This window comes from Pseudomonas gingeri (assembly GCF_013386115.1).
Lineage (GTDB): Bacteria > Pseudomonadota > Gammaproteobacteria > Pseudomonadales > Pseudomonadaceae > Aquipseudomonas > Aquipseudomonas gingeri.
Genome location: NZ_JACAOR010000009.1, coordinates 56,936 through 104,744, shown reverse-complemented (window position 1 = coordinate 104,744; position 47,809 = coordinate 56,936). Strand labels below are relative to the sequence as shown.

The 47,809-nt window shown below is 58.5% G+C and carries 37 protein-coding genes and 1 other RNA gene (1 of these 38 only partly in view); 24 read left to right on the top strand and 14 right to left on the bottom strand.

Annotated elements, in window-relative coordinates; translation table 11 throughout:
• Nucleotides 1-686: 686 nt before the first annotated feature.
• The 5 genes from HX881_RS18940 to HX881_RS32805 all read right to left on the bottom strand — a co-directional run bounded on the left by HX881_RS18940 (nucleotide 687) and on the right by HX881_RS32805 (nucleotide 4,338).
• Nucleotides 687-893, bottom strand: a complete 207-nt coding sequence (locus HX881_RS18940; RefSeq protein ID WP_057406252.1) for a hypothetical protein — start codon at nucleotides 891-893, stop codon at nucleotides 687-689.
• A gap of 42 nt (nucleotides 894-935) precedes the next feature.
• Nucleotides 936-1,829 carry a recombination directionality factor gene (locus HX881_RS18935; RefSeq protein WP_177085952.1) on the bottom strand — a complete coding sequence of 298 codons (894 nt, stop codon included), beginning with the start codon at nucleotides 1,827-1,829 and terminating at the stop codon, nucleotides 936-938.
• 90 nt (nucleotides 1,830-1,919) lie between these two features.
• Nucleotides 1,920-2,921: a YqaJ viral recombinase family nuclease gene (locus tag HX881_RS18930; protein WP_177085950.1), complete on the bottom strand. Its 1,002-nt coding sequence runs from the start codon at nucleotides 2,919-2,921 to the stop codon at nucleotides 1,920-1,922.
• A 79-nt stretch (nucleotides 2,922-3,000) separates the two neighbouring features.
• Nucleotides 3,001-3,969: a DUF932 domain-containing protein gene (locus HX881_RS18925; RefSeq protein WP_177085949.1), complete on the bottom strand. Its 969-nt coding sequence runs from the start codon at nucleotides 3,967-3,969 to the stop codon at nucleotides 3,001-3,003.
• 96 nt (nucleotides 3,970-4,065) lie between these two features.
• Entirely contained in the window at nucleotides 4,066-4,338 is a 273-nt protein-coding gene (locus HX881_RS32805) for a hypothetical protein (protein ID WP_225739969.1), read from the bottom strand.
• Between the two features lie 847 nt (nucleotides 4,339-5,185).
• On the opposite strand from HX881_RS32805, the gene HX881_RS18920 reads away from it, so the two are divergent.
• The 12 genes from HX881_RS18920 (at nucleotide 5,186) to HX881_RS18865 (ending at nucleotide 23,529) form a co-directional block, all read left to right on the top strand.
• The gene (locus tag HX881_RS18920) at nucleotides 5,186-6,208 is read left to right on the top strand and encodes a helix-turn-helix transcriptional regulator (protein ID WP_024657954.1); all 1,023 of its coding nucleotides are present in this window, start codon (nucleotides 5,186-5,188) and stop codon (nucleotides 6,206-6,208) included.
• Nucleotides 6,209-6,304: 96 nt separating this feature from the next.
• Nucleotides 6,305-7,315, top strand: coding sequence for a dynamin family protein (locus HX881_RS18915; RefSeq protein WP_177085947.1), 1,011 nt, complete (start codon nucleotides 6,305-6,307; stop codon nucleotides 7,313-7,315).
• On the top strand, nucleotides 7,312-9,567 hold the full coding sequence (locus HX881_RS18910) for a dynamin family protein (protein ID WP_177085945.1): 2,256 nt from the start codon (nucleotides 7,312-7,314) through the stop codon (nucleotides 9,565-9,567). Before HX881_RS18915 ends, HX881_RS18910 begins: the two co-directional genes overlap by 4 nt.
• A 13-nt stretch (nucleotides 9,568-9,580) precedes the next feature.
• Nucleotides 9,581-10,471 carry a hypothetical protein gene (locus HX881_RS18905; protein ID WP_122500324.1) on the top strand — a complete coding sequence of 297 codons (891 nt, stop codon included), beginning with the start codon at nucleotides 9,581-9,583 and terminating at the stop codon, nucleotides 10,469-10,471.
• Nucleotides 10,472-10,475: 4 nt separating this feature from the next.
• Nucleotides 10,476-13,745, top strand: a complete 3,270-nt coding sequence (locus HX881_RS18900) for an ATP-binding protein (protein ID WP_177085943.1) — start codon at nucleotides 10,476-10,478, stop codon at nucleotides 13,743-13,745.
• Nucleotides 13,742-14,329: an HNH/ENDO VII family nuclease gene (locus HX881_RS18895; RefSeq protein WP_057406260.1), complete on the top strand. Its 588-nt coding sequence runs from the start codon at nucleotides 13,742-13,744 to the stop codon at nucleotides 14,327-14,329. Before HX881_RS18900 ends, HX881_RS18895 begins: the two co-directional genes overlap by 4 nt.
• Before the next feature lie 11 nt (nucleotides 14,330-14,340).
• Nucleotides 14,341-14,748, top strand: coding sequence for an SMI1/KNR4 family protein (locus HX881_RS18890; protein ID WP_057406261.1), 408 nt, complete (start codon nucleotides 14,341-14,343; stop codon nucleotides 14,746-14,748).
• 218 nt (nucleotides 14,749-14,966) lie between these two features.
• Nucleotides 14,967-17,594, top strand: coding sequence for a hypothetical protein (locus HX881_RS18885; RefSeq protein ID WP_177085941.1), 2,628 nt, complete (start codon nucleotides 14,967-14,969; stop codon nucleotides 17,592-17,594).
• Complete coding sequence (locus tag HX881_RS18880) at nucleotides 17,591-20,113, top strand: amidohydrolase family protein (protein ID WP_177085939.1); 2,523 nt, start codon at nucleotides 17,591-17,593, stop codon at nucleotides 20,111-20,113. The genes HX881_RS18885 and HX881_RS18880 overlap by 4 nt, the downstream gene beginning before the upstream one ends.
• Before the next feature lie 165 nt (nucleotides 20,114-20,278).
• Nucleotides 20,279-21,112 carry a vWA domain-containing protein gene (locus HX881_RS18875; protein WP_057406263.1) on the top strand — a complete coding sequence of 278 codons (834 nt, stop codon included), beginning with the start codon at nucleotides 20,279-20,281 and terminating at the stop codon, nucleotides 21,110-21,112.
• 2 nt (nucleotides 21,113-21,114) lie between these two features.
• Nucleotides 21,115-21,852 carry a hypothetical protein gene (locus tag HX881_RS18870; RefSeq protein WP_073523534.1) on the top strand — a complete coding sequence of 246 codons (738 nt, stop codon included), beginning with the start codon at nucleotides 21,115-21,117 and terminating at the stop codon, nucleotides 21,850-21,852.
• A gap of 3 nt (nucleotides 21,853-21,855) precedes the next feature.
• On the top strand, nucleotides 21,856-23,529 hold the full coding sequence (locus HX881_RS18865; protein WP_080391944.1) for a protein kinase family protein: 1,674 nt from the start codon (nucleotides 21,856-21,858) through the stop codon (nucleotides 23,527-23,529).
• 105 nt (nucleotides 23,530-23,634) lie between these two features.
• Here HX881_RS18865 and HX881_RS18860 read toward each other — a convergent pair whose 3' ends face one another.
• From HX881_RS18860 to HX881_RS18835, 6 genes are all read right to left on the bottom strand, one after another.
• A complete protein-coding gene (locus tag HX881_RS18860; protein ID WP_057406265.1) occupies nucleotides 23,635-24,894 on the bottom strand; it encodes an integrase domain-containing protein in 1,260 nt (419 codons plus the stop codon).
• A gap of 184 nt (nucleotides 24,895-25,078) precedes the next feature.
• Nucleotides 25,079-25,468: a transfer-messenger RNA gene (gene ssrA / locus HX881_RS18855) on the bottom strand.
• A gap of 86 nt (nucleotides 25,469-25,554) precedes the next feature.
• Nucleotides 25,555-25,833 carry a hypothetical protein gene (locus HX881_RS18850; protein ID WP_177085937.1) on the bottom strand — a complete coding sequence of 93 codons (279 nt, stop codon included), beginning with the start codon at nucleotides 25,831-25,833 and terminating at the stop codon, nucleotides 25,555-25,557.
• A 105-nt stretch (nucleotides 25,834-25,938) separates the two neighbouring features.
• A complete protein-coding gene (locus HX881_RS18845) occupies nucleotides 25,939-28,746 on the bottom strand; it encodes an FAD-binding and (Fe-S)-binding domain-containing protein (protein WP_177085935.1) in 2,808 nt (935 codons plus the stop codon).
• 80 nt (nucleotides 28,747-28,826) lie between these two features.
• The gene (gene lldD, locus HX881_RS18840; protein WP_177085933.1) at nucleotides 28,827-29,972 is read right to left on the bottom strand and encodes an FMN-dependent L-lactate dehydrogenase LldD; all 1,146 of its coding nucleotides are present in this window, start codon (nucleotides 29,970-29,972) and stop codon (nucleotides 28,827-28,829) included.
• A gap of 69 nt (nucleotides 29,973-30,041) precedes the next feature.
• Nucleotides 30,042-31,736, bottom strand: a complete 1,695-nt coding sequence (locus tag HX881_RS18835; protein ID WP_177085931.1) for a lactate permease LctP family transporter — start codon at nucleotides 31,734-31,736, stop codon at nucleotides 30,042-30,044.
• 262 nt (nucleotides 31,737-31,998) lie between these two features.
• On the opposite strand from HX881_RS18835, the gene HX881_RS18830 reads away from it, so the two are divergent.
• The gene (locus HX881_RS18830) at nucleotides 31,999-32,766 is read left to right on the top strand and encodes a GntR family transcriptional regulator (RefSeq protein WP_177085929.1); all 768 of its coding nucleotides are present in this window, start codon (nucleotides 31,999-32,001) and stop codon (nucleotides 32,764-32,766) included.
• A 137-nt stretch (nucleotides 32,767-32,903) separates the two neighbouring features.
• Here HX881_RS18830 and smpB read toward each other — a convergent pair whose 3' ends face one another.
• Nucleotides 32,904-33,386 carry an SsrA-binding protein SmpB gene (smpB, locus tag HX881_RS18825; protein ID WP_017126797.1) on the bottom strand — a complete coding sequence of 161 codons (483 nt, stop codon included), beginning with the start codon at nucleotides 33,384-33,386 and terminating at the stop codon, nucleotides 32,904-32,906.
• Between the two features lie 127 nt (nucleotides 33,387-33,513).
• On the opposite strand from smpB, the gene HX881_RS18820 reads away from it, so the two are divergent.
• Together HX881_RS18820 and HX881_RS18815 are read left to right on the top strand one after the other, a co-directional pair.
• A complete protein-coding gene (locus HX881_RS18820; RefSeq protein WP_017126798.1) occupies nucleotides 33,514-33,948 on the top strand; it encodes a type II toxin-antitoxin system RatA family toxin in 435 nt (144 codons plus the stop codon).
• On the top strand, nucleotides 33,941-34,255 hold the full coding sequence (locus tag HX881_RS18815; protein WP_177085927.1) for an RnfH family protein: 315 nt from the start codon (nucleotides 33,941-33,943) through the stop codon (nucleotides 34,253-34,255). The genes HX881_RS18820 and HX881_RS18815 overlap by 8 nt, the downstream gene beginning before the upstream one ends.
• 188 nt (nucleotides 34,256-34,443) lie before the next feature.
• Here HX881_RS18815 and HX881_RS18810 read toward each other — a convergent pair whose 3' ends face one another.
• Entirely contained in the window at nucleotides 34,444-34,971 is a 528-nt protein-coding gene (locus HX881_RS18810; RefSeq protein ID WP_042935536.1) for an outer membrane protein assembly factor BamE, read from the bottom strand.
• 97 nt (nucleotides 34,972-35,068) lie between these two features.
• On the opposite strand from HX881_RS18810, the gene fur reads away from it, so the two are divergent.
• Nucleotides 35,069-35,473 carry a ferric iron uptake transcriptional regulator gene (gene fur / locus HX881_RS18805; protein ID WP_042935538.1) on the top strand — a complete coding sequence of 135 codons (405 nt, stop codon included), beginning with the start codon at nucleotides 35,069-35,071 and terminating at the stop codon, nucleotides 35,471-35,473.
• Between the two features lie 118 nt (nucleotides 35,474-35,591).
• Here the strand turns inward: fur and recN are convergent, their stop codons facing one another.
• Nucleotides 35,592-37,265 (bottom strand): DNA repair protein RecN, encoded by a 1,674-nt coding sequence (recN, locus tag HX881_RS18800; protein ID WP_177085924.1) that lies wholly within the window; start codon nucleotides 37,263-37,265, stop codon nucleotides 35,592-35,594.
• Nucleotides 37,266-37,497: 232 nt separating this feature from the next.
• On the opposite strand from recN, the gene grpE reads away from it, so the two are divergent.
• From grpE to HX881_RS18760, 8 genes are all read left to right on the top strand, one after another.
• The gene (gene grpE, locus HX881_RS18795) at nucleotides 37,498-38,064 is read left to right on the top strand and encodes a nucleotide exchange factor GrpE (protein ID WP_017126803.1); all 567 of its coding nucleotides are present in this window, start codon (nucleotides 37,498-37,500) and stop codon (nucleotides 38,062-38,064) included.
• A gap of 100 nt (nucleotides 38,065-38,164) precedes the next feature.
• Nucleotides 38,165-40,081, top strand: coding sequence for a molecular chaperone DnaK (dnaK, locus tag HX881_RS18790; RefSeq protein WP_017126804.1), 1,917 nt, complete (start codon nucleotides 38,165-38,167; stop codon nucleotides 40,079-40,081).
• A 160-nt stretch (nucleotides 40,082-40,241) separates the two neighbouring features.
• Nucleotides 40,242-41,366 carry a molecular chaperone DnaJ gene (gene dnaJ / locus HX881_RS18785; RefSeq protein ID WP_042935544.1) on the top strand — a complete coding sequence of 375 codons (1,125 nt, stop codon included), beginning with the start codon at nucleotides 40,242-40,244 and terminating at the stop codon, nucleotides 41,364-41,366.
• A 10-nt stretch (nucleotides 41,367-41,376) separates the two neighbouring features.
• Entirely contained in the window at nucleotides 41,377-42,183 is an 807-nt protein-coding gene (gene dapB / locus HX881_RS18780) for a 4-hydroxy-tetrahydrodipicolinate reductase (RefSeq protein WP_177085922.1), read from the top strand.
• 347 nt (nucleotides 42,184-42,530) lie between these two features.
• Nucleotides 42,531-43,667, top strand: a complete 1,137-nt coding sequence (carA, locus tag HX881_RS18775; RefSeq protein WP_177085920.1) for a glutamine-hydrolyzing carbamoyl-phosphate synthase small subunit — start codon at nucleotides 42,531-42,533, stop codon at nucleotides 43,665-43,667.
• A gap of 104 nt (nucleotides 43,668-43,771) precedes the next feature.
• Entirely contained in the window at nucleotides 43,772-46,993 is a 3,222-nt protein-coding gene (gene carB / locus HX881_RS18770; RefSeq protein WP_017126808.1) for a carbamoyl-phosphate synthase large subunit, read from the top strand.
• 2 nt (nucleotides 46,994-46,995) lie between these two features.
• Nucleotides 46,996-47,472, top strand: coding sequence for a transcription elongation factor GreA (greA, locus tag HX881_RS18765; RefSeq protein ID WP_042935590.1), 477 nt, complete (start codon nucleotides 46,996-46,998; stop codon nucleotides 47,470-47,472).
• 28 nt (nucleotides 47,473-47,500) lie between these two features.
• Nucleotides 47,501-47,809: the 5' portion of an MFS transporter gene (locus tag HX881_RS18760; protein WP_177085918.1), read on the top strand. Its footprint extends 96 nt past the window's final position; the window shows 309 of its 405 coding nt (coding positions 1-309); the start codon lies at nucleotides 47,501-47,503; its stop codon lies off the right edge, out of view.

The following is a 47,809-nucleotide window of genomic DNA, read 5'->3' as shown; positions in this document are numbered from 1 at the left end:
TCCGACTTATTCAACAGAATCGACCCAAAGTAGCCGCTCAAAAGTATCTAGGAAAGCCGGAGCGATTCAGGGGGCCGTTCGAAGGGGAACAAAAAATAAAGGGGGATCGAAGTCCCCCTTTATTGGTTTGGTGGCCTGAGCCTACGGAAGTGTTGAGCGTCTGGTTGAGCTGGCAGCCATCTTTGAGTGTGAGACGGCCGACCTGCTGACAGAGGGAAGTTCTCTGCCTGCAGATCAGGCGCGTCGGCTACAGAGCCTGCTGAGTTCGCTGAGCGCAGAGGGTCGGCTACTGGTGCTGGAGATTGTGGAGCGCCTGGTCGAAAGGCTTGCCCGCAACTGAGCGCGAGATTTCACTCTGCGCCCTCGTTGAAGCGCGCCCCACAACGTAGGCATAGACACTCAAAGCCTGCGAAGTGAAAGCGTCCGACATCCTCAGCTGCACGCAGTGCCGATGGGTAAGAGGGAAGAATCTCCTTTAACCCATTGGTAAGCGCATCGTGGCTATCCTCCATCGGAGCGCGCCGTGCGCCCTGGATTGCTCCGTCGACCAGCCCCAGAAGCAATGCAAGACCCTTGGCTGCTTCACACGTGATGACGGCCCTGGACTCGCAGATCAAACAGTTTTGACTCATTTTGATTCTCCCAATTGGATAGTCGTTGACCCCTTGGTGATCGGCATGGCCGTATCACTGCGCTGAATAGGTGTTTGCTTTGGTTTGGACCGGCTTGCGAAAGGCTTTCAGTAGCTTGCAGAGGAGCCAGCAGGCCAGGACCACCGCGACCAGCAGTGGTGGAAAGTGCAGCATCAGCAGAACGCTGATAACCAGCGCGCCTGCTGCAGCCAACGCGCCGATAAAGGTGAATAGGCACAGCAAAAATCTCAGTAGAGTCATGTTGAGTCTCCGAAGGCGTGCCCGGAGTGGACAGGCAAAGGGTTAGTGGGTTTGGGCGGCAAGCACTTCCAGCTTGCCTGCCAGCGAGCTGGCCGCATGCGCAGCTGTGTCGCTCTGTTTGTCGGGCACCCGGTCCGGGTTGGCGAAGAACTCCTCAACGATGGCGCTGACATCCTCCTCGCTGTATTCGAACGCGCCGTTGCCAAAGCCGCGGCGTGCTGCTTCATCCAACGCGGCCTGATTGAAGCCGGCAGCCTGACGCCGCGAATCGAGTTCACTGGCTGTCACCAGTGCTTCAGTCATGTCCATGCCGCCGCGTACCGTCAGATCGGCGTAGAAGATCGGAGTGCCATGGCTCTGGCGTGTCGACTTGCCACGCAGGCGCAGTTCCAGCGGCAGGCATGCCAGGCGGTTGCCCGAAATGGCCTGAAAGTAGTGCAATCGTGCAGCAAGGGTGCGGATGCTGTTGAAGCCCGTGGTGCGGAACACAAAGCTGCCCAGTGGATCGTCATCGCCAACGACCACATTCAGTCGGCCATAGGGCTTGCAGGCACCGCCCTTGGCCAGCGGACAGGCATCCGGTGAGGGGCAAGGCAGTGACTGCATACCTTCCTGGGTAATTCGCTTGCAGGTTTCGCCATTACCCACGCACAGCGGTCGCCCAGATTGGCGGTCGAATAACGTGTAGTCAGCGCGAAAGTTCAACTCCGGTTCGTTGAATAGCAGGCGTACCAGGATGCTGCGGAGCTTGTCGTCCTTACCCTGGCGCAGCTCGTCGTTGAGTGGATGTAGCAGCCATCCGTCTTTGCCTTGCACCTGTGAAGTGATGGTGAATTGATCATCCTTTTCCGGCAGGCGTTTGCCGTTCTTCTCGATGACCTTGCCTATGGAAATTCGCCCGAGTACCGGCGGGGTGATAGCCAGACCTTTAAGCATGGTGGTTCTCCTGCAAACGAAAAAAGGCCAGCCACGCAGCGTTAACTGCATAGGCTGGCCAAAGGGAGGGAATGGTTAGGCGTGTTGGGATTAGCTGACCAGGAAGCGCCTGCTGCCTTCCTTGAGCTTGGTGTAGCGAACCTGCAGGTAGGGTTTGTCCTTCAGCATGCGTTCAACATCGAGCACGTTGCTATCTTTGGATTTCTTCCAGCTGATAAAGCCGTGGCTGAACTCAGCGCGGGTGGCATCACCCATGGCTTGTTGCAGCATTTGCTTGAGCTGGGCTTCGCGTGTTTCCTTCTCACTGATGGATTGGCGTACCGCCTTGAGTTCTAGGTAGGCCGCTGCCAAACCTGCGCGGCCACTGAAGTCAGCGGTCTGGCCGTTGTCCTCCGGATAGAGCGCTCGCAGTGCCATTTCAGCCGAGGCTGAGCCATCGGCAGGCGGTGGCGTGTCGGTCTCGACGTAGTGCCAGAATTTACGCTCCAGCTCGATCAGGCGGGCAATCATCTGCTCGTCTCGTTCGATGCGGTGGATCTCCAGGGTCTGGCCGCCCAGTAATACAGCGACATCCGCAGCTTGTTTGCCAGTGACTGCAAGCTGGTGCATTACCTGCAGTTGCACATACTCGGGCACGCCTTCTTTCCAGAGGCGTGCGCCGTTTATGCCGGCTGTCTTGCATTCGAGGATCTGCACATCGTCAGCACCGATTACCTCTCGGTCGATGTTGGCCAGCATCCAGGACAACTCAGGGTTTGGATGCTGCAGTACGGCGTTGATGCGCCGTACGCGTTTGCTGGTGCGCTTGCTGTAATGCCAAGCCACGATCGGCTCCAGCACATTGCCCCAGTACATCGGGCTTTCCTCATCGTGCGGATCGGCCTTAGGCAAGGTGGTGTCGCGACCTGTTTTCTCCAGCCACAGCTCTAGCTGCGACTTGTAGGGATTTAGGCCTACTGCAGCGCCAGCATCCGAGCTGCCGATGCCCTGTTTACGCACCATCAGCCAATCTTCACGAGGCAGTTCCTTGGTACTGATTAAACGCAGCGCCGGGCGCGGCTTGCTGGCGCGGCTCAACGAAGTAGCTTTCATAGCGTTCACCTTGTGGAAATAGAAACGCCCGATCAGCAACCAGGCTGATCGGGCGTTATGGAGTGGAGGAGGTAAGCGGTTAGGTCACCAGTTGCAGAGCGGTGTCCAGGGCGCGTTGCTTGATCTGCGCACCTTGGCCGAACCAGGCCGAGTCCATGCGGTATTCGTTGCTGCGGGCGCGGCGCTCGTGATCGACAAACTCGGTCACTGCATTGAGCAGGCCCCATGCAGTGCCACGTGCCGAGTCGAGCTGACTGCCCTGACCACGACCCTCGTACAGTTCCTGAACCTTGCGCAGAGCGCGTTCGTTGGGCAGTACCTCCGGCAGTGCGCCGGTTGGACTCGTCTCACACAACACGGACATGAAGAACCCCAACGCCTCATGCCACTGCACCTTACGCTCAGACAAGGCCCGCATGCGGTACATAAACTCATCCCACTGCGAGACGGCGATGCCGAGCTGCTTCTTCACTGCTTTCGGATCGAAGCGGGTGTTGTGCGGCACCTTGATCGCGCGGCTGTTGCCGTCCAGGGCGATGGTCAGGGTGTTGTTGCACACCACTCGCACGGTGGTTGGTGTTGCTGTGGTGGCCAGGGTGCCGTCGCAGGATGTAGCCAGTAGCAAGTAGCCGTTGACCTGATCGTTACCCTTGAGCGCTGCGCCTTGCCCGGTACGCGCCAGCGCCCAGAATTTTCGACCACCCTTGAGCACGCCGGCGGTTTCCAGCTCATAGCCGGAAACATCGGTAAGGTCACGATAAAATTCCAACACTTCCCGAGGCTGCACGGTGTGATAGCGCTGGGAGACCACCGACAGCGGTGCCTTGGTGTCCGAACGGAAGAGTACCTTCTGCTCGGAGAAGGAATGGATCGCGCTCAGGTGGCCGACGGTCTCTGATTTGAAAAGTACGGGGCTTTCCTGGATCGCCCAGTCCAGGCCGGCTTCGCGTTGCCAGACTTCGATGGGTTGTTTCTGGGTGAGTTGATTACCTAGGCCATGCCACGGTGCAGCGCCAGCGTAGGCCATAGTTTCGACGAGATGGGCCATGGTTGAGATTCCTTTGGGTGCAGGCCGGCATAAAGCGCCGCGCCCAGCGCAGCACCGTCCGGACGATATGGATAGAAAAGGTGTGGTCCTGCCAGATCAGGCCGGAAGGTTAAAGCGGTGACCGCAGAGCAAGCAGAGGTTGTGGGCTAGGACGTGGCGATCAAGCGACTCACCCAGTTGGGCGCCGAGAGCGCAGCCGCCGACACCGCCGGCCAGTCCGCCGAGGATGGCACCTGAAACTGAGCCGAGAGTTATGCCGACGGGCCCGGCAATAGCGCCGATTAGCGCACCAGCCTGACCACCTGCTAGAGCTGCGCTGACGCCACGCGCGGCACCACCTACTGTGCCGATGGCCGCGCCGACTTTCATAGCGTGATGGAAAGAAGCAACTTTTGGGGAGTGACAGCGAGGACACTGCAATGACATGGGATGAACCCTCCTGGTAGTGGTGTCATTGCTGTTATGTAGAGTTGAGATTTTTTTGAATCGAATCAATACGCCTTTGGGCGCGTGTTTTGGTCGCTATGGCAGCGAACGCATCCAGCCGCCTGTATTGGACCGCAATTATGATGAGTTGTGTCTGCTAAGCGAGGCGACACACATTGTCGTACCTACCAGTCAAGCTAGCGCCATTCGACAGCCGTAGGACATCGCTATGCCAATTTCCCCGCGCCCGTTCACCCTTGTCTGTGCTCACTGTTCTTGGAGAAAAACGGTTCTGCCTCACAACGATTTGGCATCGCTCGGCCCAGCTGCGTTCATCCTTTGTCCTGAGTGTCATACCCCTTCGTTGGAGGGGCTGGAAGCCAATCGACATGAGATCCTCAGAACCCGCCTGGAACAATTCCTAAGCCTCAACGATTGACGTTTAAAGTCGCGACACCTTTTGTCGCTCTGCCCCGGTAAATGGTCAAAAAGACCTAGGAGGTTACGATTATGAAAAACCTGTTTGCCGTCATAGGACTTTGTGTGGTGCTAAAGAAAAGCTATGAACTGTATCGCGAGTACAGCGAACTGAAGCGCGAAAGGAACGCGCGCCAGTCTTCTCCCTCCTGAGTTAAGGGTAGAACCTCAAGTTCCGCACACCACTGCCGAAAGGCTTATGCCTTATGTCGATTACAATTGATGGCAAAACGCTACTTTAATCAGTAGCATCGACGCCAAATTGACGGCAGCCTCCTGGCTATCAGTTGACCCGCAGAACAAGGTAGTCATCATGTCCCAAGCGAAGGATACGCTGCTCAGGCTATTCGCATTACTGCGCCTGATCCCCACAGAACCGCAGCGAATTGCAGCTCCGACCCTGCTTGAAAAGCTTCGCGATAGAGGGTTTTCCGTAACACTTCGCTCGGTTCAGCGTGATTTGAACCGGTTGTCGACGCCTTTTTCGTTGCAATGCGACGAGAGCGAGATCCCGTTTCGTTGGAGCTTCACGCGGGATGCGCCGCTCAGATTGGAGGATATGGATGCCTCCACCGCACTGGCCTTGTATCTGTCGGAGAGCCATCTGACTACTTTGTTGCCGCAGACTGTTCTGGACCAGCTCGGTCCACAATTTCGACGCGCACGTAACTTCCTGGGTGATCTGGGCCACAACGGATTGGCCGATTGGGCGCGACGAGTTCGGGCGATTCCCAATGGGAAAACCTTGCTGCCTGCTGCGATCGATCCCGACGTCTGGGGGCAAGTGTCTACCGTTTTGCTGGAGCGCCGGCAACTGCAAGTGACTTATCAGAGTCGGAGCAAGGGCGAACTCAAACAGTTTCGCCTTCATCCGGCAGGCCTGGTATCGCGGCATGCCATCAGCTACTTGCTGGCTTCCGTAGATGGCTACGGCGACTTGCGCCAGTTTGCCCTGCACCGTATTCAGCATGTTCGTGTACTCGATGAGCCGTCCGTTTTGCATGCGGCCTTTGATGTGGACGATTACATCGCGACCGGCATATTCAGCCATCGTCAAACCGGCATAGAGGTAGAGCTGATCGCGGATGTTCATCCGCAGATTGCTTTCCTGCTTGGAGAGACTCCGCTGAGTCATGAGCAGACCTTGAGCGATATCCCCTCGCATACCTGGAAGCGTTTACGCGCCCAGGTGCCGCTGGATCGTGAAACGCTGTGGTGGATCTTTGGCCTGAACGACAACATCCGCGTGCATGGGCCACAGGTGTGGGTCGATGAGATAGGGGCCAGGTTGCACGGTATGCAAAACCTCTACACATCAGTTGACCACGCGACATGAACTGTCGCATGGCCATGGAAGACTGCGGCCGTTTGATTGCCAATGGATTAACGCTTGTCAGGTGCTCAAGGCGCCGGGCGAAAGGGACAGAAACTGATGACGCGCTTCACCGTTACGCCCCTCAAATCCCGAAAAGTCGGAAGCTCGGTGTCTGCTGGCAACGCCACCTTCGATGTATTGGTCTTGGCCACAATGAGCGCAGGCAAAACTTCGTTTATCAACGCATTGATTGGCCAGGAACTGCTGCATACCGCCAATGAGGCCACCACTGCCTGTGTGACCCGTATAGAGCATCGTCAGGGCGCGCGGCGATTCAGTGGTGCCTGCTATTGCTACAACGACACCGAATTGGCCTCCCAGCCTTCGCCGTCAGTAGCGCTGCTGCAGGACTGGAACGCCAATGTCGAGGTCAAGCGCATCAGCCTGGCGGGAACCTTCAACGTGGTGCCGCGCCCGGCACCCGGTTTGGTGCTTCACGACACGCCAGGGCCAAATAACAGCCAGGATGAAAACCATGCCCGGTTGACGCTGGAGGCAATCCGCAACGTGTCGTTTAAGGCGGTTTGCTACGTGCTCAACGCTAGTCAACTGGGGACTCGTGACGATCGGTTGCTACTCGAACAGTTGCGCGAAGAACTCGCCGCCAAGCCTGCCCAGCCTATCTATTTCATCCTCAACAAAGTGGATTTGCTCGATCCGGAGAAGGGCGAAAGCATTGAGGGCTATGTGCACAACGCTCAGCGTTATTTGCGCGATATCGGTTTTGAACAGCCGATCATCATTCCGACAATGGCCAGTGCAGCGCTGTACGCGCGCAAGGCCCTGAGTGCCGAAACACTCACGCGTGCGCAGCGCTCTAAGTTGCGCCAAGTGCTCGATGACCTGGATGTCAACAAGTGCGCATTGCTCAATGCCACAGTCGCACCAGACCTGATCAAGCGTCGCGTCGGCAAGGCGCTCTATAACCTCGAACGCAAACTGCAGGCCAAGGAATCCGATACCCGAGCCTACGATAAAAACCGATTGCAGCAACTGGTCACCATCAGTGGGCTTAAAACCGTTGAAGCCCTTATCCATCATCAGCGCCGATTAGATGAGCAACCATGAATACTATTGAAATTATCCATAACCCTTTCATCGTCGAGACTCAGTTCCTGATCAGTGGCCAACCGCCGGCCGAAGGCTGCAAGCTGTCGAGCTATAAAGAATCGCGGCTGCAAGTGTGGATTGAGAGGCTGTTTGATGAGTTGAGCCAGTTGTTCAATGGTGACAATAACTTTGAGGTCACTTTCAGAGGCGTCGAGTCGGATTATCTGGACGTGGTTGACGCCGCAAAAGTGGCGATGGGCAAAGGCATGCAGGTCACCCTGCAGTTTATCGAAGCGGACCCGGCCGAAGAGCGCCTGACCCGTATTCGTGAGCTGATGGAGGAGGCCAAGCTCCATCCTGAATTTGAGCATTTCATTCGCGAGAATGCCGATGTCAGCCAGTCCTTTGAAGAAGCGTTCAATAAGGATTTTGACGTGTATGTGGTGGCGACTATGTCCTCGGGCAAGTCGACGCTGATCAACGCCATGCTTGGACAGGACCTGTTACCGGCGGCCAACGAAGCCACTACCGCAACCATTGCGCGGATCACCGACAACGCATTAATGGGTCAACGCTTCGCAGCCCAGCGCGTGGCGAATGATCACCGCGTTGCGGAAAACAGCGACAACGTAAGCCTGGAAGTGCTCCAGGCATGGAACAACCTGCCCGATACGATGCGCATCGATATCGAAGGCAAAATTCACGCGATTCAAGACCGTGACAGCGTACGCCTGGTATTGACCGACACGCCGGGCCCGAACAACAGCCAGGATGCAAAGCATCAGCTCAAAACGATGAGTTTCATTCAGGACTCTCAGCGCAACCCGCTGATTCTGTATGTGCTCAATGCCAGCCAATTGGGCACCAACGACGACAAAAACCTATTGGGACTGGTCGCCGAAACCATGCGCAAGGGCGGAAAGCAGAGCAAGGATCGGTTCATTTTTGTCATCAACAAGATGGATGTGTTCGACCCTGAGAAAGGCGAGGACCTGCCATCCGTGCTGGCCCGCGTCAAAAACTACCTGGTTGAAAACGGTATTTTCAATCCGCTGATCTACCCGGTATCGGCCAACCTGACGCGGCTGCTGCGCAAGCCTCAGCACTTGCACTCACGCAAGGAACGCGGTGAGTTGAACTCCATGATGGACATGTTTGGCGAAGAGCCGAGCATGAACCTGCTGCAATACATGCCGATTACCGAGCGGGTCAAACGTAGCCTGCAAGAAAAGAAACTTCCCGAGATCGTGCTGAGCAGCGGATTGCCGGCGGTGGAGGCGATGATTGACGAGTACATCGACAAGTACAATTTTCCACATCGGGTCAAGCGCGCCTATGACGCGATGATCAAGGCCATTGCAGTCGGACTTAACGAAACCCAACTGATCGAGCAACTGGATCAGGACGAAAAGACGCTGGCGCATATCAATGAAGAGATCCTGGCGCTGGAGCTTCGGCAGGAGCAGGGGTTCGATACGCAGGCCTACAAGGACAAAATAGCGCGTGAAGGCAAGGTGTTGCCACGGGCCACCGAAGATGAACTCGCGACCTTGGAAAATGCTTCGGGTAAGTATCTCCGGTCGGTCAGTGAGCGGTTTATCGGGGAGGTTGAGCCGCGGATCGCTGAAATGCGGGTCAAGGAGGTTGAAGAGGAACTCCAGTTCCAGTACCGGAAACTCATCAATGCCTACGAGGCCGTATTTATCACGAGCCAACAAGTCATCCGTGATGATCTCCAGGCGGAGTATCAGCGTTATATCGTGGATCTGTTCAAGGACTGCCAGCATTTGAAGTTGCCGATTTTGGACAGCCTTCAAAAAGCCGCGGGTGATATCTCCTTCAATCTCACCATCAAGAGTGATGAGGTGCAAACCAAGCGGGTTGTGATTGACCGTTACGAAGTCAGCGACAGCAGTTGGTACAACCCTTTTTCATGGGGCTCTACCCGTACGGTTTACAAATATGGCGAAGAGAAGTCGGTTGACCTGGCCAAGCTCTGGAATCCCCGCAGCACCCGTATAAATACTGAGTTTGCTCGACTGGTCGTGGCCGCTCGCACAGAAATCGACAATGGCAAGACCGTCCTGATTGATCAGTTCATGGCCTTCATGGGGCGTGAGTTCGAAACCAAGTTCAATGAATTGATCGACTCGCTCAAAGAAAAAATGACCGATCGCGACGTTCGTAAACAAGCCCTTGAAGAGGCTCGTGAGTTGCAAGCGTGGATCAACCAATTCAAAGAAAAACTCGACGAAACCCTAGCGGTTTGACCTCGGAGCTTCTATGACGACTAACACCGCAATGATTGGAAAAGTCCGTGAGCAGTTCTTGGCGGCGCTCGATGACACACAGGTCGGCACTGAACTGTTGCAACAGATGGTGGATGCAGCGCGACAGCGCCCAGGAGTGATGGACGCTCACGAGGTGGATCGCATCACTCGCGCTATCGATGTGGATCCGGTGAGTTGGAACCCGGACTATTTCAGCCGGCAAAAGTTTTTCGCCGCCCGCAATTTCTCCGCGGAGCGGCTGGAACATTTAATTCAGGTTCGCGATGTGTTTCGTCAAAGAAACGAAAAGGGGTTCACACCCACAGATTCCGTTTCACCAGCGAGAAAAACACCGATGAACAATGCCTCCCTTGACTACCAGCCTTCCAGCAACCTCAAGCAGTTTGTCGACGAAGGCGACTTGCTGACGATCCGAACGGCGTTGCATCTGGAACTCAATGATCGTCGTCTGGATGGCGCCGATTTGCATGCTGCACTTGTGTGGATCAAAGGCAAAGTCCCCGGAATTTTCGAGACCTACGCAGAGGGGGCTTTTGCGCGCGAACCTGTTGCAGATCAGAAACAATGGACCGAGGATTACTACGACCTCCAGGTTACATACCTGAAAACTAACTTTTCAGAACAGCGCTTTGTGCATTTGATCGAAGTTCGCGATCTGTTGCGCAATAGTGCTGTCGAGGGCTTTGCTTCGACTAAGGCGGCAGCGCCAAAACAAACTACCGGTGCATATTCCGCTCCTGCGGTGGCTCAAGCATCACCTCGCAGCTCCCGCCAGGCTATTCCCGACACCGCACCGGATCGCAACCCCGCCTTCAGGACCGCACTGCTAATTGGCGGTGCGATTGCCGCGGTGGTCGTGTTCCTTGTGGCATTGGTTCGGTGAGCGTATGACAACTTCTATACTGACCCGAACCGCACTGCAGGACATACGTGAAAACGCTGGCCTGACCCTTGAGGCAGGGCGCGCACTGATCAATCGCAGTTACCTGTCGGAACTGGAACGTTATCCGGTCCATGCCTTCGCGGAGAAGGGGCTGCGGTTCAATGCGGCCAGTGATGCGCGGATTTTCCGCGTCGAGCGCATCGTCCAAGACAACAAACAATCCGTGCTTGAAAGCACGACGGCCGCTTACACCGCACTGGGTGCTGCGGGTTACTCGGTTTTCTTGATATTGCGTTCTAACGGTATTGAAACCGACCTATATATCGGTACCCGGGGGGAGCCCGGCAAAACTCTCGGGCACAGTTCCGGCGAGTTGCTGCGGGAGACTTTCAAGGGACACTTCTCGGGCAGCTCATTAGTGCCGCTGCAGCAACAAGAGGCTGACGTCTTGCTGGGGGCGGTCCAGGCCGAAAAGGCTAACCCTTCGGCGAGTATCACGGCGGTCACAGGTGTTCCTGCGTTGTCGACGGAGAACCGCGAGCACTTCATGCAAGGGCTCGAGCGCTTTATCGATGCGGCTGAGCGCCGTGTGTATCATGCGATAATCCTTGCTGAGCCGGTTTCGTCACAAAACCTTGACCTAATTCGTGCCGGTTATGAGCAAGTGGCCACACACCTTTCGCCCTTGCTCAAGCAACAATTATCGTTCGGCGAGCAGGACAGCGATTCCGTTGGGCTGAGCATCAGCCAGGGCTTAAGTGACTCCCTTGGGCACAGCCTTGGGCTGACCGAGACCAAGGGTACTTCGACAACGCTGGGTACATCTACCACTGACACCACCGGTACCAGCGAATCGTTTAGTGCGCAGACCCTGACCTCGAAAACGGTCGCTATCGGTGCCAATGTGCTCGGTATGGTGGGTGGTGCGACATTGGGGCCATTCGGCGCGATGCTCGGTAGTCAGATCGGCTCGGCCGCTGCAGCGCTGCTCAACGAACAACGCACCACCGGCACCAGTCAGTCGACGTCCACAGGTCGCAATGAAAGCCACGGCACGTCCTTCAGTGAGGCCGCGTCGAAGACCACCTCGACCACACACACCACCAGCACCACCGACACTCATTCGTTGAACAAAACCCTGGGCTCTAATCGGCAGATTTCGATTGAGACCGTGGACAAGACCATCGAGCAGTTGCTCAGCAAAATCGATCACCACCTCGAGCGTATCGACGAAGCCAAGACATACGGCGGCTGGAACTCGGCGGCGTATTTCATCGGTGACAGCACTGCGTCGTCCGAATCGTTGGCGAGTATCTTTCTTGGGCTGGTACGCGGCAGCAAGTCCAGCCATGAAGACTTCGCCCTGACCACCTGGAAATCTGCCAACAAGTCTGCTGTGCTGGACTGGCTCACCGCGTTCAGCCATCCGCAATTGAAGCCGGGGTTTTCGAAAAAGATCCCGATCAGTTACCTCACGCCCGCCACGCTGGTGTCTGGTAAGGAGATGGCGATCCAATTGAGCCTGCCCCGACGCTCCACCTCCACGGTGGCCGTGCTGGAAACCCAGGCGTTCGGCCGCAAGGTGCAGCGCCTGGATGGTCACAGCAGTGAGCCAGGCAAGGGCAAGACACTGACCTTGGGCAACATCCGCCACTTGTGGGAAAACCTGCCGCAAAAGATCGAGTTGAGCCTCGATCAATTGGCCAGCCATGTGTTTGTCAGTGGTTCGACCGGTGCCGGTAAAAGCAACACGCTGTATGAAATGCTCAGCCAAATTAGCGCCGCCGGCGTGCCATTCCTGGTGATTGAGCCGGCCAAGGGCGAGTACAAACACGTCTTTGGTCATCGCGATGACGTCAATGTATTCGGCACGCATCCGGCCCACTTTGAATTGTTGCGCATCAACCCGTTCCGCTTCCCGTTGGCCATTCATGTGCTGGAGCACGTTGATCGGCTCGTGGAAATCTTCAACGTCTGCTGGCCGATGTATGCCGCAATGCCTGCCGTACTCAAAGAGGCAATCCTGCAGGCGTATCAGCAATGTGGTTGGGACTTGGACGCGTCGACCAACCGTTACAGCGATGCATTGTTTCCGACGTTCAGTGACCTGCTCAGTACCCTGCAAAGCGTGATCGAGGCCTCCGCGTACTCCCAGGAGCTCAAAGGTAACTACATCGGTTCGCTGTCCACGCGGATCAAATCCCTGACCAATGGCTTGAATGGGCAGATTTTTACCGCTAACGAAATCGACAGCGCAGTGCTGTTTGATCAGAGCGCAATCGTGGACCTGAGCCGCGTCGGCTCGTCCGAGACCAAGGCCCTGATCATGGGGATCCTGGTGATGCGCCTGAGTGAGCACCGAATGGCCTGTGGTGGCATGAACCAGCCGCTGCGCCACGTCACAGTCCTTGAGGAAGCGCACAACATCCTCAAGCGCAGCCCGTCCGAAGGCGGTGCTGAAGGGGCAAATGTGGTCGGCAAGTCAGTGGAGATGCTGACCAATGCCATCGCCGAAATGCGCACCTATGGTGAAGGTTTCATCATTGCCGACCAGTCGCCCCATGCGGTGGATATCGCCGCGATTCGCAACACCAACACCAAAATAATCATGCGCCTGCCGGATGAAATGGACCGTCGTTTAATCGGCAAGTCGGTGGCGTTGCGTGATGACCAGCTTGAAGAAATCGCCAAGTTACCCAAAGGCGTCGCCATCGTTTATCAAAATGACTGGCTGGAGCCGGTGCTGTGTCAGGTGAAGAAATTCGCTGGGCATGAAACCCCTTATGTGTATACCGCCAATGACAAGCGCGCCGTGCGTAGCCAGGATTTCAACCTGCAGGTACTCAACCTGCTGCTGAGCAACCGTATCCGCACGCCAGTCGCCTTGGATTTAGCGTTGCTGGAAAATGGCTTGTGTGAATTGCCGTTGCTGGCTCGCAGCAAAATTGCGCTGTTCGAGGCGCTCAATGCCCACAAAGAAGAGAAGCCGTCGGCGCTGTGCAAGCCCGAGGCATTTGCCTACGCCGCACAATTGGTGGTCGATGTGCTCGGTTGCCGGCAGCAGGTTCAGCAGATCATTCAAACGGCGACCGATTACGGGCAACTCAGCAATCAACTGGACCAGCTACTCCACGAGCGAGCGACAGCCTTGAGCACTGAGCTGGCCCTGGCGACCCAGCAATGCTTGATGAAGGATTACAGCCTCCAGCACGAGAGCCATATCGATATTTATTCTGCATGGCGTGCGCACCTCGAAACAGGGAGCGTTCTGTGAACTTTGAAAATTTCTTTGCTGGAAAAACCGAGGTTCCGTCCAACCTGGCGTTACTGGCGCGTGAAATGCCGGACCGCTGCCTGATCGTTGTCGAGCTTGATCGACCTATCGTGCTCACCCAGGAAACCCGCCTGGAGCTACCGCAAATGTCGCCGGAAACCCGTGAGCGGCTTGAACTGCTGGGCGTTCCAAAAGAGGTTCTGGATGCTATCGGTAGTGAAGCCGAAGCGAAAATCTATGAAGGCGCGAATCTTGAACCGGCCGAGGTCAATGGCAAGGATGCACTGATTCGTACCGACATCGATTACGATCAAAAAGATTATATGGGTACCACCAACCTGGACCGGATGAAGTCGGGAAGGGCTCCGCTGGATGCCAACGGAAAGCCGATCGAGTTACATCACATCGGCCAGAAACAGGACTCGCCATTGGCAGAATTGACCAGCGCTGAGCACCGTGGCAACGGAAACGATAACGTGCTGCACAACAAACAGAAGGAGTCCGAGATCAATCGCGAGGACTTCGATAAAGAGCGAAAAGACTACTGGAAGGCGCGAGCCGAACAGATTGAGAATCAGCGCTGAGGGCGAATCTTATGAAAAAACTTGAACAACTCGTTGATCTCCATCAGGCCAACACCCGGCCAGTAGATACCGCCAGCATCCAGAATCTTGAGCAGAAACTGGGATTCGCACTGTCTGACGAATACAAGCGCTACCTGTCGGCTTTTGGAGTCATTGTCTTTGACGCCTACGAAACGTATGGCCTAGGCGTGCCTGACGACTATTACCTGAATGTCTTTGCCGCATTCTCGGACCTGGGCCGTGACCCGACCTACCCGAAAAATACTGTGCCACTGCTGGAGATTGGTGATGGTCAATACTATCTGTACGACAACCACGCACGGAAAGTTCTGATTTGGGCTACACCGAATGGCGGCATTGTTCGTGTATTGGAAGACGGCCTGGAGACCTTTTTAATCAAGCAGGTTTTCGTCGGCTAGCTGAAGGTAGTTTGAACAAATAGGACTCTGTCTCATTCATCCTATTAGGTCGCGTAAGTTGTGTGGGGCGAGTGTCAGACTCCCCCCAACTTGGTCCTAAAACGAATAGTCGAGGCAGAATAATCGCAAAATTTTGCAATGTGAACTATTGAGTAGTGCGCTTTCCCTCCAAGTCACTTTCGACGATGTTTACGATGCAAACCAAGGGAGATACCAGCTTGAACCAGCCTACGCCCGCAACGAGAAGCTTTGATGTGCTTATTCATCTGGATCAAGGAGACAGCGCAAAGGCGCTCTCGGCCAACGAGCTTGTCCAGCGCCGGCACTACGAACTTCTCCGGGATCAAGTGAATGAACACCTCGCCACCTTGAGGCCTGCAGAGTCACTCAAGCAGGACTACCCATACGGCAGTGGTTGGACGCAGTTCCTTGATGGTTCCCGAGGCGCAGGCAAGTCAACTTTCTTGAGTTCAGTAAAGGCTGCCATGAAGGCGGATGTTGACCTGAAAAGTCAGATGGCATTCATCGCTCTGATAGATCCAAGTCGCATCGAGCATAGCGAGATCATCCTGCTCGTCATCCTGCAGCACCTCAACAAGCGGGTCGAGGAGGCCCTCAAGGAACTGCGACAAATGCATAATGAACAGCTTCGGGACGAATGGCGCCGAGCGTTCAAGGGAGTCGCCGGCGGCCTCAGCTTATTCGCAAAGGAATACCACCCGCTCAACGATCTGGATCCGGAGCTTTTCCTCGACTGGGGCCTGGAGCGCACAAGCGACAGCACTAGCTTGAGAACAAAGTTGCACCATCTATTCGAGACTGCGTGTCGCATTCTCGGTGTGCAAGGGCTGATGCTTGGGTTCGACGATGCTGACACAGACTCCACGCATGCAATTAACCTGCTGGAGTGCATCCGAAAATACTTAGATACCCCCCGTTTAATGGTGCTGGTGACGGGGGACATGGAGCTCTATTCGCTCCTCGTGCGTCAACACTTCGCAACAACGGTCGCAGGCAGACCCGAGGCAGCTCTAGACCTTCAGCGCAGTTCAAAGCAAGGAGACCGCTCGGGCCAATATCTACGCATGATTGATCATATGGAAGAGCAGTACTTGCTCAAACTCTTCCCGATACGGCGGCGCATGCAGTTGAAACCATTGTGGAATATCAAGCTTCTTGATAATTGCCACGCTACCTATCCTGCTTGGGGCCAGAACGAGATATCGGTAGAGGATGTAGTCCAAGCAATAGTGCAGCGTGGTCTGCGTGTTAAAGCCAGCTCTGACGTGTCCACATATACCGAATTTCTGCTCAAGCAACCTCTGCGATCAGTTTTACAGGTGCTATCCAGTTGCGCACCGCATCTGGAGATATCGTCTTCTGCCGACTTGAATTCAGGGGTTTGGTCATTTGATTTGACCAGTGAACTCAGCCGCTCCTTACAGGCCCTAGCGCTGACAAGCCTCTATAAGTTCTCCGTCGATACCGACGCGATTGCCGCAAAAGAGTTGCCAGCTTTAACGCTGGCCGTTTTCGACCTCTCACTGGAGGACGGAGACATTGATACTGCTCCATATCTCCGGCCAATGTCGGCGGAACAGGACATCAAGGCTTGTTTTGCTGCACTGGCAGCGGAGGTACCAAATTTCTGCGCCGGCAAGCCGGGAACGGCTCTTCGGTATCTTTTGCGTGGGCCCGGCAGTGTGTCGCTCTACAACCTTGCCAACTCTCATCTCAGCGATAAGGACTCAATGTCTTCATTGGGTCGCGTGCACCAATTCAAGTCTTACATGGGTATCGGCCGCAGAGAAGACAGCCTAGACTGGGCTCGGCGCGCGACAGCAGTCATCGCAATGCCCTACAGCGTGAACTACAAGCCCCGTGTCGTTTTGCCCGGTATTGTGGGGCTGCGTCGAGGTACGAGAGGGAGAAAGGGCGAGCTAATCGCTCGGGCCGTGATCCAACGTGCTGTTGATAATAAAGCGATTCCGCATCTGCCCGTGTTTGCGCTAAGCATGGTCAACGTAGTGAGCGCTACTAATCCGCGTACCTATGGGTCCATCTTTACGCTAATAGGCCTCATCGAGAAATTGCTTTCCGCAGATAACCAGGGTGATCTGGAAGCCCGGACGGTCTATGAGCGGGCTTATCCGTCTCTAACCGTTTCTGGTCCCAGTTGGTCGCGCCAAGGCGACGCTACACCGGAAGATGAGGACGACGAAGATAAGCAACGCGCACTGGCTGAGTCTAATGAGTGGGCTAAACAAGAAGCCCTGTGGATGAGCATTAATACTTGGCTCGAAAGCGTGCGCGATTTGTTTAAGAAGACCATGCCTTCAGGCATTTTTCTAGGCAAGGTCTGGACACGACTCTTCTTCAGTCTGCAGAACGCGGCCGAGGATCTGAAACCCAGCGCTAAATTCGACACGGTGATGGAGATTTTTTCACTCTGCGTCATTAACGCATTCTTGGTCGAGGAGGCTGAACACCACCTGCTTGACACGTCAGATGCGTCGAAGACTATTTCGAGGATCGACAGGAACAACCCTCGAACCTCGGCTAGCTGGTTTGTCGACAAGCTCAACTCAGCGAAACCTCAAAGAGATGATTTCCCATTTACGGCAATCATGGCGACATGCCCGTTGCTTCTGGGACTTCTGGACACTGAACTGGATTATGCCCAAGCGTTGAAACCGTTGTTTCCTGATGACATGAATGAAGCGGCGATCAAGGGTTTGTTGTGCCCGAAAGAGCTTAAGGAGCTCATGCAGAAAGTTTCCGTAACGGGCGAGTCACGGTCCCGACAAACTGCATCTCGTGGTGCTGGTGAGGCCACCCACGAATGAGTGCCCAAGCCGCCTCCATCGGCTCACTCCTCTCGACGCTACTGCTGTCGGACTACCGGGTCCTGCGTCTCTCTTGGGAGACGCCCTTCACCCAGCAGTTGGAATGGTCTAAGTTACGGGAGCCCGCCTATCTCGCGTACCAGCCTTGGGCTGCACGCTTTCCGGATCATGTGTTCGATTCGGCATGGCGCTTCCTGGCAGGGCGGCAGCCTGAAAATGGCGTCCTAATCAATGCGCTCCAGGCCCTGGTCGATGAGTTCCTGAACCTGCGGCATGGCGAGTTGCGTGTCCATCGCGATCTATTCGGCTCCTGGCAGCAAGGCGTTGCCAGCAGGCTTTCTTCGCTCCCAATCCAAGCTGCAGCTGACGTAATTCTCCGCGCGGGGGAGTGCAACCCGGACCGTTCGTTTCGTTTGCGGCTCGACTCATTCAATCGAGAGATAGCCCCGTGGAGACGCCAAGTTGTGCCCTTGCTTCGACCAGAGGAGGCTCCGGTCGCCGACTATGTTGAGCGGGAAGGTTTGCACGAATCACACCTACATCTGAATGGCAGTACGCATGCCGAGATCTGCTGGCTGCGTGCGATCCGCGACTCACGCGCGGAAACTCGGGATTTCGTGAACGCCTGGACCCGCGAGAAGAGCGGAGGCCGTATTCGCGAGCTAGTTGGACAGACGAATCCAGAACTGACTCCGCAGGTCTTTCACCAGCACCTGCAGACTGCAGGCCGGCTTCGTTCTTGGCTCATCGGCTCTACAAATGGCCAGCTCGCGCCGAACGCACTACTGCCATCGTCGTGTCAAAGTTTGTATAGCGCTGGGAACGACGAGTGGTCTGAAGGGTTAAGCGTGCCTACTCCGTCGTGGCGTGACGAACCCGATGTTGAAGAAGAGTTCACGTGGATGGCAGCTCTCGTTGCCAGACTTCGGCAACACCCGAGCGTCCAACTTTCTCGGATGTTTCATACATACTTGCTGCTGCTGAATCAATACTATCGATTGCTCGTTCAGAGTGAAGCGCAGTATGGGTTCGACCAGTTTCAGAAGTTTACTCTGACGGGGCTTCGTGAGCCGTCGGAACGGGAGTTTCGAGCGCGCTTTCACGCCATGCACGGACCTCGATTAGCACGTAGCACTGTCGGATATCTGGAGGGACGCTTCGCCCCCAAAGTCGACCCGCTAAAAGCTTGCCGATTGTTCCAGGCAATCCTGGGCGGCTACCTCAATTATCTAAACGATGCTGCTGCTGGCAGATTGTCCATCAAACCACCCCGTTCTCTCTCTGCCTTGTTGAGCGAGCTAGACCGCTATTTTGAGCGACCGACTTTCCCTCATCGAAGCGTTCATCGGCTGGCACTGGTCGCACATTTTATTAAGCTAGACTGGTCGCCTAATGAAAAGGGCAAGGCCGGCCCATATAGGCACTACCCACTCGACATGCAGCTACGTCGAACTACTAATGTGTTGCTCTCAGTTCTCGCCCGCTGGCCTCGACTAAGGACGTGGGTACGGGGCATCGATGCCGCCGCAAATGAGCTACACGCACCCCCGGACGTTTTCGCCCCTGCCTTCCGTGTCTGCCGTCGAGCCGGTTTGGATAGGCGCACCTACCACGCGGGTGAAGACTTCCGGCACCTTCTGTCGGGTATAGCCACCATGTGGGAGGCACTGGAACTACTGGATCTGCGCAACGGCGACCGTATCGGACATGGAACAGCCATGGGGATCCGCCCAAGCCTGTGGCTTGATCGTATGCCAGGCAAAATCACCCTGCCTCGAGGTGAGTGGTTGCTGAGTGTGCTTGCCGCTTGGCAGTTGCTGCGGGATGTGCCAGAGATGCAAGCCTGCGTCCACCGCCTTCATCGCGAACTGGAGTTGGTTGCTCACCAAATTTTCGGGCGTTCACTGGTAGCGTTCGACATCGAACGCGCGATGGCGCTTCGAGGTTTGAGTCGCCTTGACTTGATGCGCCAGCTAACCGGTGACGAAAACTCGCCGCACGAACCGCTGAGCGACCTCTGGCGCGAGGAAACTTTGCGGGTTAGGTCAGCGTGCCAGAATCAGCCTCAGGCAGTGGGACTGCTCTGGGAGTGGTTGAACGATGCAGGGGTTCACAAACGTGCAGGCGAACTGACCGAGAAAGAGGCTGACTTCATGGATGCCCAAGGTTACCTCCGACTGCAGCAAGCGCTAATGCAACAGATTGCCGATCGGGGAGTCCTCATTGAGACACTGCCATCTAGTAACGTCCGGATCAGTCAATACCACCATATCGGCGAGCATCACTCGCTACGCTGGATGCGGGTCCCCGGCCACGTTGAGGATGGAGATCCGGACATTAAGGTGTGCCTCGGTTCCGACGATCCAGGGATCTTCGCGAGCGATCTCGAAACCGAGTTCTATCTAATGTACGCCACACTTCGGCGAGCCGGTCTCAGCGATTCTGAGTCGTTACATCGCCTGAGCGTATTAAACGAACGTGGCAGAATTTATCGCTTCCACCATCCCTTGCTGTCGTGAGCGGGCGAATCGTCGCTTCAGACACCAATCTACCAGCGACAGATTGTGCTCTGAAGATTCATTAGTCGCTCTTGGAATCCAAGCCTCAGAAATTTCGTGATTCCAGGATGATTTCAAAATGCTATATGATCGTATTCTGGAGAGTAGATTACCAATGAGGGTTACATGAGCTATAGCGCCGAGATTAGCCGTACCAGTCCTACTGCATTCCTGTTCCTGGTTGACCAGTCCGGGTCAATGCAAGACACCATGACAAATGGGAAGTCGAAAGCTCAGTTCGTGGCGGATGTTCTAAATCGTACTTTTGCCACGTTGATTACCCGCTGCACAAAGTCCGAAGGTACTCGTGATTATTTCGAGGTTGGTGTCTTGGGCTACTCCGGTGCTATTGCTGAGAACGGCTTGTCGGGGGCGCTTTCGGGGACGGTTTTGAACCCGATTTCTCAGATTGAAGCTCACCCTTTGCGCGTTGAAGACCGGGTCAAACGGGTTGATGACGGAGCAGGCGGTTTGGTAGACCAGTCCATCAAGTTTCCGGTGTGGTTCGAGCCCAAAGCCGGAGGCGGCACCCCTATGTGCAATGCAATCACAACCGCAGCGGAGCAGTTGGTTGCATGGTGTGATGCCCATCCGGACAGCTACCCTCCAACCGTTTTGCATGTTACGGATGGTGAATCGACTGATGGGGATCCCGAGGGGCTTGCTCAGCAACTCCAACAAATCAGCACCAGCGATGGAAACGTTCTGTTGTTCAACCTGCACGTGAGTACTAGTGGGGGAGATCCGGTTAAATTTCCTTCCTCTGACGCGGGCTTGAGCGATAACTACGCAAAATTGTTGTTCCGTATGTCCAGCCCCCTGCCTATTCATCTTCATAAAGTTGCAGAAGAGAAGGGTATTAACGCAACCATGGAATCTCGGGGTTTCGTTTTTAACGGTGATATCGCCGAAATTGTCGACTTCTTCGATATCGGTACTCGGGCAGCTCAGTTGCGCTGACCATGACATTCCGAATCCTCTTTGACGGGACGGTAGCCAAGCACCTCGATGCGCCTGATGATAACGAGGACGCTTACCGTATTGCTCAGGATAGGGGGCGTGTGGTGCTATCAGATGGCGCCTCGGAGTCCTTCGATGCGAGTAGCTGGGCGAACTTGGTGGTGGATCAGTTTCTAGGCTCTGATCCGTCGGACGAACAGCTTGGTTTGTGTATTCAGGCATATGGGCTGCTTCACGATCCTCAAACTTTATCTTGGTCTAAAGCAGCTGCTTACGAGCGTGGCAGCTTCGCCACGTTGGTGATTGCACAGAATGATCATGATCGCAAAACGGTAACAGTGACGACCTTAGGCGATAGCCTTGTCGCTTGGTGCAATGAAAATGGTGAAATTGAAACCGTCCCTTACGTGTGTGCTGATCAGTTCACAGAGAAGCCAACTCTCTTAGCTACTCGCAGTGCACTGAATGCAGAAGTGGCTATCGGCGACCAAGGGCCTTGGAGTCAAAGGGAGTGGAGTTACGACCAGCAGGAAGCATGTTTGCTTCTTTGCATGACCGATGCGCTGGGAGCTTGGCTACTGCATCGTCAAGAGCAGGGCTATTCGGATGCCTTTGAGCGGCTTAGTGGAATCAGGGATCAACAGGCTTTTCTTGAGCTGGTAGAGGAAGAGCGAGCCTCCGGTGCAATGCGCAGAGATGACACCACCTTGATTATCGTTACTCTCAACAGTTTGACGTAAACCATGGCATACCCAACCTTAGAACAATACAACGAGGCCTTGCAGTCCCCGCAGTTAGTACTGCAAGACGCTGAGTTGAAACATGGCCGATTGAAAACCTCCGGATTGGGTCTGCCCTTGGCTTTGTGCGGCGGATTTGCGTTGACTTATATCGTGGATTTAGCGGGCAAGAGGTTTGCACTTCGTTGTTTCCACAAGGAGTCAAGAGAGCTGGAGCAGCGCTATAAAGCGATCTCCGCGCGAATCAAGCAATTGGCCAGTCCTTATTTTTTGCCCTTCGATTTCATCCCGAATGGAATTCGCATACAAGGATCGACGTATCCCATAGTCAAGATGGCATGGGCGCAAGGGCGTACTCTGGCTGAGTTCCTAGAAGGCGAGCATCAAAACACTCAAGCACTCCAACGTTTACGACAAGCTCTCGCCAAGCTGGCTGGGTTTCTTGAGCAGAACCAGATCGCTCATGGTGACATCCAGCCCGAAAACGTCATGGTTAGCGCAGACGGCGGCACCGTGCAGCTAATTGACTACGACGGAATGTTCGTAGAAGGGTTTCAGGGGGCTGCTGCTACCGAATTGGGGCAAGTCAACTTTCAGCATCCAAAGCGAACGGCTAAAGATTTCAATCAGAAGCTCGACCGCTTCTCGTTCCTCACGTTGGATGTTGCCCTTCAGGCCCTTGCAGTTTCCCCTTCGCTGTGGGGTGTATCTCGTTCAGAACCTAGCGCTGTAGTGTTTCGGCGAAATGACTTTCTTGATCCTGGCTCTTCAATCATTTTTGGTGAGGTTCTAAAGCTTCCTAGCGTGGCAAGTCACGCTAAAAATCTCGCTAGAGTGGTCGTAGGAGAATTTCAAAACGTTCCGACGCTTGCGGATTTTCTTCAGGACAAAGGAGTCGTCGGCGGGGCGATTACATTCCAGCAAAAGGCCACTCCATCCGCGGTTGGATATCAAGGTGCTTACCTAGTCTGCGACGCAACAAAATATGCTCAGGTGCTTGCCCAGGTAGGCAGCCGCATCGAACTTATTGGACAGATTCACTCTGTTCGAACTGGGTGGGGAGCTAATAAAAAACCGTATGTTTTTGTGAACTTTTCTGACTGGCGTGGGCAAGCTGTCAAGCTAGCCATTTGGTCTGACGGGATGAAAGCAATCGGATCGAATGTACCCGATAAATCCTGGGTGGGACGCTGGCTGTCAGTAACAGGGTTGGTTGATCCTCCTTACAAAGGACAGGCCAAAGCGGTTAGTTACACGCACCTTTCACTAACGATTACAGCATCTGGTCAGATACAACAGTTGCCGGAGCAGGAAGCGCAATTCCGACTTCGTAGCTTTGGCCTTTCGCCCGTGGTCAATTCCACCCCGAGTCGAAACGCTGACGTACTTTCGAGTATGGGGAAGGGGCGGGTTGCTTCAGTTACTCCTATTCAGACCGCGCCTCCGAATGTGCCCCCCCCGAAAAGCTCGAACCAGCAACTACTTGAAAAGATGCAAGCTCAGGCGTCTCAGGCTGCTCGTCAGACGACAAGCGCTCCTCAAGCGTCTACTCAATGGCAAAGCTCTCCTGCGCCGAGGCCAGTAAGTACTCCAAAACGATCTTCAGGAATAGATTGGGTTGGCTGGTTGTTCATTATAATTATGGGGCTTGGCTTATTACGAGCCTGCGTAAAATAGACCCAGCCTTCAGCTTAACTTGGCTAGCGAATGCTTATTGCCATTTTCTGCCGACCGCTACCGGTCGAAAACGCCCCGTTACGGCTAATACTAAATATTGATTGGCTAGCGTATCGATACAACTTTCAAACCTCGGGTTGTTTGAAATGCCGAGACGGACAGGCTACCAGTGGCAGCTTGTTGAATGTGGTCGCTCCACCAGTTCATCATGGGCCGTCTGCGCTCAATGTAATCTGCTCGGTTGTAGGCGCTGCGCACTTCGTCTTTGTCGACGTGGGCAAGTGCTACTTCGATCAATTCTGGATCCCAGTCGCCATGTTCATTGAGAATGGTACTGGCCATTGAGCGCATGCCATGACTTACCAGGCGCCCTTCGAAACCCATTCGCTTCAGCGCCATGTTGGCGGTCTGGCTGTTGCAGTGGGTGCGAGGGTTCCGGTCTGCAGGAAACACATAGTCCCTGTTTCCACTGTAAGGCTTGATAGCCTCTAGCAGTGCCAGAGCCTGCTCCGTAAGCGGGATAAAGTGTGTGCGACGCTTCTTCATGCGCTCCGCTGGGATCGTCCAGATCTTCTTATCGAAGTCGATGTCTGCCCAGCGGGTGGTCGCGGCCTCTGCTGGTCGGGTCATAGTGTGGAGCTGCCATTCGATTAGGCAACGCGTTGTTCTTTTGATGCTGGCATTGGCTATTGCCACCATGAGCTCATTTAGCTCATCGGGAGGCAGTGTCGCCATATTTTTCTTTTTTGGCTTCTTAAAGACCGAGCGAATCCCGCTAAGGGGGTTGGCATGGATGAGCCCGTAATTTACCCCGTAAGTCATGATCTCGTTAAGGCGCTGGGTCAGCCGTTTAACGGTTTCCAAGCTACCTTTGGTCTCAAGAGGCCTGAGCAAATTGATGACCTTAGGGGCTCTGATTGCGGAAATTGGGGTTGAGCCTAGGTCCGGGAAAATGTGGAGAGTGAGCGAGCGCCAGATATCTTCAGCGTAGGCAGCAGTCACCGAGTCTTTCTTCAGATCGAACCATGCCTTCGCCACGTTTTGAAACGTGTGCTCTGTCGCGGCTTTTTCTACCAGGCGCTGAACATCACGCTGCTCTTTCGGATCTAGTCCTTGGGCGACAAGCTCCCTGGCCTCAACAGTCCGTTTTCGCGCTTGGGCCAGGCTGACTTCGGGAAAGGTACCCAATCCCATGTTGATCCGTTTTTTGGTCACGGGATGGATATAGTTAAAATTCCAAAGCCTAGAGCCATTGATTCTCACTCGCATTTGAAGGCCGTTGCCATCCGTGAGCGTGTAGTCCTTTTCTTTAGGCTTGGCTGCTTTGACTTTCATGTCTGAAAGCCGCGTGGCTTGGGCGCACATGGTGTATTCCAATGCTGTTTGTGTATTCCAAAAATTACCAGTTGGGAGCTTGGAATACCACTTGGAATACAGGTTTGCATGGATGTCTATGGACGCTGACGGATCTTGATTGTGCTAAAAGCCCCGTATTTTCTGGGTTTCAGGCACAAAAAAAGACGTCCGTGGACGTCTTTAGATGATGAAGTGGTGGAGCCGGGGGGATTTGAACCCCCGTCCGCCAGTACTCCGCTGTCGGTACTACATGCGTAGCCGTGTCTATTGAGTTAACCCTCAGCGACCCGACGGGCAGGGTGCTTTGGGCGAGTTGTGTAAGTTTTAGCCGCTTCGTCCACAACGTACTGCACGGCGATTCTGTTCTATATGACAATCATTTTGGGTTTACAGACATCCCCTGATGATTGCTGGACCCGAAGGTGCCAGGAGTGCATGTCAGCTGCAATTAAGCAGCGAGAGCAGCACCGTATTGGTCGTCATTGGCAACTATAAGTAGTTGCAACAGTGGATTTACGAGTTCTGTTACCAACTCGGCATGCACCTAGAGTTTCGCAACCGGCGTCGAATCCTAAACGGCCCCGAACCTGCTGTGCATTACCAGCAGGCAGGTGCAGTGTACGCCACTGTGGCTCGAAAGGCCATCCCGAAGGGACAGCCTCCGTGTCACTAGCCGCCTTTCTGGCTGTTCTGGATCTGCTGGATCGCCCTTTGTGTAATGGCGATGCATTCCTTGGTGCCTTCGGTGGTGTTTTTCGCCTGGGCGTTCTTGGCTTCCTGGACGCTGTTGTCGATCTGACCCTGCAGGTCGGCCGCCAGGATGGTGGTCTTGGCATTGTTGATGGTCAGCAGGTTGGTGGTGCAGAGGTCTTTCTCGCCGTCGGCAAAGGCCGGGGCGGCGAGGAGCGAAGCGATAACGAACAGGCCTGGCAGTACGGAACGTTTCATGGGTATCTCCTTGAACCGGGGTTCAGATATCGAGGCTGCCGCAGGTGGGCATGGGGCCCTTTTGGCAGGGCCTGATCAGTGGACTGCCCCGGTTGGCCGAAGGTTCTATTTTTTTGCCCGGGTCACCCGATCCACCAGGTAGACCAGCCCATGGTAGTCGATCCCGCCATGCTGGCTGAGGCCGATCTCGCAGGTGCGGCTGGTGGAGATGCCTTCCTCGCAATACTGCACGGCGTCCTTCAGGGTGCGCAGCGAATGGGCATTGAGTTCCGGGGTGGTGAAGCCCTTGTCGCCGGCGAATCCGCAGCAATGGATGCCTTCGGGGATCACCACGTTGTGGCTGCAACGCCGCGCCAGGTCGATCAGGGCCTGGCTTTCTCCCAGGTGCTGGGTGCTGCAGGTCACGTGCACGGCAATCGGGGCGTCCTGGGGGGTGAAGGTCAACTTGTCCACCAGGTGCGTGCGAATGAAGCGCACCGGATCGTAGAGGTCGAGGCGGCTGTCGCCGAGGTCCTGGACCAGGCGCAGGGTGCACGGGCTGGTGTCGCAGTAGATCGGGTCAAGGCCGCCGCGGCTGGCCTGCAGCAGGGCGCCGATCAGTTCCTGGCGCTTGTGCTCGGCCTGTTCGGCGTAGCCCTTGGAGGCGAAGGGCTGGCCGCAGCACAGCTGTTCGGTGTTCTCCGGGAACACCACCTGGTAGCCGGCCTTTTCCAGCAGGCCGCGGGTCTTGTCGAGCAGCGACATCTGTTCCTTGTCACCCGCCGCCGGGCCCATCACCCGCGAGACGCAGGCGGCCAGGTACACCACCCGTGGTCGCGAGTCATCGACTGATGGACTGAAACGCACCGCCCGCTCCGGTTGCGGCATGGCGCTGGTCCACTGGGGAACCCGGCCCTGGGACAGGCGCGTCAGGCCGGCCGAGAGTCGGGCCAGGCGTGGAGCGCCCAGCAGCATGCGCGCGCCGTTGGCGACATGCAGGGTGAAGCGGGCGCCCTGCAGCGTGGTGGCGAAGTGCGTTGCCAGCCAGTCGGCGCTTTTCACATGGGTGGCTTGCTGGTCGCGCAGTTTTTTCACCAGTTCGCCGGTGTTGATGCCCACCGGGCAGCGTTGTGCGCACAGGCCGGTGGCGGCGCAGGTGTCGATGCCCTGGTATTGATAGGCGGCCTCGAGTTCCGAGGTGTCGATGCCGGCGCGTTTTTTCGCCTGGATATCGCGCCAGATCACGATGCGCTGGCGCGGGCTCAGGGTCAGGCCTTTCGACGGGCACACCGGTTCGCAGAAGCCGCACTCGATGCACTTGTCGACGATCTCGTCGGCGGCCGGCAACGGCTTGAGGTGCTTGAGGTGAATCTGTGGGTCGTCGCTGAGCACCACGTCGGGGTTGAGAATGCCCTGGGGATCGAGCAGGCGCTTGATGGCCCACATCAATTGATAGGCCTCGCTGCCCCATTCCAGTTCGACAAAGGGCGCCATGTTGCGACCGGTGCCGTGCTCGGCCTTGAGCGAGCCGCCGAATTCGACGGCCACCAGTTGCGCGACATCGTCCATGAACGCCTGGTAGCGGGCGACTTCCGCCGCGCTGTTGAAGCCCTGGGTGAAGACAAAGTGCAGGTTGCCTTCCAGGGCATGGCCGAACAGGATCGCTTCGTCGTAGTGGTGCTTGTCGAACAGCTCGATCAGGCGGTTGACGCCGATGGCCAGTTGTTCGACGGGGAAGGTCACGTCTTCGATGATCACCGTGGTGCCGGTCTTGCGCACGGCACCCACCGCCGGGAAGGTGTCCTTGCGGATGGCCCAGAGCCGGGCGTTTTCCACCGGGTCTTCGGTGAAGTCGACCTGCTTTTCCACCGGGAACGACGCCAGCGAGGCCATGATCCGCGCCAGTTGTTCCTGCAGCAGCGACGAGGAGGCGGCGCGGGATTCGATCAGCAGCGCGCAGGCGTTGCCCGACAGTTCGCGGACAAAGGCCGGCATGCCGGGCTTGTCCTGCACCGAGCGCAGGCTGCGGCGGTCGAGCAGTTCGACGGCCGAGACCGGCTGGCTCTTGAGGATGGTGACGGCGGTGCAGCAGGTTTCCACATCGGGGAAGACGATCAGCGCCGAAGCCTTGTTCGGGTGGTCGATCACCGTGTCGTAGGTCACCGCGCTGATAAAGCCCAGGGTGCCTTCGGAACCCACCAGCAGGTGGCTGAGGATATCCAGCGGCTCGTCGAAATCTACCAGGGCGTTGAGGGACAGGCCGGTGGTGTTTTTCAGTCGGTACTTGTGGCGGATCTTCGCGGCCAGTTCGGTGTTGGCGCGGGTTTCCCGGGCGAGGTCCGCCAGTTGCCCGAGCAACGGGCCATGGCTCTGGCGAAAGGCGGCGACGCTGGCCGGGTCCTCGGTGTCCAGGCGGCTGCCGTCGGCCAGCACCAGGCGAATCCCCGCCAGGGTGTGATAGGTGTTCTGCGCGGTGCCGCAACACATGCCGCTGGCGTTGTTGGCGACGATGCCGCCGATCTTGCAGGCGTTGATCGAGGCCGGGTCGGGGCCGATCTTGCGACCGAAGGGCGCCAGCCAGGCATTGGCCTGGGCGCCGATGACCCCGGGTTGCAGGCGGATCTGGCTGCCCTGGTCGCGGATCTCCCGGCCATTCCAGTTATCGCCGAGGACGATCAGGACCGAGTCGCTGATGGCCTGGCCCGACAGGCTGGTGCCGGCGGCGCGGAAGGTCACCGGCACCTGGTCGCGGCGGGCCAGCTTGAGCAGGGCGACCACTTCATCTTCGGACTCGACGCGGATCACCAGCTTGGGGATCAGGCGGTAGAAGCTGGCGTCGGTGCCGAAGGCCAGGGTCGAGAGCGCATCCTCGAAGCGACGCTCGCGGGGAATCAGTTGTTCGACCGAGTGGAGGAACGGGGTGGGCAGACTCATGCTAACTCCTGGCGGGGTCGTGGCATCTGGTGCGCCATGGGCCCCGCTCAATCAGGCGGTGATTCGTACGGGAGCGGCGTTCAGGCGCCCAGTTCACGGACCAGCGAATCACGGTTGATCTCGCTGATGGACTTGGCGCCGGTGAGCACCATGGCCACGCGCATTTCTTTCTCGAACAGGTCCAGCAGGTTCTTCACGCCGGCTTCGCCCGCGACGGCCAGGGCGTAGAGGAATGCGCGACCGATCAGCACGGTGTCGGCGCCGAGGGCGATCATGCGCACCACGTCCAGGCCGCTGCGGATACCGGAGTCGGCGAGGATCTTCAGGTCGCCTTTCACCGCGTCGGCAATGGCCGGCAGGGCGCGGGCGCTGGACAGCACACCGTCGAGCTGACGGCCGCCGTGGTTGGAGACGACGATGCCGTCGGCGCCGAACTTCACCGCGTCCCTGGCATCCTGCGGATCGAGAATGCCCTTGATAACCATCGGGCCGTCCCAGAATTCGCGGATCCACTCCAGGTCCTTCCAGGAAATCGAAGGGTCGAAGTTGGCGCCCAGCCAGCCGATGTAGTCGGCCAGGCCGGTGGGGTTGCCGCGATACTTGGAGATGTTGCCCAGGTCGTGGGGCCGACCCAGCAGGCCGACGTCCAGGGCCCATTGTGGGTGGGTCATGGCTTGCCAGACACGGCGCAGCGGCGCGTTCGGGCCACTCATCCCGGAGTGTGCGTCACGGTAGCGGGCGCCCGGCACCGGCATGTCCACAGTGAAGACCAGGGTGGTGACGCCGGCGGCCTTGGCGCGCTCCAGCGCGTTGCGCATGAAGCCGCGATCCTTCAGGACATAGAGCTGGAACCACATGGGCCGGTCAATGGCCGGGGCGACTTCTTCGATCGGACAGACCGACACGGTCGACATCGTGAAGGGGATGCCCTTGGCCGCCGCGGCGCGAGCGGCCTGGACCTCGCCACGACGGGCATACATGCCGGTCAGGCCGACCGGTGCCAGGGCCACCGGCATGCTCAGGGTTTCGCCGAACAGCCGGGTTTCCAGGCTCAGTTCGGACATGTTCCTCAAGACGCGCTGGCGCAGGGCGATGCCGGCCAGGTCCTCGACGTTGTGGCGCAGGGTGTGCTCGGCGTACGCCCCGCCGTCGGCATAGTGGAACAGGAACGGCGGCAGTTTGCGTTGAGCTGCTGCGCGGTAGTCGGTAGAGGCGGAAATGATCATGGAGTGCTCGCAGCGTGGGTTGAAAGGAGCAGTTGCCGGGGGCGTCGACAGCCCCCGGCACGGGTCACTCTAGTGCACCAGCATACCGGTGAAGACGTAGGCCTGGGCCAGGGTGATCAGGCCGACGATGGTGGCGAAGAACAGGCTGTGCTTGAGGGTGAAGCGGAACAGGTCGGATTCCTTGCCCACCAGGCCGGTGGCGGCGCAGGCCACGGCGATCGATTGCGGCGAGATCATCTTGCCGGTCACGCCGCCGCTGGTGTTCGCGGCCACCAGCAGGGTGTCGTTGACCCCGATCTGGTGCGCGGTGGTGGCCTGCAGCGAGCTGAACAGGGCATTGGAGGAGGTGTCCGAACCGGTCAGGAACACGCCCAGCCAGCCCAGGAACGGCGAGAAGAACGGAAACGCGCTGCCGGTGGCCGCCAGCACCAGGGCCATGGTCGAGGACATGCCCGAGTAGTTGGTGACAAAGGCAAAGGCCAGCACCATGCCGATGGACAGGATCGGCCAGCGCAGCTCGTAGAAGGTTTCTTTCAAAGTGGTCAGACCAGTTTTGAAATCGATCTTGAGGATCAGCATCGACACCAGGGCGGAGAAGAAGATCGCCGTGCCGGTGGCCGAGATCGGATCGAGCTTGAACACGGCGGGGATCGCGGTGGGCGTGGCGACAATCGGCGCGCTCTTGATCACCAGTTGATCCAGGTGCGGGATGGCGAAGTTGAACACGCTGCTGTACATCGCGCCGCCGGTGGCGAACATCGCCTTGAACGACTTGAGGGTCCAGATCGTCACCAGCACGGTGAGAATCAGGAACGGCGACCAGGCCTTGAAGATCTGCCCGAGGTTGTAGGGCGAGGCGAGGGTGCTGCGTGGCTGGCCGAAACCGCCGACGCTGGCGGTGATCGCCGCGTTCGAGGTGGCGCCGGCAATCTGGGCGCCCGCGGTACGGCGCGGTTGCCAGACTTTCAGGAACAGGGTCAGGCTGATCAGGCTGGCCAGGGCCGAAGTGATGTCGGGCAGTTCCGGGCCGATGAAGTTCGAGGTGAAGTACTGGGTGATGGCGAAGCTCAGGCCGGCCACCAGCGCGGCTGGCCAGGTTTCACGCACGCCCCGCAGGCCGTCCATCATGAACACCAGCCAGAACGGCACGAACAGCGACAGCAGCGGCAGTTGGCGGCCGGTCATGGCGCCGATCTTGAAGGCGTCGATGCCGGTGACTTGGCCGGCGACGATGATCGGGATGCCCAGGGCGCCGAAGGCCACGGGCGCGGTGTTGGCGATCAGGCACAGGCCGGCGGCGTAGAGCGGGTTGAAACCCAGGCCCACCAGCAAGGCCGCGGTGATCGCCACGGGCGCGCCGAAACCGGCGGCGCCTTCGAGGAACGCACCGAAGCAGAAGCCGATCAGCAGCACTTGCAGGCGCTGGTCATCGGTAATCGACAGCACCGAACTGCGGATGATTTCGAACTGGCCGCTCTTGACCGTGAGTTTGTAGAGAAACACCGCGGCGACGATGATCCAGGCGATCGGCCAGAGGCCGTAGGCGAAACCGTAGCCGGCGGCGGCGAGCGCCATGTCCACCGGCATCTTGAAGGCGAAGATCGCCACCAGGATCGCCAGCGCCAGGGTGATGCTGCCCGCGACATGACCCTTGAGGCGAAACACCGCCAGGGCCAGGAAGAAGAAAACGATGGGGATGACGGCCGCGAGAGCGGACAGGCCGAGGCTGCCGAGAGGGCTGTAGAGCTGTTGCCAGGTTTGCATATGGGGTGGCCCCTAATTGTTGTTGGTCAGGCACTGATCAGCTGATTTGGATAATTGGTATTACCAATTTACAATCGCTGTGGGCTAGGTTAAAAGCCTTGCTGGGTGCGTGTCAATTTGCCGCTCTGAAACTTTCGTCTGAGAGGCGTTCGGCGGGCGGACTGGACGGGTGATTTTTGCGGTGTCTGGTAGGTGCTGGCGCGGCGCCAATAGGCCAGAATAGGCGGTCCCGGCAAGGGTTCGGGAGCGTGAGGAGTAAGTGATGGGGTTTGATCAGATTCGTCAGCGCCGTTTGTCTGACGATATTGTCGAGCAGCTCGAGCGGATGATCCTCGAGGGCACGCTGAAGTCCGGCGAGCGTCTGCCGGCGGAGCGTGCGTTGGCCGAGCAGTTCGGTGTCTCGCGCCCTTCGCTGCGCGAGGCGATCCAGAAGCTGGTGGCCAGGGGCTTGCTGGTCAGCCGGCAGGGCGGTGGCAATTATGTGGTGGAGACGCTGGGGTCGACCTTCAGCGACCCGCTGCTGCATCTGCTGGAAAACAATCCGGAAGCGCAGCGCGATCTGCTCGAGTTCCGCCATACCCTGGAGGCGTCCTGTGCCTACTACGCGGCGCTGCGGGCCACCGAGGTGGACCGGGAGCGGTTGCGGGTGGCGTTCGAGCGCTTGCAGAACTGCTATTCCCGCGAAGGCGAGGTGAGCCGGGCGGAGGAGGGCGAAGCTGACGCGAACTTCCACCTGGCGATTGCCGAGGCCAGCCACAACGCCGTGCTGCTGCACACGATCCGCGGGTTGTTCGATCTGCTCAAGCGCAACGTGGTGATCAATATCGGCGGCATGTACAAGCAGCGCACGGAAACCCGCGACATGCTGATCAGTCAGCACCGTGAGCTGTACCTGGCGATTATCGAAGGGCGGGCGGAACAGGCGCGCGAAGTCTCCAGCCGGCATATCCTGTATGTGCAGGAGGTGCTGGAAGAAGTGCGTCAGGAAGTGCAGCGGGTGGCGCGGGCGGAGCGGCGCAAGGGGATCTAGGCCGTGCCGCGGTCCCTTGTAGGAGCCGGCTTGCCGGTGATGAGGCCCGTGAGTATTGCAACGCTTTCGAGGGCGCCATCGCCGGCAAGCCGGCTCCTAGCAGGAGGGGCGTTTGCCGGTAATTGGCATGACCGGACTCAGTCGTCCTTGCCCTTGTTGCGTACCGCGCGCTGCAGTTCACGACTGGCGTCGCGCTCGCGTTCGGTATCACGCTTGTCGTATTCCTTCTTGCCCTTGCCCAGGGCAATCTCGCACTTGACCAGGTGCTTGCTCCAGTACAGCGAGAGGCAGACGCAGGCGTAACCCTTCTGTTGCACGGAAGCGAAGATCTTCTCCAGCTCGCGCTGGTTGAGCAGCAGCTTGCGCGTACGCGTCGGGTCGGCGATGACGTGGGTGCTGGCGGTGGTCAGCGGCGTGAAATGGCTGCCGAACAGCCAGGCCTCACCGTCCTTGAGCAAGACATAACTGTCGACCAGTTGCGCCTTGCCCGCCCGCAAACTCTTTACTTCCCAGCCGGCCAGGACCAGACCAGCCTCGAACCGTTGTTCGACGAAGTAATCGTGGCGCGCCTTTTTATTTTGCGCGATGGTCCCTGTGGGGTGTTTCTTCTGTTTAGCCATAGGGGCGGCATTATAGGGGGTTGCGCGTCAGTCGGCTACGGTGAAGCTGCGTGCTTGAGCGCGTAGGATGAATCCCGGACAATGCGCCCACTTTTGTTTGCCGCCCAGCCGTGGAATCAACGCTGACATGACGACCCATATTCAACGTTCGGCCCTGCTGCCCTATCCGGCACAGGCGCTTTATGACCTGGTGAACGACGTCGCGCGTTACCCGGAGTTTCTGCCGTGGTGCTCGACGGCCCAGGTGCTGGAAAGCTCGGACGTGCACATGCGCGCCACGCTGGGGGTGGCCAAGGGCGGCCTGAGCCAGCAGTTCGTCACCCGCAATACGCTGGTGCCGGGGCAGTCGATCGAGATGAACCTGGAAGAGGGACCTTTCACCCAGTTGCACGGTGTCTGGGTGTTCAAGCCCCTGGGGGAAAAGGCCTGCAAGATCAGCCTGGACCTGACCTTCGATTATGCCGGGCCCATTGTCCGGGCGACCCTCGGGCCGTTGTTCAACCAGGCAGCCAATACCCTGGTGGATGCTTTCTGCCAGCGGGCCAAGCAGCTCCATGGCTGACGCTCCTGTCTCGCTGGAAGTGGTGTATGCCGAGGCCGGCCGCCAGTGCCTGCTGGCGATTTCGGTTCCCGCGGGGACGACGCTGCGGGCTGCTGTCGAGTTGTCGAAAATGGCGCAGGCGTTTCCCGGGGTCGATCTGTCGAATTGCCCGCTGGGGATCTTTGGCAAGGTGATCGCCGATCCCGAGGTCCGGGCTGTGGCAGAGGGTGATCGCATCGAGATCTACCGGCCGCTGCTGGCCGACCCGAAAGAGGTGCGGCGCCTGCGCGCGGAAAAGGCGGCCAGGGCCCGGGCGCAGAATCTGTAGCCGTTGTCTTGCGCAGCAGTACCGTAGGAGCCGGCTTGCTGGCGATGGCTTGGTGTCAGTCGACCACGATGCTGGCTGATCAGCCGCTATCGCCAGCAAGCCGGCTCCTACAAAACAGAGGCGTGGGCCGGGGATTTTTTCAGGCAATAAAAAGCCCGGACATGCCGGGCTTTTTATTGTGTCGCGGATTACTGCGGCGAGGTGTCCAGCGGTTCCGGTGTCGGCACCGGCACGGCTTTCACGCCATCGACGTCTTTCTGGATCTGGTCGAGCAGCGAACCTGGTTTGGCCGGCTTCTCTGGTTTCGGTTTTTCAGCATTCTGGGCCGGGGTATCAACGGTGTTGGCGTTGTCCTTGCCGAGAATGGCTTCGTCGCGACTCACGCCGGGCATGAAGTCGCCCGACAGGCTTGCGAGTTGGTCGTTGTCGTTGAAGATCAGGCTGACACGTTCCTGTTGGCGTTCACCGCCACCGGGCTGCAGGCTATACAGGTAATCCCAGCGATTGGCGTGGAATGTGTCGGTCAGCAGGGGGTTGCCCATGATAAACCTTACTTGCTTGCGGGTCATTCCCGGGCGTAACTGGTCTATCATGTCCTGCGTGACGACATTGCCCTGCTGGATGTCGATTTTGTAAACCCCGGGGAATGAACAACCGGCGAGTGCGAGCAGTCCCACTAAGGTAAAACTGGTTAGCAAGAGCTTGGTGTTTTGCATCGGTGGGCGACTTCCACTATCTTGGCTGGGACAACGTAAACCCCGATCATACCCGTATTAAGAGAAGCTGCGAAGCAGCATCGCGAGAAAGCTGACCATGGTTGAAAATAGCGAACTACGTAAAGCCGGCTTAAAGGTGACTCTGCCGCGGGTCAAGATTCTGCAAATGCTGGACTCTGCCGAGCAGCGTCACATGAGCGCCGAGGATGTCTACAAGGCGCTGATGGAGGCTGGCGAGGACGTTGGTCTGGCCACGGTCTACCGTGTCCTGACCCAATTCGAAGCGGCCGGACTGGTGGTTCGCCATAACTTCGATGGCGGCCACGCGGTATTCGAACTGGCGGACAGCGGTCACCACGATCATATGGTCGATGTGGAAACTGGAGCTGTCGTCGAGTTCGTCAGCCCGGAGATCGAGAAGCTGCAGAAGGCCATTGCCGAGGAGCATGGCGTCGAGCTGGTGGACCACAACCTGGTGTTGTACGTGCGCAAGAAAAAATAAGCATGTCGCGCGGGCCCAGGCCCGTGAAACGATCGAAGGCGACCTCAGGGTCGCCTTCGTGCTTTTTGTTACCTGATGTTTTTGTCGCCTGAATAGGTCGCCTGAAGATGTCGAATGCCTAGATTTTCGCGGTAACGACCATCTTCTTGGCGTGCGCCAGGGATTCCTTGGTCAGGTCGATGCCGCCGAGCATGCGTGCGACTTCCTCAACCCGTTCAGTCTTGCTCAACTTGGAAACGGCGGTGTGGGTGGCATCGTTGCCACGCACCTTGTGTACGAACAGGTGATGATGGCCCTGGGCCGCGACTTGCGGCAGGTGGGTGACCGTCAGCACTTGCCCGCGTTCACCCAGGCGACGCAGCAACTGGCCGACGATTTCCGCCGTCGGGCCGCCGATGCCCACGTCGACTTCGTCGAATACCAGGGTCGGGATGCGCGAGGTCTGCGCGGTAATCACCTGGATGGCCAGGCTGATGCGTGACAGCTCGCCGCCCGATGCAACCTTGGCCAGGGCCTTGAGTGGCTGGCCCGGGTTGGCGCTGACCAGCAATTCGACCTGTTCCAGCCCATAAGGCAGGGGTTCGCTGCTGGTGTTGGCGTGCAGTTCGATGCTGAAGCGCCCGCCGGGCATGCCCAGGCGCTGGATTTCCTGTTCGACGGCGCTGGCCAGGCCGGTGGCGGCCTGATGGCGCAGATCGCTGAGTTCCCGCGCGCGCTCCTGATAATGCCGGGCGTAGGAGGCCAGTTCGTCGCCGAGGCGCTCGATGGCCTCGTCGTTGGCGTTCAGGGTTTCGATTTCATCCAGCAGCTTCTGTTGCAGGGTGGCGACTTCGGTGGGCTGGATGCGGTGCTTGCGGGCCAGGGTGTAGATCGCGTCCAGTCGTTCTTCGAGCTGCTGCAGGCGTGCCGGATCGGCATCGAAGTGGTCGAGGAAACGGTTCAGTTCGCCGACGGCTTCTTCCACCTGGATCTGCGCGCTGGCCAGCAGGTTGGTGGCTTCGCCCAGTGCGCCGGAGCCGTTGCTGACGCTGCCCAGGCGATTGAGGCTGGCGGTGAGGGCGTTGAGCACGTTGCCCGAATCGCTCTCGCTGCATTGTTCGACCACTTGCCGGCAGATGCCTAGCAGGGTCTCGGCATTGGTCAGGTTCTTATGTTCCTGTTCCAGGTCCTCCAGCTCGTTTTCCCCGAGGCCGAGGTTTTCCAGCTCTTCCAGCTGATAGCTGAGCAACTGGTGGCGGGCCCGTTGTTCGTCGCCGGAATTGGAGAGGCGCTCCAGTTCCTGGCGGGTCTGGCGCCAGCGCTGGGCCGCGAGCTGCACCTGGCGGGCGAGATCGGTGGCCCCGGCATATTCGTCGAGCAGGCGTCGATGGGTGTCGGTCTTCAGCAGGGACTGGTGTTCGTGCTGGCTGTGGATATCGATCAGCAGTTCGCCCAGGGCCTTGAGGTCGCCCTGGGGGCAGGGCGAGCCATTGATATAGCCACGGGAACGGCCTTCGGCGGTGATCACCCGGCGCAGGATGCACGGGCCGTCATTGTCCAGGTCGCGTTCGGCCAGCCAGCTGCGGGCTTCCGGAATGTCTTCCAGGTCGAAGGTGGCGAGAATGTCGGCCTTGTCCGCACCCGGGCGTACCACGCCGCTGTCGGCGCGATCGCCCAGGGTCAGCCCGAGGGCGTCGAGCATGATCGACTTGCCGGCGCCGGTTTCGCCCGTGATGACGCTCATCCCGCGATCCAGTTCGAGATCGAGATGTTCAACGATTGCGTAGTTGTGTACGGACAGGTGCACCAGCATGAAGGCCGCTCCCAGGCTTTAGGTCTGGTTATTTATACAGTGTTTTGAATTCGACTGACAATGCCCGGGCTTAGCTCGATTCGCTTGAATGGCGGCATTTTTTAGTGCCAGGCGGAATGTACCACTTGGTCCGTGGTATGCACCGGGGCCCTTGAACCTGCAAAATGCGGCCCCATATACCTGGGCAGAAGCGCGGGCCCGGCTCGCGGACGATATTGAAAGGAGGTTTTTTATGGCTGACGAACAGAATCTGGATTCGCAAAATCAAGAGGCCAACCAGGCCGCCGACGCTTCGAGCGACGACCTGGCCACTCGCGTGCAGGTGCTTGAAGAGCAACTGGCTGGCGCGAATGACCAAGCGCTGCGCGTCGCCGCCGACCTGCAGAACATCCGCCGCCGTGCCGAGCAGGATGTCGAGAAGGCGCACAAGTTCGCGCTGGAGAAGTTCGCCGGCGACCTGCTGCCGATCATCGACAGCCTGGAGCGTGGCCTGGATCTGTCCAACCCGGACGATGAAAGCATTCGCCCGATGCGCGAAGGCATCGAGCTGACCCTGAAGATGTTCCAGGACACCCTCAAGCGTTATCAGCTGGAAGCCATCGACCCGCACGGCGAACCGTTCAACGCCTCGCTGCACCAGGCCATGGCCATGCAGGAGAGCGCCGACGTCGAGCCGAACAGCGTCCTGAAAGTGTTCCAGAAGGGTTACCAGCTCAATGGTCGCCTGCTGCGCCCGGCGATGGTCGTGGTGAGCAAGGCGGTTGCACCGGTTTCGCCGACGATTGACGAGCAGGCTTGAAATCGGCCGCAAGGCCCCCATCTATAAGTCAAGCGTTTAAGTGCTACCGCAGTTGGCCATAACCGCTGCGGCAAAAAAATCAAAGTTTCGGGAGAGTGAAATGGGCAAAATTATCGGTATCGACCTGGGGACCACCAACTCGTGCGTCTCGGTCATGGAAAACGGTCAGCCAAAAGTTATTGAGAACGCCGAAGGCGCGCGTACCACGCCTTCGATCATCGCCTACGCCAACGACGGCGAAATCCTGGTCGGCCAGTCGGCCAAGCGCCAGGCGGTGACCAATCCGCATAACACCCTGTACGCGGTGAAGCGTCTGATCGGTCGTCGTTTCGAAGAAGACGTCGTTCAGAAAGACATCCAGATGGTGCCTTACAAGATCGCCAAGGCCGACAACGGTGACGCCTGGGTTGAAGTAAGCGGCCAGAAAATGGCTCCGCCACAGATTTCGGCCGAAGTGCTGAAGAAGATGAAGAAGACCGCCGAAGACTACCTCGGCGAGCCTGTGACCGAAGCGGTGATCACCGTTCCGGCCTACTTCAACGACAGCCAGCGCCAGGCGACCAAGGACGCCGGCCGTATCGCCGGTCTGGACGTCAAGCGCATCATCAACGAACCGACCGCGGCTGCCCTGGCCTACGGCATGGACAAGGCCCGTGGCGATCACACCGTGATCGTGTATGACCTGGGTGGCGGTACCTTCGACGTTTCCGTGATCGAAATCGCCGAAGTCGATGGCGAGCACCAGTTCGAAGTACTGGCAACCAACGGTGACACCTTCCTCGGTGGTGAAGACTTCGACATCCGTCTGATCGACTACCTCGTGGACGAGTTCAAGAAAGAAAGCGGCATGAACCTCAAGGGTGACCCGCTGGCGATGCAGCGCCTGAAAGAAGCTGCCGAAAAAGCCAAGATCGAGCTGTCGTCGAGCCAGTCGACCGACGTCAACCTGCCGTACATCACTGCAGACGCTACCGGTCCGAAGCACCTGAACGTGAAGATCTCCCGCGCCAAGCTGGAATCGCTGGTCGAAGACCTGGTTCAGCGCACCATCGAACCTTGCCGTATCGCCCTGAAAGACGCCGGCATCGATGTCGGCTCGATCAACGACGTGATCCTAGTCGGCGGCCAGACCCGCATGCCGATGGTGCAGAAGACCGTTGCCGATTTCTTCGGCAAGGAAGCACGCAAGGACGTCAACCCTGACGAAGCCGTCGCCGTGGGCGCTGCCATCCAGGGCGCGGTACTGGCCGGTGACGTCAAGGACGTCCTGCTGCTCGACGTCAGCCCGCTGACCCTGGGTATCGAAACCATGGGCGGCGTGATGACCGCGCTGATCGAGAAGAACACCACGATTCCTACCAAGAAATCGCAAGTGTTCTCGACTGCCGACGACAACCAGGGCGCCGTGACCATCCACGTGCTGCAAGGTGAGCGTAAGCAGGCTGCGCAGAACAAGTCCCTGGGCAAGTTTGACCTGGCCGAGATTCCACCGGCTCCACGTGGCGTGCCGCAGATCGAAGTGACCTTCGACATCGACGCCAACGGCATCCTGCACGTAGGTGCCAAGGACAAGGCGACCGGCAAGACCCAGTCGATCGTGATCAAGGCCAACTCCGGTCTGTCTGACGAAGAAATTCAACAGATGATCCGCGACGCCGAAGCGAACTCGGAAGAAGACCGCAAGTTCGAAGAGCTGGCCGCTGCCCGTAACCAGGGCGACGCACTGGTTCACTCGACTCGCAAGATGATCGCCGACGCCGGTGACAAGGTCTCCGCCGAAGAGAAGACCGCGATCGAGGCTGCCCTGGTTGCCCTGGAAGCCGCCGTCAAGGGCGACGACAAGGCCGCCATCGAGGCCAAGGTCGAGGAACTGTCCAAGGTTTCCGCTCCGGTTGCCCAGAAGATGTATGCCGAGCAGGCCGAGAAGCCAGCAGGCGGCGCGGAGCCGGCCCAGGAAGAGGCGCACAAGGATGACGTCGTCGACGCCGAGTTCGAAGAAGTGAAGGATCACAAGTAAGCCTTACCAGGGCTGCTTGTTGGTCGGCCGGTTGACCGCTCTGCAGCGGTGACTGGTAGGATGTCGCCGCGCGGGAGCTTGCTCCCGCGTTGGCGTGTCTGGAACACGCAAATTTTTACAGCATGCGACAAGGTTCGGATGCTGGCCTCAGGGGCGATTTATGGCAAAGCGTGACTATTACGAAATATTGGGGGTCGAGCGTGGCTCTAGCGAGGCGGAGCTGAAGAAGGCTTACCGTCGTCTCGCGATGAAGCATCACCCGGACCGCAACCCGGATGACAAGGCTTCGGAAGAGCTGTTCAAGGAGGCCAACGAGGCCTACGAAGTGCTGTCCGATTCCAGCAAGCGTGCGGCCTACGATCAGTACGGCCACGCTGGCGTCGATCCGAGCATGGGCGGCGGCGGCGGTGGTTTCGGCGGGCAGAATTTCTCCGATATCTTCGGCGATGTGTTCAGCGATTTCTTTGGTGGCGGTCGTGGCGGCTCCCGTGGTGGTGCCCAGCGCGGCAGCGACCTGCGCTACACCCTGGAACTGAACCTGGAAGAAGCAGTTCGCGGGACTACCGTGAATATTCGCGTTCCGACACTGGTCAACTGCAAGCCGTGCGACGGTTCCGGTGCCAAGAAGGGCTCCGCGCCGATCACCTGTCCGACCTGCGGCGGTATCGGCCAGGTGCGGATGCAGCAGGGCTTCTTCTCGGTGCAGCAGACCTGCCCGCGCTGCCACGGCCAGGGCAAGATCATTTCCGACCCGTGCGACTCCTGCCATGGCCAGGGGCGTGTCGAAGAGTACAAGACCCTTTCGGTGAAAGTGCCGGCCGGTGTCGATACCGGCGACCGCATCCGCTTGTCCGGGGAAGGCGAAGCCGGTGCGCAGGGCGGCCCGACGGGCGACCTGTACGTGGTGATCAATGTGCGCGAGCACGCGATCTTCCAGCGTGACGGCAAGCACCTGTTCTGCGAAGTGCCGATCAGTTTCGTCGATTCGGCCCTGGGCGGCGAGCTGGAGATCCCGACCCTCGACGGTCGGGTCAAGCTGAAGATTCCGGAAGGTACCCAGACCGGCAAGCAGTTCCGTATCCGCGGCAAGGGCGTGGCCCCTGTGCGTGGCGGCGGTGCGGGCGACCTGATGTGTCGCGTGGCGGTCGAGACGCCGGTCAACCTGAGCCGTCGTCAGCGCGAGTTGCTGGAAGAGTTCCGCGCGTCCCTGGACGGTGACAGTTCGCACTCGCCAAAGGCCAGTGGCTGGTTTGAAGGCGTGAAGCGCTTCTTCGGCGACCTGTAAGGAGCGGATCATGCGACGTATAGCTGTGATGGGCGCCGCCGGGCGCATGGGCAAGATCCTGGTCGAGGCGGTGCAGTTGCAGGTGCCGCTTGCCGGCCTGACGGCTGCTGTCGTGCGTCCTGGCAGCTCCCTGGTCGGTGCCGATGCCGGTGAGCTGGCCTCGCTGGGGCGGATCGGCGTGCCGTTGTCCGATGGCCTGGAGAAGGTGGCTGAAGAGTTCGATGTGCTGATCGACTTCACGCTGCCGGAAGTGATGCTGAAGAACCTGGCGTTCTGCCGCAAGGCCGGCAAGGCCATGGTGATCGGTACCACTGGCCTGAGCGCCGAGCAGAAGCAGTTGCTGGTGGAGGCGGGCAAGGATATTCCGATCGTCTTCGCCGCCAACTTCAGTGTCGGGGTCAACCTGTCGCTGAAGCTGCTCGAGCTGACCGCCCGAGTGCTGGGCGACGACGCGGATATCGAGATCATCGAGACGCATCACCGGCACAAGGTCGACTCGCCTTCGGGCACGGCCATGCGCATGGGCGAGGTCATCGCCGATACGCTGGAGCGCGATCTGCAGAAGGTCGCGGTCTATGGTCGCGAGGGACATGTCGGGGCGCGGGCGCGTAACACCATCGGCTTTGCCACCGTGCGTGGCGGCGATGTGGTTGGCGATCACACCGTGTTGTTCGCCACTGAAGGCGAGCGCCTGGAGATCACCCACAAGGCCTCGAGCCGCATGACCTTCGCCAAGGGGGCCGTGCGTGCGGCGCTTTGGCTGGATGGCCGGGCCGCCGGCCTGTACGACATGCAGGATGTGCTCGATCTGCACTGATCGGCACGGCGCGGTACTTGACTGTGGGAGCCGGCTTGCCGGCGATGGCGTCCGTCAGGGCGCTGCAAGGCTCCAGGGCCTCATCGCCGGCAAGCCGGCTCCCACAGGTTGTGGCTCCTTCAGTCTCTGTTTCACACCGCCTGGCGACGTCCTGTCGCATTCCCTGGCCTTTAAGGCTCATTAGCGGTGGACCAAAAAAGCCTTTTTCTGTAAGCTACAGCTTTAGTGTGTCCACTAAAAGCGCGCAGAATAATTCAGTGAAAGAAGCGGGGTGACGTGTCCATACGTCACTCCGCTTTTTTACAACCTGCGATCGCCCCTTCAGGCTTTATTTACGGGAGGTCTTCTTGACTAAGCCAGCCATACTCGCCCTTGCTGATGGCAGCATTTTTCGCGGCGAAGCCATTGGAGCCGACGGTCAGACCGTTGGTGAGGTGGTGTTCAACACCGCCATGACCGGCTATCAGGAAATCCTTACCGATCCTTCCTACGCCCAACAGATCGTCACCCTGACCTATCCGCACATCGGCAATACCGGCACCACGCCGGAAGATATCGAGTCTGATCGCGTCTGGTCGGCCGGTCTGGTGATTCGTGACCTGCCACTGGTCGCGAGCAACTGGCGTAACACGATGTCCCTGTCCGATTACCTGAAAGCCAACAATGTGGTGGCGATCGCCGGTATCGATACGCGTCGCCTGACCCGCATCCTGCGTGAAAAGGGTTCGCAGAACGGCTGCATCATGGTCGGTGACACTATCTCCGAAGAAGCGGCGATTGCCGCGGCGCAGGGTTTCCCTGGCCTCAAGGGCATGGATCTGGCGAAAGTCGTCAGCACCAAGGAAAAGTACGAGTGGCGCTCCACGGTCTGGGACTTGAAGACTGACAGCCACGCGACCCTCGAAGCCGCCGACCTGCCTTACCATGTCGTGGCCTACGACTACGGCGTCAAGTACAACATCCTGCGCATGCTGGTAGAGCGCGGCTGCCGCGTGACCGTGGTGCCGGCGCAAACCCCGGCCAGCGACGTACTGGCCCTGCAGCCGGACGGTGTGTTCCTGTCCAACGGCCCGGGTGACCCGGAGCCTTGCGACTATGCGATCCAGGCGATCAAGGATGTGCTGGAAACCGAGATCCCGGTCTTCGGTATCTGCCTGGGTCACCAGCTGCTGGCCCTGGCCTCGGGCGCCAAGACCCTGAAAATGGGTCACGGCCATCACGGTGCCAACCACCCTGTGCAGGACCTGGACACCGGCGTGGTGATGATCACCAGCCAGAACCACGGTTTTGCCGTGGATGAAGCGACCCTGCCGGGCAACGTCCGGGCGATCCACAAGTCGCTGTTCGACGGTTCCCTGCAAGGCATCGAGCGCACCGACAAGAGCGCGTTCAGCTTCCAGGGCCACCCTGAAGCAAGCCCGGGCCCGAACGACGTAGCGCCGCTGTTCGACCGTTTCATCAATGAGATGGCCAAGCGACGCTGAGTGAGCGGCCTGAGGGCGGCCCCGAAACCGGCGGCCCCCTCAGGCTCTGCAAAGATTGTTCAAGACGGCTTGCCGACTGACCTGCGGATTTGAGTGACAAACCCATGCCAAAACGTACAGACATAAAAAGCATCCTGATTCTCGGCGCCGGCCCGATCGTGATCGGCCAGGCCTGCGAATTCGACTACTCCGGCGCCCAGGCCTGCAAAGCCCTGCGCGAAGAGGGTTATCGCGTCATCCTGGTGAACTCCAACCCGGCGACCATCATGACCGACCCGGCCATGGCGGATGCGACCTACATCGAGCCGATCAAGTGGCAGACCGTTGCCAAGATCATCGAGAAAGAGCGCCCGGACGCCCTGCTGCCGACCATGGGTGGCCAGACCGCCCTGAACTGCGCCCTGGACCTGGAGCGCGAAGGCGTCCTGGAAAAGTTCGGCGTGGAAATGATCGGCGCCAATGCCGACACCATCGACAAGGCCGAAGACCGTTCGCGCTTCGACAAGGCCATGAAATCCATCGGCCTGGCCTGCCCGCGCTCCGGTATCGCCCACAGCATGGAAGAGGCCAATGCGGTCCTCGAGAAGCTCGGCTTCCCGTGCATCATCCGTCCGTCCTTCACCATGGGCGGCACCGGCGGCGGTATCGCCTACAACCGTGAAGAGTTCGAAGAAATCTGCGCCCGTGGCCTGGATCTGTCGCCGACCAAGGAACTGCTGATCGACGAATCGCTGATCGGCTGGAAAGAGTACGAGATGGAGGTTGTCCGCGATAAGAAGGACAACTGCATCATCGTCTGCTCCATCGAAAACTTCGACCCGATGGGCGTGCACACCGGTGACTCGATCACCGTCGCACCGGCCCAGACCCTGACCGACAAGGAATACCAGATCCTGCGTAACGCCTCCCTGGCGGTGCTGCGCGAGATCGGCGTGGAAACCGGCGGCTCCAACGTCCAGTTCGGCATCTGCCCGAACACCGGCCGCATGGTGGTCATCGAGATGAACCCGCGGGTATCCCGTTCCTCGGCGCTGGCCTCGAAAGCCACCGGCTTCCCGATCGCCAAGGTCGCGGCCAAGCTGGCCGTGGGTTACACCCTCGACGAGCTGTCGAACGACATCACCGGCGGCAAGACCCCGGCGTCCTTCGAGCCGTCCATCGACTACGTCGTGACCAAGCTGCCACGCTTCGCCTTCGAGAAATTCGCCAAGGCCGACGCGCGCCTGACCACCCAGATGAAGTCGGTGGGTGAAGTCATGGCCATCGGCCGGACCTTCCAGGAGTCCCTGCAGAAAGCCCTGCGTGGCCTGGAAGTGGGCGTTTGCGGCCTGGACGAGAAGGTTGACCTGGGCAATCCGGAAAGCATGAGCGTGCTCAAGCGCGAGCTGACCGTGCCGGGCGCCGAGCGTATCTGGTACGTGGCGGACGCCATGCGCGCCGGCATGAGTGTTGAAGATATCTTCGGCATGACCATGATCGATCCGTGGTTCCTGGTGCAGATGGAAGATCTGATCAAGGACGAAGAGAAGGTCAAGACCCTGGGTCTGACCAGCATCGACCGCGACCTGATGTTCCGCCTCAAGCGCAAGGGCTTCTCCGATCAGCGCCTGGCCAAGCTGCTGGGTGTGACCGAGAAGAGCCTGCGTGCCCATCGTCACAAGCTGGAAGTGTTCCCGGTCTACAAGCGTGTCGATACCTGCGCCGCCGAGTTCGCCACCGATACCGCGTACCTGTACTCGACGTACGAAGAAGAGTGCGAAGCCGCGCCGTCGGGCCGTGACAAGATCATGATCCTCGGTGGCGGTCCCAACCGTATCGGCCAGGGGATCGAGTTCGACTACTGCTGCGTACATGCGGCACTGGCACTGCGTGACGATGGTTACGAGACCATCATGGTCAACTGCAACCCGGAAACCGTCTCCACCGACTACGACACCTCCGATCGCCTGTACTTCGAACCGGTTACCCTGGAAGACGTACTGGAAATCGTCCGCGTCGAGAAGCCGAAGGGCGTGATCGTCCAGTACGGCGGCCAGACCCCGCTGAAACTGGCCCGTGCCCTGGAAGCCGCCGGCGTGCCGATCATCGGCACCAGCCCTGACGCCATCGACCGTGCCGAAGACCGCGAGCGCTTCCAGCAGATGGTCCAGCGCCTGAACCTGCGTCAGCCGCCAAACGCCACCGTGCGCAGCGAAGACGAAGCGATTCGTGCCGCCGCGAAGATCGGTTACCCGCTGGTGGTGCGTCCGTCCTACGTGTTGGGCGGTCGGGCGATGGAAATCGTCTACGAGGAAGAAGAACTCAAGCGTTACCTGCGTGAAGCGGTCCAGGTGTCCAACGACAGCCCGGTATTGCTCGACCACTTCCTCAACTGCGCCATCGAGATGGACGTGGATGCGGTCTGCGACGGTACCGACGTGGTGATCGGCGCGATCATGCAGCACATCGAGCAGGCCGGTGTTCACTCTGGTGACTCCGCGTGCTCGCTGCCGCCATACTCGCTGCCGGCGCACATCCAGGACGAGATGCGCGAGCAGGTCAAGAAAATGGCCCTGGAACTGGGCGTTGTCGGCCTGATGAACGTGCAGCTGGCCCTGCAGGGCGAAGACATCTACGTCATCGAAGTGAACCCGCGTGCCTCGCGTACCGTGCCTTTCGTGTCGAAATGCATCGGTGTTTCCCTGGCGATGATCGCGGCCCGTGTAATGGCCGGCAAGACCCTGAAGGAACTGGGCTTCACCAAGGAAATCATTCCGAACTTCTACAGCGTGAAAGAGGCGGTATTCCCGTTCGCCAAATTCCCTGGCGTGGACCCGATCCTCGGCCCTGAGATGAAGTCCACCGGTGAAGTGATGGGCGTCGGCGACACCTTCGGCGAAGCCTTCGCCAAGGCCCAGATGGGTGCCAGCGAAGTGCTGCCGACCGGCGGTACCGCGTTCATCAGCGTACGCGACGACGACAAGCCACTGGTTGCAGGCGTCGCCCGTGATCTGATCAACTTGGGCTTCGAAGTGGTTGCCACCGCCGGTACCGCCAAGCTGATCGAAGCCGCGGGCCTGAAAGTGCGCCGGGTCAACAAGGTGACCGAAGGTCGTCCGCACGTCGTCGACATGATCAAGAATGACGAAGTCACCCTGATCATCAACACGACCGAAGGGCGCCAGTCGATTGCTGACTCGTACTCCATTCGTCGTAACGCGCTGCAGCACAAGATCTACTGCACAACCACCATTGCTGCTGGCGAAGCCATCTGCGAAGCGCTCAAGTTCGGTCCGGAGAAGACCGTGCGTCGCTTGCAGGATCTACACGCAGGATTGAAGGCATGAGCATAACCAAGTACCCAATGACCGTGCAGGGCGCCAAGGCCCTGGAAGAGGAGCACGCCCACCTGACCAAGGTCGTCCGTCCGAAGCTGAGCCAGGACATCGGCACGGCCCGCGAGCTGGGCGACCTGAAGGAAAACGCCGAATACCATGCTGCCCGCGAGCAGCAGGGTATGGTCGAGGCGCGGATCCGTGATATCGAAGGCCGCATGCAGAATGCGGTGATCATCGATGTCACGACCATCCCGCATACCGGCAAGGTGATTTTCGGCACCACGGTCGAGATCGCCAACGTCGAAACCGACGAAAGCGTGACCTACCACATCGTCGGTGAGGATGAGGCTGATATCAAGTTGGGCAAGATTTCGGTGGGTTCGCCCATCGCTCGCGCCCTGATCGCCAAGGAAGAAGGCGATGTCGTGACCGTCAAGACGCCCGGTGGCGTGATCGAGTACGAGATTGTCGAAGTCCGCCATATCTGAACGGCGGCGCCCGCTGCGTGCGGGCGCCATGCTCTGGCAGCTGGCCCAGATGCTCTGGGTCGGCGGCCTGTGGTTGTTGCATGTGGGGCTGTTGCCGGTTTTGGCGCAGATCGGCCTGGCACCGCTGCTGATCGACGAGATCGGCGGCCTGCTGGGCTCTTTATTGGTGGGATTTGCAGCGGTCTGCGTGATCGTGCAGGTCCTGGTGCTGGTCCAGGCCAAGGGGCGGGCAAGCCTGTGGCGCGATATTCGCGGGCAGTTGCTGCTGATGGCGTTGTATGCGTGCGGGATGTATCTTGCGGTGCGCCACTGGCAGCCGGAGGCATTGCGCTGGCAG

Coding starts and splice junctions, on each gene's coding strand:
- HX881_RS18890 (WP_057406261.1), top strand. CDS start 14,341: ATGAAAAAACTTGAACAACTCGTTGATCTCCATCAGGCCAACACCCGG.
- carB (WP_017126808.1), top strand. CDS start 43,772: ATGCCAAAACGTACAGACATAAAAAGCATCCTGATTCTCGGCGCCGGC.
- grpE (WP_017126803.1), top strand. CDS start 37,498: ATGGCTGACGAACAGAATCTGGATTCGCAAAATCAAGAGGCCAACCAG.
- recN (WP_177085924.1), bottom strand. CDS start 37,265: ATGCTGGTGCACCTGTCCGTACACAACTACGCAATCGTTGAACATCTC.
- HX881_RS18870 (WP_073523534.1), top strand. CDS start 21,115: ATGACATTCCGAATCCTCTTTGACGGGACGGTAGCCAAGCACCTCGAT.
- HX881_RS18830 (WP_177085929.1), top strand. CDS start 31,999: ATGGGGTTTGATCAGATTCGTCAGCGCCGTTTGTCTGACGATATTGTC.
- HX881_RS18810 (WP_042935536.1), bottom strand. CDS start 34,971: ATGCAAAACACCAAGCTCTTGCTAACCAGTTTTACCTTAGTGGGACTG.
- HX881_RS18845 (WP_177085935.1), bottom strand. CDS start 28,746: ATGAGTCTGCCCACCCCGTTCCTCCACTCGGTCGAACAACTGATTCCC.
- HX881_RS18905 (WP_122500324.1), top strand. CDS start 9,581: ATGACGACTAACACCGCAATGATTGGAAAAGTCCGTGAGCAGTTCTTG.
- HX881_RS18815 (WP_177085927.1), top strand. CDS start 33,941: ATGGCTGACGCTCCTGTCTCGCTGGAAGTGGTGTATGCCGAGGCCGGC.
- HX881_RS18930 (WP_177085950.1), bottom strand. CDS start 2,921: ATGAAAGCTACTTCGTTGAGCCGCGCCAGCAAGCCGCGCCCGGCGCTG.
- HX881_RS18850 (WP_177085937.1), bottom strand. CDS start 25,833: ATGAAACGTTCCGTACTGCCAGGCCTGTTCGTTATCGCTTCGCTCCTC.
- HX881_RS18880 (WP_177085939.1), top strand. CDS start 17,591: ATGAGTGCCCAAGCCGCCTCCATCGGCTCACTCCTCTCGACGCTACTG.
- dapB (WP_177085922.1), top strand. CDS start 41,377: ATGCGACGTATAGCTGTGATGGGCGCCGCCGGGCGCATGGGCAAGATC.
- HX881_RS18920 (WP_024657954.1), top strand. CDS start 5,186: ATGTCCCAAGCGAAGGATACGCTGCTCAGGCTATTCGCATTACTGCGC.
- dnaJ (WP_042935544.1), top strand. CDS start 40,242: ATGGCAAAGCGTGACTATTACGAAATATTGGGGGTCGAGCGTGGCTCT.
- HX881_RS18915 (WP_177085947.1), top strand. CDS start 6,305: ATGACGCGCTTCACCGTTACGCCCCTCAAATCCCGAAAAGTCGGAAGC.
- HX881_RS32805 (WP_225739969.1), bottom strand. CDS start 4,338: ATGAAAGTCGGCGCGGCCATCGGCACAGTAGGTGGTGCCGCGCGTGGC.
- HX881_RS18910 (WP_177085945.1), top strand. CDS start 7,312: ATGAATACTATTGAAATTATCCATAACCCTTTCATCGTCGAGACTCAG.
- HX881_RS18875 (WP_057406263.1), top strand. CDS start 20,279: ATGAGCTATAGCGCCGAGATTAGCCGTACCAGTCCTACTGCATTCCTG.
- smpB (WP_017126797.1), bottom strand. CDS start 33,386: ATGGCTAAACAGAAGAAACACCCCACAGGGACCATCGCGCAAAATAAA.
- HX881_RS18820 (WP_017126798.1), top strand. CDS start 33,514: ATGACGACCCATATTCAACGTTCGGCCCTGCTGCCCTATCCGGCACAG.
- HX881_RS18865 (WP_080391944.1), top strand. CDS start 21,856: ATGGCATACCCAACCTTAGAACAATACAACGAGGCCTTGCAGTCCCCG.
- lldD (WP_177085933.1), bottom strand. CDS start 29,972: ATGATCATTTCCGCCTCTACCGACTACCGCGCAGCAGCTCAACGCAAA.
- dnaK (WP_017126804.1), top strand. CDS start 38,165: ATGGGCAAAATTATCGGTATCGACCTGGGGACCACCAACTCGTGCGTC.
- HX881_RS18940 (WP_057406252.1), bottom strand. CDS start 893: ATGACTCTACTGAGATTTTTGCTGTGCCTATTCACCTTTATCGGCGCG.
- HX881_RS18835 (WP_177085931.1), bottom strand. CDS start 31,736: ATGCAAACCTGGCAACAGCTCTACAGCCCTCTCGGCAGCCTCGGCCTG.
- HX881_RS18900 (WP_177085943.1), top strand. CDS start 10,476: ATGACAACTTCTATACTGACCCGAACCGCACTGCAGGACATACGTGAA.
- HX881_RS18860 (WP_057406265.1), bottom strand. CDS start 24,894: ATGTGCGCCCAAGCCACGCGGCTTTCAGACATGAAAGTCAAAGCAGCC.
- HX881_RS18925 (WP_177085949.1), bottom strand. CDS start 3,969: ATGGCCCATCTCGTCGAAACTATGGCCTACGCTGGCGCTGCACCGTGG.
- fur (WP_042935538.1), top strand. CDS start 35,069: ATGGTTGAAAATAGCGAACTACGTAAAGCCGGCTTAAAGGTGACTCTG.
- HX881_RS18935 (WP_177085952.1), bottom strand. CDS start 1,829: ATGCTTAAAGGTCTGGCTATCACCCCGCCGGTACTCGGGCGAATTTCC.